The organism is Lactobacillus hominis DSM 23910 = CRBIP 24.179, from assembly GCF_000296835.1.
Classification (GTDB): domain Bacteria; phylum Bacillota; class Bacilli; order Lactobacillales; family Lactobacillaceae; genus Lactobacillus; species Lactobacillus hominis.
Window position 1 is genome coordinate 57,672 of the sequence record NZ_CAKE01000001.1, and the last position, 57,671, is coordinate 115,342.

The following is a 57,671-nucleotide window of genomic DNA, read 5'->3' on the forward strand; positions in this document are numbered from 1 at the left end:
AATTCTTACTATGCTATTCATAATGGTGGATTATTTGGTGTAGGCTTAGGAAACTCAATGCAAAAAAGAGGTTATTTGCCTGAACCATATACTGACTTTATTTTGTCCATTGTTGCCGAAGAGCTAGGCGTTATCGGAGCAATAGTACTGGTCACTTTAATTTTCTTCTTGATTTGGAGAATTATGGAAGTGGGAGTTCATGCGATGTCTCAGTTTAACGCTTTAGTATGTTTTGGCGTTGCCACGATGCTTTTTACAGAAACTTTATTTAATGTTGGAGCAGTTTTGGGATTATTGCCAATTACAGGGGTTACGCTGCCGTTTATTTCATATGGTGGTTCGTCTTTAATTGTCTTGACTGCTGCTTTAGGTATTGTTTTGAATATTTCAGCTAATGAAAAAAGAAAATTACAAGAAAGTAGAAGAGTAATTTAATGGGATTAGTATTTGATGATAAAAAATCTGAAAAAATCCAAAATCGCAGAGGTTTGATTATTTGGCTCTATCAAAGTAGGGATCAATACAAATTGCGTCCTTATGGCGATATAGTTTATTTTTCTCAAAAAAATAAATATGTAATGATGTACATTCCCGCGGATAAAAAAGAAGAGACAATTAACGAGTTGAAAAAGCAGCGCTTTGTTAAATATGTTGAAGAATCACGCCACAGCGACCTTGATTTTAGCGATGAGCATGAAGAAAAAATAATGAATGAATTAAAGGTAGCTGCCGAAAAAATTATTGCAGAAAATGAGGATTATAAAGTATGAGAATTATTTCTGGTAAATATGCAAAAAGAAATTTATATACTTTAAAAAGCAATTCTACTCGTCCAACAAGCGATAAAGTAAAAGAGTCTGTTTTTAATTCATTGGGACAATTCTTTTCAGGCGGTAATGTTTTAGATCTTTATGCAGGTAGTGGTGCTTTAGGCATTGAAGCTGTGTCGCGTGGCTATGATCATGCTTATTTAGTGGACATTAACTCTCAAGCCTGCAATATTATCAAGAAAAATGTGGCTCTGACAAAAGAAAAAGATAGGTTTAATGTCATTAGAAATAGCGATTTTAAGGCTTTAAAGATTTTTGAAACTCAAACAATAAAATTTGATTTGGTCTTTTTAGATCCGCCATATGCAAAAGAAAAAATTGTTAAAGTAATGAATACTTTGCTGAAATATGATTTGTTAAATGACCACGCTTTGGTAGTGGCAGAAACAGATCAGCATACTGAACTTCCAGAAGTAGATGGTTTTATTTTAAATAAGGATCATCATTTGGGACGAACAAAAGTTAAGGTATATGAAAGGCAGTAAAATGGTTAAGGCGATATTTCCAGGGAGTTTTGATCCGATTACTAATGGTCATGTAGAAACTATTCAAACGGCATCTAAAATGTTTAATAAGGTTTATGTAGTGATTATGACCAACACTAGCAAAAAATATCTTTTTGATGAAGATGAACGATTTAAATTAGCGCAAGATGTTTTTAGCGATTATGAAAATGTTGAAGTAATTGCCAGACCAACTGATCTAGCTGTCAATGTTGCTAAAGATTTAGGTGCGCAAATAATTGTTCGCGGATTACGCAATGATGCTGATTTTAATTACGAACGCGAAATTGCAGCGATCAATAAAACTTTGGCTCCAAATTTGAATACAGTTTTGCTTTTAACTAGTCCTGAGAATTCCTTTATTTCTTCTAGTATGATCAAGGAAACTGCGACTTTTGGTGGGGATGTTTCTCATTTAGTGCCTAGGGAAGTTGCTCAAGCTTTAAAAATAAAAATGGAGTCAAAGTATGACGCATAATAAAAAAAGCAATAAGTTACGATATTGGCTAATTGGGGTAGCCATTTTTTTGGCTTTAACTATTTTTTGTGTTTGGCCGACTAAGTACTATATTGAAGCCCCAGGTGAAACTGCCTCTTTGAGTCAATATGTAAAATTGGGCAAACAATCAGGTAGAAAGAATTTTTACTTGGTTACAGTTTCTGAAAGACCAGCGGTAATGATCGATTATTTGACATCATATCTAAGACCTTTTGATAGCAGATATACGGCCCAAGAATTGATGGGAAATTCGACTAGTCAAGAATACGATCAAATGCAGGAATATTATATGCAAACTAGCCAAAATAATGCGATATATTATGCTGCCAAAAAAGCTAAAGTACCTGTAAAGCAGCGTTATCTCGGTGTTTATGTGATGTCGATAATGTCTAATTCAAATTTTAAAAATAAGCTTAAAGTTGGTGATACAGTAACTAGTGTCAATAACGTAAAGTTTAAGTCAACGCAAGAATTAATGAATTATGTTAATCATCTGGGGCCTAATTCTAAAGTTACGCTTTCAGTTTTAAGAAAGGGACAAAAAAAGACTTATACTGCTAAGACAGTTTCTTTAAAAGGTACTAAACGCAGTGGAATTGGAATTAGTCTAGTTGACCGTACCGAAGTTGTTACGGATCCTAAGATAAAGATTGATGCTGGCGATATTGGGGGTCCTTCTGCAGGATTAATGTTTAGCTTAGAGTGTTATCAATTATTTACTAAAAAAACGCTGAGTAATCAAAAAGTTGCCGGTACTGGTACGATTGATGAAAAAGGTCACGTTGGTATAATTGGTGGTATTGAGAAAAAAGTTGTTTCTGCTGATAAATCTGGGATGAAAATATTTTTTGCTCCGACTGATCAACCTGATGGCGTAAAAAAATCAGATACTAATTATGAGCAAGCTAAGCAAACTGCCAAAAAGATTCATTCAAAAATGAAGATTGTTCCAGTTTCTAATTTTGCAGACGCATTAAATTATTTACAACATCATAATTGAAATTAAAGAGGTGAAAGCCTCTTTTTTTAGATAGAAATACCTCTTTTTCGTGTAATAAAGAATGAGGTGTTTTAAATGATATTAGAAAAAATCAAAGAAATTTGGGAAGAAAAAAAGATATATGTTATTGCAGCTATTGGCGTGCTAGGCGTTATTGGTTTTTATTTTCATAGTCAAGGAGAAAAAGTTGATAATAGCGAAGTATTGAATTCTCAAGTTCAATCAGGCAAGACAAGTGAAAATACTAATCAATCAAGCGAATCTACTAACTTTCAGCAGTCTGTAAAATCTAATAAGGTTACGGTTGATATTTCTGGCGCAGTCAAGCATGGTGGCGTTTATACTTTGAAAAATGGTGCGCGTTTGAATGACCTAATTGAAGCAGCAGGTGGTTTAGAAAAAAGAGCTCAAATTAAAGCAATTAACCGCGCTCAACTATTAAAAGACCAGGATCAAATTTATGTGCCTTATGAAGGAGAAAAAGTTGATTTACCAAATACTCAAATGAATTCTTCTTCAAGTCAGGATGCGGCTAGTTCAAGTAGTCAAAGCGGCGAACAAGTCCATTTAAATAGCGCTACGGTAGCTGATTTACAAAAATTAAATGGAATTGGAGAAAAAAGAGCGGAGCAAATTATCCAATTTCGTGATCAAAATGGTGGTTTTAAACAAATAGAGGATTTAACCAAAGTTAGCGGAATTGGAGAAAAGACTTTTGAAAAACTCAAGCCACAATTGGCTCTCTAATTGTTTGAATCCAGGCTTTTTACTTTTAGTAGGTCTTGAATTAGTTGCATTATCTTTTACTATTTTTCAGGCAAATAAATTTAGTCAGTTAATCGTATGTCTTTTAATTTTTGGCTATCTGCTGACACTTTTATATTTTAAATATAAAAAACAGTTGAAGGTATTTTTAGCGATACTGGTTATTTTTGTAGGCTATTTTTTATTAGCGAAAAAAGGTCCGGATCAGCCCAATCTAAATCAACCACTAATTATTTATCCGGATCAGGTAAAGATAAATGATGATTTTTTATCTGGACAGGGGAAAATTGGCAAGCAGCCAGTTTCTCTGGCTTTTAAAATACGTGAGAACGAAGCAAATGCTTTAAAAGACGATCAAATTTTGATTTTGCATAATGTGCAAGCAGATATTCAAGAAATAGATGGACCCACGACGCCGGGACAATTTAATTTTAAGAAATATAATCAAGGCAAAGATATTTATTGGCAGTTAAAAATTAAGAATTATCAAGCCATGATCAAAAAGCCAAATTTTAGTGAGCAAATACATATCTTAAGGTCGAAAATTCAAAATTATTTTGCTCAATTTCCACAAAATGTAAGATTCTTAGCAAGTGAAATGATTCTAGCGCAAAATCCGACAGATGAAACAAAAACCATTTTAGAAAACTATCGCGACTTGGGTGTAATTCATCTATTGAGTATTTCTGGACTACATGTAGGACTTTATACAATAGTCATTGCAGCTTTTTGTACACTGCTTAAACGTACAGAAGTTGAAACTGTAATAATTTGCAGTATTTTTTTGTTAATTGAAGTACTTTTGTCAGATTTTCAGCCTGGATTTGTTAGAGCTAGTTTAAGCTATATTTTGGCTAGCTTCTTTAACTTGAAGAAAATTCCATTAGCAGCAGGGGATCGATTAGGATTGGCGGTATTAATTCATCTGCTTATTAAGCCTAAGCTATTTTTTAGTTCAGGTGCGATTTTGTCTTATTTACTGGTCTTTGGCTTAGAGTTAACCAATAATTTAAGCAAGTTAAGGCAAAATATAAAATTAAATTTATTGATTAATCCGGTTTTGCTTTTTAGTTTTTATCGCATTAATATTTTGACGATTTTGTACAATATGATAATTGTGCCGGTTTTTAATTATGTGTTATTGCCGTTAACTTTTATTGCAATCACGTTAGGCAAGTTTCTACCATCAATAGTTGATATGATAGAAAAATTGTTTTTATTTATAATGAGAATAATTGAAATGATTGCAAATACCAAATTAGGGATGCTGACTTTTGGTCAATTAAAGTGGTGGCAGGCGATTTTCCTGCTTTTAGTTACAGTTGTTAGTATTTTACTGCCATCATTAGAATTAACAAAGCTAAGGTTGAAATATTGGGTGGTAGTTAGTTACTTGATAATCTTTATTCAGATTCATTTTCCTTTATATGGACAAGTAACTTTCATCGATGTAGGACAGGGCGATAGTATTTTAATTACGACACCTTTTAAACGTAAAGCTTATTTAATTGATACAGGCGGAAAAGTTAGTTTCGGTAAGAAAAAATCTCAACCGCAAGTTAATCGTATTACTTTACCATTTTTGTACAGTCAAGGAATTGATCATTTAGATGGAATATTTTTATCGCATCAAGATGCGGATCATGTAGGAGATTTAGGACCTTTACTTGATCAAATTAAAGTGAAAAAATTATATTTTGCAAAAGGACTAACAGATAATCCATCTTTTAGAAAAAGAATTGCCAATCATACTAATCAAATAAAGCTAGTCCCGCTTCTTGCTAATGATCAAGTCAAAGAGGGGGGACTAGTTTTCAATGTTGTTTATCCGTTTCAACCAGGTCTTGGTAAAAATGAAGATTCATTGTCTTTGTATTTTGAAATTGCACATAAGAAGTGGCTTTTTACTGGGGACTTAGACCGAAATGGTGAAAGAAAAATTATGGAGCATTATGGTCTTAAAGTAGATTATTTTAAATTGGGACATCATGGAAGTAAAACTGCTACTGATCCTGAATTTATGAAAAAGCTTACTCCTGAATTGGTTTTTATTTCTTCTGGGAGAAATAATCGTTTCGGACATCCCCATCCAGAAACGTTGCAAACCTTGCAAGCACTTAATATCCCTGCCTTAAATACACAAGATAGTGGTACAATTACATGGACATACTCGAAATTTGGACCAAGTAAATTTACTACATTTTTATCAAGGAAAAATAAATGAATATCTTATCATTATTTAAACAATCTAATTCTAAAATTCCGCAAACTTTAATTTTGGGAGAAGATGCTTTTTTAAATGACTATTTAGCTCGAAAATTTGTAGCTCAAGAGCAATTTAAAGATTTCGAACATATCACTCTTGATTGCAGCGAAGATGGGTTAGATGAATTAATGGCTAATTTAACTGAATCTTCTCTTTTTGATAATCAAAAAATTATTATTGCAAAAAATCCTTTCTTTTTAACTGCGAAAGTTGCAGCTAAATATAAAAAAGATATTGAAAAGCTACAAGTAATTATTGAGCATTTAAATGAAATAGAAAATATTGTAGTTTTTGTTGCAAATTATGAGAATATTGATCGCAGAAAAAAGATTAGTAAGGCTTTAATGAAACAAGTTAACGTCGTTGAAACCAAGTTAAAACCTTATGAAATTAGTGGCTTTTTAAAGGCATTGATTAAACAAGAAGGCTATACAATTACTAATCAAGCCTTGCAAATGTTAATCCAAAGAAGTGATCAGGTTTTAGATACTGCTTTAGCTAATTATTTGAAATTAAAAAATATTTGCGATGACGATCATAAAATTACTGAATCATTGATTGATAGAACTATTGATCGATCCTTATCAGAAAATATTTTTGAAATTTTATCTGCGGCTTTTAAGGGCGATTATGTTCAAGCAAGCAAGCGTTTGGATGATCATTTAAGAGAAGGTAACAATGTTGTACAGCTTCTGGCGGTCTTTCAAAATCAATTAGAATTTTTAATGGTAGTCAAGGTTTTACAAAATAGGCGCTGGAGTCAAGATCAGATAGTGAGAGAATTAAAGGCTAATCCATACAGAATAAAATTTGCAATGCAAAATCCTGTTAAATTGGCAAAGCTAAAAGACTTAATTAAGCATAGTATTGAATTAGATTTTGGCTATAAAAATGGCACTTATCACGGCAACGAATTTTTGAAAATGTTTTTATTATCGATTTAAGGCAGAAAAAAGACGGAAACTTTTAAAGTTTCCGTCTTTTTATTGATCAACTATAGAATTACTTAGCTGCAGCCTTCTTAGCTAAACGTGACTTGTCACGGCTTGCCTTGTTCTTAGAAATAAGACCCTTTGAAGCAGCCTTGTCAAGTGCGCGAGCAGCTTTAACTTCTAAATCGAGGACGTCTTTTGCGTCAGATTCAACAGCTTCGTTGAATTTTCTTACAGCAGTTCTCAATTTACTTAATTCTGAAGCATTGCGCTTGTTTGCAGTAGCGTTAGTCTTAACACGCTTAATTGCTGATTTAATTTGTGGCATCAAACTCACCTCGATAAAATACAGATTTACCTGTTAATTGTACTAAATGATTGTATTGGTTGCAAGGTAAATTAGTCTTGCTTTTTTAAAAATTTACAGGTATTATATTTATTTGTTGGAACCATTAACGCTGTTTTCTCGCCGCCAACGGCTAACGTTGTTAATGGCAATTATAAAAAGAGAGGTATTTTTCTAATGGCAATTTCAAAAGAAAAGAAAGATGAATTAATCAAGAAGTTTGCTCGTCACGAAGGTGATACTGGTTCTCCAGAAGTTCAAATCGCATTACTTACTGACGATATTAACAACTTAAATGCTCACTTGAAGGCTAACAAGCAAGACCACCACTCATACGTTGGTTTGCTTAAGAAGATTGGTCACCGTCGTAACTTACTTCGTTACTTAAAGAACAAAGATATTCAACGTTACCGTGACTTAATTCAAGAATTAGGTTTACGTCGTTAATGAAATTATTAGCTTTTGCACACATTAAAAGACAGGTCTTTTGGACCTGTCTTTTTTCATACCCTTTTATCTTTTTTTCTAAATATGATAAAATTAATTAGATTAATTTCGTTTTGATCTTTTAGATCCACAAGAAAATTTAATATACATAGAAAGAAGAACATTATGTCACAAAAGATTAAGATAATGATCTTGGGTGGAGTACGTGAAAATGGAAAAAACATGTATGCCGTTCAAGTAGACGATGAAATTTTTATTTTGGATGCTGGACTAAAATATCCTGATAACTCTTTATTAGGAATTGATGTGGTTATTCCTGATTTGGACTTTTTCAAAGATTATGGAGACAAAGTTGCTGGAATCTTTTTAACTCATGGTCATGCCGATGCAATTGGTGCTTTGCCATATATTTTGCGTAATTATGATATTCCAGTCTTTGGTTCAAAACTAACTATTGAATTGGCCAAGATTGCTGTTCAACACGAGAATCGTCATCGTAAAAATGATTTATTCCATGTTATTGATGCCGATACTGAAATTGATTTTAAAAATGCAAGTGTGTCGTTCTTTAAGACTACGCACTCATTGCCAGATTCTTTAGGGATTGATGTTTCAACTAAAGAAGGAGAAATTGTTTATACTGGTGATTTTAAATTTGATCCATCAGCTAAAAAGGGCTATAAGACTGACTTTGTGAGATTGTCAGAAATTTCTCAAAAGGGCGTTTTAGCACTTTTGAGCGATTCAACAAATGCCGAAGCAGTCTTTCCAAATGACCAACAAACCGCAATTGAAAATTATATTTTGAATACCTTTAAGAATCATAAAGGTAGAATTATTGCAGCTTCAAAAGCTTCAAATATAATTCGTGTTCAAGAAATTTTCCAAGCAGCTGCTAAAACCGGACGTCATGTTTACTTAACTGGTAAAGATCTTGGTAAGATTGTTTATACTGCCATGAAGCTTGGATACTTAGACGTTCCAAAAGGTTTATTAGTCCACTCTAAAGACTTAAAGAAGATTCCAGACGAAGAATTAGTAATTCTTGAAACAGGTCGTATGGGAGAGCCCTTGAAGTCCTTGCAAAAGATGGCAATGAATCGTCACCGCATGATAAAAATTAAAAAAGGCGATTTAGTATTTATTGCAACGACTCCCTCACACTCAGTGGAAACAATGGTTGCTCAAACTAGCGATATGATTTATCGTGCTGGCGGCACCGTAAAGCAATTAGGAATTGATAAGCACACTAGTGGCCATGCTACAGGCAGAGATTTACAATTATTAATCGATACCATGAAGCCTAAGTATTTAATTCCAGCTATTGGCGAATATCGTTTGCTAGAAATTCATAAAAATCTTGCTGTCGAAGCAGGTATGAATCCTAAGGACATCTATTTAACTAAAAATGGTGACGCTTTGGAGTTGCAAAAGGGCAGATTCTATCTAACTAATCCTGTTCCTGGCGAAGATACGATGATCGATGGTTCTGGAGTAGGAGACGTTGGAAATATTGTCTTGAGAGACCGTGAAGTCTTATCTGATGATGGTATCTTTATTGCAGCGGTTACGATTGATCGTAAAAAGAAAAAGATTATTTCTAACCCAATTGTTTCAACACGTGGCTTTGTTTATATTAAAGCCAACCACGATCTAATGGATGGTGCTGTCGAAGCTGTTAAAACTGCAATTGACAATAACTTTGCACACAAAAAGTTTGATTGGACTGAATTAAAGCAAGACGTTAGAAATGATGTTGAAAAGTATCTCTATAAACAAACCGGACGTCGTCCAGTTGTCTTGCCAGTAGTAATGGAAGTCAATCAAAATCGCCACCGCGCAATGGTCAAAAGAAATGAAGCTAAAAGAGAAAATGAAAATAAGGCTCCATACAATAAAGAAAATAAACGTACTGATCGTCGACGCAGTTTGCAACATAAAAATATTAGAGTAAATAAAGAGGCTCAAAAAAATGACTAATGCTAGTCAAGATAATTTACTGTCACTAGCTCAAAAAGCACAAGCTAATAATGATATCTCCCAAGCAAAACAATACTTGTTAGAAGCTTTGAGAATGGGACATAGAACCGATATCGTTTGTCAGCTGTGTTCAATATATTTAAAAGAAGATCAGGCTGATCAAGCATATATTTTGCTGAAAGAAGAACCTGATCTTTTTTCTGATTCTGAAGTGTTTAAGCTTTATTTAGCAACACTTGAAAAAATGCATTACTTTATTGAGTTTTTGCAGCTAAAGAATCTATTGAATAAAAATATTGCAGCAAATGTTGAATGCGTAGATCCTGAAAAGCAAATAAAAATAATGCAAAATTTCCAGCAGCTAAAAAACATTACACAGGATGACTATTTGCAATTATTTTGTTTAAGCAAAGAAAATTTTGTTAATTTTGCTAAAAGCTTATTGTTTAATCCTAGCCAAGGCTTCGCATTAAGAATTTCTTTGTGTGAAGACTTAATAAAATTAGGAGTGGATGAGACGATCTCGGTTTATGTCTTGGGAAAACAAGAAAAATTTATTCCTAGTCAAACTGAACTTTTAGAAAAAGATGCAATATATCGCGAAGTTTGCGTAAGTATTGCTGATTATTTGCGTAGAGATCCAAGCAAATTGCCACTAATGATTGGTGAAATGAACGTAGTATTAGGGATGCTTTATCCCAAATTGCATAAATATATTCAAAATCCGGATCAATTTGCTCATGACTTCAGACACTATATTGATTCTAAAAATGGTGGAGTAAATCAAGATCTTTTAGAAAAAATCTACCAATATTTGGCTTATGAGAAATCAAATAACACTTTTTAAATAACTTTCAGTCAAAAAAGGTTTACTTTTTTTCTGGATCTAGTATAATCAGATAAGGATATTTTCAAAGGGGTTCAAAGCTATGCTTTTACCTTTGAAAGTAGTATAATAATCAACAGAGAATTATCCGTTACTTACTCAACGGACTTCTTGCAAATTTACAGGAGGGTCATTTTAATGGCAGAAAAAGAACATTACGAAAGAACTAAGCCGCACGTTAACATTGGTACTATCGGCCACGTTGACCATGGTAAGACCACTTTAACTGCAGCTATCACTACTGTTTTGGCAGAAGATGGTTTAGCACAAGCTGAAGATTACTCACAAATCGATGCAGCTCCAGAAGAAAAGGAACGTGGAATCACTATCAACACTGCCCACGTTGAATACGAAACTAAGAACCGTCACTACGCACACATGGATGCTCCAGGCCACGCAGACTACATCAAGAACATGATTACTGGTGCTGCACAAATGGATGGTGCTATCTTAGTTGTTGCTGCAACTGATGGTCCTATGCCACAAACTCGTGAACACATCTTACTTGCTCGTCAAGTTGGTGTTAAGTACATTGTTGTATTCTTAAACAAGGTTGACTTAGTTGACGATCCAGAATTGATCGACTTGGTTGAAATGGAAGTACGTGACTTGTTAACTGAATACGATTACCCTGGTGACGATGTTCCTGTTATCCGTGGTTCAGCTTTGAAGGCACTTCAAGGTGACCCAGAACAACAAGACGTTATCAGAAAATTAATGGAAACTGTTGACGAATACATTCCAACTCCAGAACGTGATACTGATAAGCCATTCTTAATGCCAGTTGAAGACGTATTTACTATCACTGGTCGTGGTACTGTTGCTTCTGGTCGTATCGACCGTGGTACTGTTAAGGTCGGCGATGAAGTTGAAATCGTTGGTTTAACTGACAAAGTTGAAAAATCAACTGTTACTGGTTTGGAAATGTTCCACAAGACTCTTGATCTTGGTGAAGCCGGCGATAACGTTGGTGTATTGCTTCGTGGTATTGACCGTGACCAAGTTGAACGTGGACAAGTTTTAGCAGCTCCAGGTTCAATCCAAACCCATAAACAATTCAAGGGTCAAGTTTATATCTTGAACAAAGACGAAGGTGGTCGTCACACTCCATTCTTCTCAGATTACCGTCCACAATTCTACTTCCACACTACTGATGTAACTGGTAAGATTGAATTGCCAGAAGGTACTGAAATGGTTATGCCTGGTGATAACGTTGAATTCACTGTTGAATTGATCAAGCCAGTTGCCATTGAAAAGGGTACTAAGTTTACTATCCGTGAAGGTGGTAAGACTGTTGGTGCTGGTCAAGTTACTGAAATTCTTGACTAATAACAGTTAGTTCAAAAAGATGTGTCGTTTGACACATCTTTTTTTTATCTTTTTTTGAAAATTGACCAATGAAATTTGTGTTTTTGCAAGGATTAGGGTAAGATAGTTGAGTGTGCAAGAGCAAACCCAAATTTGACATCGGAGGTATTAATTAATGTCTGCAAAATGGGAAAAGACCGGTAAAACCACTGGTGAATTAACTTTTGAAATTTCACAAGACGAAATTAAAAAGGGCTTAGACGAAGCTTTTAAACGTGTAAAAAAGAATTTGCGTGTACCTGGATTTCGTAAGGGTCACGTTTCTCGTGTAATTTTTGATCAATTTTATGGTGAAGAAGCACTTTATGAAAATGCTTTAAACATTGTTCTTCCAGAAGCTTACTCGGAAGCTGTAAAGGAAGCTAAGATTGAACCAGTTGGTCAACCTCAAATTACTCCAGTTTCTATGGATAAAGACAAGCCTTGGGTAATGAAGGCTACTGTTTCCGTAAAGCCTGAAGTTGAATTAGGTGACTACAAGGGTATTGAAGTTCCTAAGCAAAACAAACGCGTTTTAGTAAAAGACGTTGATGCTGAACTTAAGAAGCGTCAAGAACAAAATGCTGAATTAGTTTTGAAAGATGGTAAAGCTAAGAAGGGCGATACTGTTACTATCGACTACGAAGGTACTGTTGATGGTAAGAAGTTCGATGGCGGTAGTGCTCAAAACTATTCATTAGAATTAGGTTCTAACACATTTATCCCAGGCTTTGAAGATCAACTTGAAGGTCACAAAGCTGGCGATGATGTTGATGTTAAAGTTACTTTCCCTAAGGATTACGGCGCAAAGGATTTAGCTGGTAAAGAAGCTCACTTTGCAACTAAGATTCATGAAGTAAAGTCTAAGGAATTACCTAAGTTAGATGATGAGTTTGCCAAGGACGTTGACGATACTGTTGAATCACTTGATGAATTAAAAGACAAGATTAAGAAAGACCTTAAGAAGCAAAAAGAAGACGCAGCTAAAGATGCTATTCAAGATGCCGCAATTAAGGGTGCTGTTGACAACGCTAAGATCGACGAAATTCCTCAAGCTATGATTGATGAAGACGTTCAAAACCAAATGAACCAATACTTGGGCAACATGCAACGTCAAGGTATTGATCCACAAACTTACTTCAAGTTAACTGGTACTACTGAAGCTCAATTGCGTGAACAATTAGCTAAGGATGCTGCAGAACGTGTTAAGACTAACTTAGTTCTTGAAGCTATCGTTGCTAAAGAAAAGCTTGATGCAACTGAAGATGAAATCAAGCAAGAAATTAAGGACTTGGCACATGATTACAACATGGATGAAAAAGTTGTACGTAACACTTTATCAGATGACATGCTTAAACATGATATTGCTGTAAGAAAAGCAATTGATTTAGTTACTGATAAGGCAAAAGAAGTTGCAAAGAAGGCATCTTCTAAGAAGTCTTCAGGTAAATCAACTGCAAAGAAGTCTACTACTAAGAAATCTTCAACCAAAAAAGCTGACAAAGATTAATCAGCGAAATTAGAGATAGGGAAGGCGACTGTAGAGCGGTCGTCTTTTTTATATATTTTTAGCGAACTAGATTCTTTACCTAGTAACTTAATTCATGCTAAAGTGAAGATATTATGTTGAGAGGGAGGTCATTTTTTGAATAATGATAAAACTCAACCGGAAGAAGTAAAATGTTCTTTTTGCGGTAAATCACAATCTCAAGTAAAGAAGATTGTTGCTGGAAATGGCGTATATATTTGCAATGAATGTATCGACTTATCAAAGAAAATAGTTGATGATGAGATGAAGGCAGATTCTTTAAAGGAAACTAAGGAGTTGCCTAAGCCAATGGAAATCAAAAAGCAACTTGATGAATATGTAATCGGCCAAGATCGTGCCAAAAAGGTTTTGTCAGTTGCTGTTTATAACCACTATAAACGTATCAATCAAATGGATATGGATGATGGTGGCACTGAATTACAAAAGTCTAATATTGCATTAATTGGACCAACTGGTTCAGGAAAAACTTATTTAGCTCAAACGTTGGCAAGAATCTTAAATGTACCATTTGCAATTGCAGATGCGACTACATTAACTGAAGCAGGATATGTCGGTGAAGACGTTGAAAACATTTTGCTTAAGCTTCTTCAAAATGCGGACTATGATTTAGAGCGTGCACAGCGAGGAATTATCTATATTGATGAAATTGATAAAATTTCTAAAAAAGCAGAAAATGTATCAATTACTCGTGATGTTTCTGGTGAAGGTGTTCAGCAATCTTTACTTAAGATTCTTGAAGGAACAATTGCTTCTGTTCCACCTCAAGGCGGTCGTAAGCATCCGCAACAACAAATGATTAGAATGGATACTACTAATATCTTATTTATTGTTGGTGGTGCTTTTGATGGTATTCAAAATATTGTTAAGAATCGTTTAGGTAAGAAGACGATTGGTTTTGGTGCTGAAAATGAGCTAAATCAAGTAAATTCTGATGAATGGCAAAAGTACTTAACAACTGGTGACTTAGTAAAATTTGGTTTAATTCCAGAATTTATTGGTCGTATTCCAATTATTACTACGTTAGATAAATTAAGCGCTCAAGATTTAATTAGAATTTTGACTGAGCCTAAAAATGCACTTACTAAGCAATATAAGAAGCTTTTATCTTTAGATAATGTTGATTTAACTTTCACTGATGGAGCTTTAAAAGCAATTGCTGATTTAGCTATTAGTCGTCACATGGGTGCGCGTGGTTTGCGTTCTATTATTGAAAATTCTTTGATGGATATTATGTATCGCACACCTAGTGAAGACGATATTGAAGGCGTTCAAATTACTAAGGATGTCATCACTAAGCATGCTCAACCAAAAGTTACTTATAAAAGCGATGACAAAAAAGAAGATAAAGAAGTAAGGGCTGCCAAATAATGAAAGTTAATTCAAGTGAATTTGTAATCAGTGCAGTTTCTAATAAACAATATCCTAAAGATGATTTACCAGAGTTTGCTCTAGCAGGTAGATCAAATGTAGGAAAGTCTAGTTTAATTAACACGATCACTAATCGCAGAAAACTGGCTAGAACTTCTCAGCAACCAGGTAAAACTCAAACCCTTAATTTTTACAAAATAAACGACGCTCTGTACTTAGTTGATGTACCTGGGTATGGTTATGCTAAAGTGTCAAAAAAACAGCGTGAGCAGTTTGGAGAGATGATTCAGGACTATTTAGAAACCAGAGCTGATTTAAAGGGACTGATTTTGCTGGTAGACGCTCGTCATGATCCAACTAAAGATGACATCAATATGTTTAATTACATGACTTATCTTGATTTACCAATTTTAGTTGTTGCAACTAAAATGGACAAATTAAAGAAGATGCAAGCCAGTCAGATTAAGCAGAAAATTAGTAAGAATATTGATTTAAATAAAGAAAACGTAACCTTTTTGCCTTTTTCTAGCGTGACTAAATTAAATGTTGACGAATTATGGAATTGGGTAGAAAAGAATATGTAAAACGCCAGGCAGGTAAGACCAAAAGTCTTGCCTGCTTTTTTTCTTAATTGCTGTTGTTTCATTTGGTGGATCTGCTGCAAGTGCTTTTTATCAAATCTTAACTGATATGGGCAATGTAGCTGCGACTGCACCTTATATTTTCTTAATTGGTGCCTTCCCATTTTTCTTAAAAAAAGATTACCCAAGAAAATTCAGAGTTTTCACTAACTATAAGTGGACTTTGGCATTAGTAATCTTTATAGAAATTATTGTATGCACGGGAATTATCTTTACGATTTTAGAGCCAATTCTTGAACATGACTACTCAACTGCCTTTTGGACAGCATTTGGACCAATCTTCTTTGGATTAGTTGCATATATCTTTTATCGGGTATCAAGCAAGAAAAATTTATCGGGTAAGAAAGTAAATGACGACATTATATCTGATTAGGCACAAATAAAGATATTAAAAAATAAAATGTTCTTAATACATTTTTTTGAAGTGGGATTAAGAACATTTTTTGTTTTTTCAATTGAAGCTAAAACTAGTATAATTATAAAAAGAAATCAGGTGAATCAATGACACAAGTTTGGCCGATATTTTTAGGAATATTAATTATTGTAATTTTGACCTTAATTTTTAAAGAAAAAGACCATTTTTTCTTTGTAAAAGCATTAGTACTTTTTGCAGGGATGTTGCTTTTTTCAACGGTAAACTTTTTAATATTTTTCTTCATCAGTTTTCTTTTTATTCGAACTGATCATATTTTAAAATTAGGTAATCTTTTTGTCTTACTGGGGATTTTAGTAATTATTTCAGGTATTTTATTATATATAGGATTACGTCTTTTTAATAAAATATTCCCATTATCAGTTACTACGTTGACTTTAATTGAATATTACATCCAATGGACATTAATTTATGTGACAGTTTATCAAGCTATTTTTTCTAATGTAAAGAAAATAACTAGTGTCGCACATTACATAAGAGTAGGAAATTTTCTTGATCCTAACTTATTCGTGGTAATTATTTTGCCCTCGTTTATCTCAGCTTGGATTGCAGTTGTTTTATTTAAGCGGTATCGCAGGGCAATATAGGTAGGAGCTTTATATGCATTTAAGTAAACTTTTTTCTTGGATCTTAAGAATGATCCTGATTATTTGTATTTTTATTACAATGGGCACGACTTTATCAAGTGCGGTTACTTTGAAGGTTAATGCCCCGAATCTAGTAAAACATGTGATAAATAAAACGGTGCAAGAATCAAATAATAGCAATGTTCAAAATGGCTTAGCTTTAGTGCAAGCTTTAGGGGTTGAAGATGCTTTATTAGAAAAACTGCCAAAAAACATAAAATTGCAAACTAGCATGTATCATTTTTATCAATTTACTGATTCTTATCAAAAAGAAGGTAAATTAACTGCAGAAAATTTAAAATTACCAAATAAGAATGATCAACAAAAAACAGTCAACGATTTGGTTTTAAAATTTGCCAACAGCAAGCTTGATGAAAACAAAAATGAAATCGCCCAAGGAATTTCATATTATAAAATCTTTTTCTATGGAGTTTTAGTTTTATACTTGTTAGCTATTTTGTTTGTTTTATTAAATAAACGAATTGCGTTTATTCCGCTTTTACTGGCTAGTATCGGTAGTTACGCAACCATAGGATACTTGGCTAGTCAATTAAATACTTCACTGCAAACCACGATTTATTCAGGAATACGAATAAGTCTAGATAGTGGATTTTCGATGAGTATCATTTTATCAATTATTATTAGTGTGATTTGGTTTGCAACCGCTGGTTTAGGAAAAGATCATATGTTAAAGAAAGGAAAACACGCTGCTTAATGAAGAAGATACTATTTGTGTTTTAGGTATAATTGCAGTTTTATTATTCTTATAGAAAGTGATGCGTTAGATGGAAAAAATCTCAGAGCAAGAGTAAAAGCAAATAAAAAATGGGATAATAAAAATAAAGATCGTAAGCAATATTTAAATCAAAGATCAGTCGCTAAGAATTTTATTTTGAAAAAAGCTACCAAAGAAGATTTGAAAAGTATTGAACAGTATATTACAGACAGAAAGAATCAATTAGGGCTTTAAAAGGGACAAAAATTTGATAAATAGTGAAATTTATTGAAAGATAGTGAAAGATTTAAAAGTCCCCAAATCCATTGATACCAAAGAAAAGGATTGATATTTAAGAAATGAAGAAGATACTATTCGTATGTCACGGAAATATTTGTAGATCGCCAATGGCGCAATTTATTATGCAAGACATGGTTAACAAAAAAGGACTTGGAGATAAATATTTTATTGATTCCGCTGCTACGACTCGGGATGAGATCAGTGCTAATGGCATGAGCCATCCGATGGATTTGCGGGCGAAAAAGATATTGACTGATCATAATATTCCTTATAAAAATCATTTTGCAAGACAACTTATTCGCGATGACTATGATAAATTTGATTATTTGGTAGGGATGGATGAAGAAAATTTCTTTGATATGAATCGTATCACTCACGGCGATCGTAAGCACAAAGAAAAGAAATTGTTAACCTTTGCAAACTCTATGGCTGATGTCGATGATCCTTGGTATAGTGGTGATTTTGAAACGGCTTATCAAGATATTTATCGTGGATGTAGCGCAATGTTAGATGATTTAGAAAATCTTCGTCTAATAAAAGTTAAAAAATTGCATTAAGAAGTTTGATCACAGTAAGCAAGATTGCTTATTGTGATTTTTTCTTGTGAGTAAAAAGAAGGGCTAGCTGATATAATTAAAATATCTATATGAAGGTGAGAAAAAATGTCTAATAAAAAGCTATTACTTTTATCAACTGGTGGAACGATTGCTTCGGTAGTTTCTGAAGAAGGCTTAGTTCCAAAAGAATCTGGCGAAACTTTAATTAAACGCCTTGAAAAATTACCCTATGATATTGATATAAAGGATATTCTCCAGCTTGATTCATCTAACATTCAGCCAGAAGAATGGCGTACAATTGCTGAAAATATTTATGATGCACGCAATGACTATGACGGAATTGTCTTGTCTCATGGAACAGACACCATGGCTTATACAGCTTCAATGTTGACTTTTATGCTGCAAAAAATAAATATTCCTGTTGTATTAACAGGAAGTCAGGTGCCAATTAACGTTGTTTTAAGTGATGCACCTGACAATTTACGTTTAGCTTTTGCAGCTTCAGCAACTTGTAAACCTGGTATTTATTTAGCTTTTGATAGAAAAGTAATGCTTGGCTGTCGAAGTGTTAAGGTACGTACAATCAACTTTAATGCCTTTGAAAGCGTGAATTATCCGGTGGTTGCCCAAGTTACGTCAGATGGTCTTGTATTCAATGAAGAAGCCAAGATACCATCCCATGACGGAAAAACCGTTTTAAATACTGAAATTGATCCCCATGTGGCAGTCATTAAGCTATTTCCGGGCTTTGATCCTAACTTGCTTTACGCAATGGTGAATAATGGCTGTCAAGGAATCGTCATTGAAGGATATGGCTTAGGAGGAATGAACTTCATTCGTCGAAATATTGTGGCTGTTATCGGCGATTTAATTAAAAAAGGTATTCCTGTGATTGCTACAAGTCAGTGTTTGTACGAAAGAAGTGATTTGACGCGCTATGAAGTTGGGCGCTTGGCCCTTTTAGAAGGAGCAATTTCTGCTTGCGATATGACGACTGAAAGTGCTGTTACAAAATTAATGTGGGCACTGGGGCAAAGTATGGATGTTAAAGAAATTGCCCAATTTTTTGAAACGAATATTGCGGGTGAAGTTACCTTATAATTCAATTAGTTTTAAATATCGTATAGCAATATTTCGCTTTTGTGCTAATTCCCTTTATTGAAAAAGATTACACCCGATAATTTAAAGAAGCATTGACCTTATATATAAAACCGTATATTATAAATGTATAGGTATGAATATCCTCAATAAAAGGTGAATGCTTATGGGAAAACGTGAAGAAAATGCAAAGGCTACTAGAAAGGCAATTATGCATGCGACGATTGAATTAATTGCTGAAAAAGGTTATGAAAATGTAGTCGTTGAAGATATTACAAAAAGAGCTGGAATAGCTAAAGGCACTTTTTATAATTATTACAGGCAAAAAGATGATGTAATCACGGAATTTTCCAATAGCTATTTCTCTAAGATAGAAGATCAAGCTTTAAACGTCGAAAGTTTTGATTCTCCTATTGAAGAATTAAGTTATTATTTAGAAAGTTCTATGCAGGTGGTTTTTGAATCTGGAATTTCTAGAACTCGAAAATGGATTAATTATATTAGTTTGCCTAGCTCAATCCCGAAAAAGTTTACTTTAGATCTAGTTACAGTAACTAAGATTTTGCGGATTTTTGTTGAAAAAGGGTACTTAAAAGAGGATACCCCAGTAGAAAAAATTGCCGATCAAATTTTGACATATTATTATGGTGCTATCTTTACTTGGGCAATTAACGAGAAAGAAGATCCACTTAAAAAAATCAAAAGATTTGATCAAAAAGTATTACCGCATATTTTAGCTCAATATCTTATTAAGCAATAGACAGATGCAGATCTGCCTATTTTTTGTTGCTGAAGGCATATTATTATAATCTAGCTGGCCAATGGCTTAGAATAAGGATAAAAGAACACATGGGTAGTGGGCTTTTGGAAAGGAAATTAATATGCTCAATGTACTAATTCTCGGAACCAATAGCCAAATTGGAAATGCAGTAAGAAATTATTTATTAGACAATACTGATGACCATGTCACCTTGCTAGGCAATGGCTTATCTAAAAAAGAATACGATTCTCAAAGACAGACAATTATTGCTGGCAGTATCGATGACAAGCGCCAAATAGATTTTGCGATGAGAGATCAAGATGTGGTAGTTGTCTGTTTATGTAAAGATGTAGATGTTAAGATCGAAAAAATTATTGCCGCTATGAAAAAGTCTGACTTGTCGCGGATTATTTTTGTTGGCTTCATGGGTCCTTATGAGCAAAAGCCTTCTGTTCAAGAAGCTGCTCGCAATGCTACTTATAAAACGCTTCAGCCATTTGCTAATGCTCATAAAGAGTTAAAAGATTCAGATTTGGATTATACTATTATTAGGTCTAATTGGGTTACGCAAGGTCCAATTAATTATGAAGTTAATATTGGCGGGATGCCTTTTATTGAACAAGATGTCTCGTTAGATCAAATTGCCAGCTTAATTAATCAGCTAGTTGAAAGACGACATTTATATGAGCGTCAAACGATTGGAATTAATACCCCCTTATGAAATTAAAGATTATATCTGAAAAAAGTTATAATTTAAAAGCAGACTATTTACAGTTAAGTGCTATTTGCGATATAATCTGCATTGGGAAGTGGATTTATATATCACTTAAGGGAGGCAATTCTTTCGGATTGCCTCTTTTGCTTGTTATAGAGGAATTATGAAATATAGATCTAACGATAATAATCGTCCATTAACTCGTAAAGAAAAAATTCTATTAGAAAAAATTTCGAGTATATTTTGGATTTTAATATGTCTAATTTTAGTTCATTTTCTACAAGAAAATTCTAATAATCTTGTGTTATTTATCTTAAGTTTTGTAACTGCAATTTTGGGTGGTTGGCATTATGATCGCTATCAAAAACTGAAAAAATAAGTAAAAAGTGTCTTAAAAAATTCAGAAATAGAAAAAATCCTACTAAATCTTGGTATTAGTAAACCTTGATTTAATAGGATTTTTCTTTTGAGCAAAAGCATAAAATTAACTAAAAATAGACTTTTTTCCCAAACACTTATTTTTTGCTCAAGTTAAATTTTTCTCTTTTTAGTAAATAAGGTTAAACCAATTCCTGCTATTAATAATCCCGCTAAAGCAGCAAGATTAGAAGTGTCTTTTTCATTAGAAGTTTGTGGTAATTTCTTTTTATCTTTATGTATCAAGATAAAATCCTGAGAAACTTTGCTTTCTACGTGCTTATCTTTTGTCAGCGCATTAGCTGCAGTATGATCGTCTGCTTCAGAGTCAATGGTAGAGTCGGGGTTTTGATTAGGTGCAGTAGAATCTGAAAAGCGTGGGGGTTCTTCATTAGAATGAGGAATTATGGTTTCCGGTTCTTCAGGCAATGGTTCTGGATTATGATTTGGTTGACTGTCTGGAAGTTGTGGAGTTGGGATAATATCTGTAGGTTTGTTGTTAGGATCAATTGGTTTTTGATCTGGGGTATCAGGCTTATTTTTAGTATAGTAAACAGTAAATTCTAAGTTCTTTTCACTTGGTAAAACATCTTGAGTTGCAATTTCTGCTTTATCAAAGCTATAACCATCTTTTCGTGGAGATTTCACTGCTTCAAAGTTGCCAGTTTTAGGAACCCATTTATTTTCAGTAAATTTGTTTGTAACTAAGTCGGTATCTTTTTCTTGGGTAAAGACAATTGATTTGGTGTAGTCATTGAAGACATGGTTGGTAGTTACTTTACCTTCTGCATCTTTGTAGTAGTAATGGATGGTTTCAGTGACAGTTTGGATGACTTTTTCTTTAGTGTGGTCATGTTTAAAGTGAACCTCATAAACTTGGTTGTCAGGCTGGTTATCGCTATCAAAGATTAAAGTTTCTCCATTAGTTAAGTCAGACACTAAGAGATAATGTTTAACCTTAAAATCTTTAATTTTAGCTTGAGTTGAATACTTGCTACTGGTGTTAGGAACGCCTTCAATTAACCTGTCTGAATCAAGAATTTTATTTTCATCGTCATCAATATATTTGACGAGAATATTTTCTCTAACTTGCGAACCGGTTCCAGAAGCGGTGTTAAAGCCTAAGAATGTTTGCGTCTTTAAATTTCTATCGCCACTACCGTTAATGTTATGACCGCTTTGTGGAGTGTAAGAAATCGATGGGCCATTATTTGGAAGCGACCAGGTTGGTAAGTTCTTTTTAACATCTAATAAGGTATCTAATTGAATGAAGTAGGCGCCTTGCTTTGAGTAATCTTTGTCATTTACTGTAAAAGGTCCCGTTTGATTAATAGAAATTTGAGATTGGTCTTGACTGATATTATCTTGCAAAAACTTTTCAAAGTTAGGATCTTCATTTTCACATGCAGTTAATTTGTCGTAAGTTTTTTTATCGGTTGCCTTGCGTTCAATTTGGTGGGTTATAGGGTTAATGTTACCAATGAATGAAGGATCGGTAATCTTAAATACTTTGATCGTGTGAGGTAAGATTTTTTGTCCATCGTTAAATTGTAATTTGGCAATTACATTATTTAATGGATCAACGATAGGATCTTCAAGGCCTCGACCATAGTTCCAGTTAATAATATATTGCATTAAACGAGCATCTTGTTGGTCTTTTTCTGGAATATCAGCTTTAGCAGATTCTTCTGGGCCAGTGTATGTAACATTATTTTCTTTAAAGCCGTTTGAATCATGTGGGGTAAAGACAACTTTTCCTTGCCAAGGATAGCCACTGATCATTTCTTGACGATCAACAATGTTTGCATATGGATATAAGCCAATTGCAATATTTTGATTAACGGGTGCTTGCTTAGGGAAGGCCACAGTAACTTTAGGGTTTATATATACAATTTGATTATTAGCTGCATGATGATCGTGATTGTATTTAACCACAGCATCATTATTACCAGTGAAGTTAAGCGTTACGTTACCTTCTTGAAGATTAAAAGGATTTTGTCCTTGGTAAGTAAAAGTATAAGTGTCATCGTTTTTACTTGGCTTAAAGTCTGACAGAGGAGCATTAAAAGTGGGTAAATTTGATGAAAATTTCAAAAGATTATCTGGATTTTCAACGGAAATTGAAAATGAATCTCCATTGTTGAATAAGTAAGAATCCTGATCGCCACTAAATTTCACTTGAATAGCACCAGTATCATTATTGGCCATTAGATATTTATTGTTGGTTCCAGATGGAGTATCAATTTCAACTTTGAAGGGACTATTTTTTTGAGTGTTAGTACTAGTTTGCTGATTAGTTTTAGAAGATTGAGTATCTTTTGCTTCTGCATTATTTTGTTTGTTTGACGTTATTGCAGCAGAAGTAGCTTGGGTTGAGTTGGTCTCAGTTTCTTTTTTACTTGTAACTATATCTGAGTTATTTTCATTATTTTCAGCTTGAACTGGGGAAGAAAAAGCAAGAAAAGTAGCTCCCAAAACAACAGTTGTCAAGCCAACAGATAATTTTCTTAATCCGAATCTTTGAATGCTATTTATTTGTGAAATAAAATTAGTATTTTTCTTTTTATTCATTTTACTTATCCTCGAAGTTTTTTATTTGTTAAATAACAAATATATCTTCGCACTATTAAATAACAATAGCAACAAGATTATAAGAAAAAGTTAATTTTGAAATAAAAACATTGATTTATTTCGTGGTTGATAAGAAGAAATAAATAACAACATAGGTATAGAAGAACTAATAAAAAAAGCATGGTTGTTACCATGTTTTTTGAAAACTATATTTTGAGTTTTTTCTTTCTATTGGTCTAAAAACTTAACAGCGGTGCCATAGGCAACAACTGATTGCATATCGCCAGCAATTGATGCTGAGTCAAAACGCATCATGACAACTGCATCTGCACCTTTTTCAAGTGCTGCTTGGCGCATTCTTTCAATTGATTCATCACGAGAATCGTGGAGCATTTTAGTATAGGTTTTAATTTCTCCACCAACGATATTTTTTAAGTTAGCCCCAAGATTAGAAAATACATTTCGTGATTGTGTGGTAATGCCAAATACTTCGCCTAAAACTTCGTATTTTTTACCAGGGATGTTTTCAGTAGTAGTTACTAAAATTTCTGCCATAATTCATTCTCCTTAAGATTTTTTCGCTATTATAAAGGAAAAGAGTCATATTTGCAACTTACCGATGCTCTTTTGGCATTTTTCTCAATCTGAATAATTCCATGATTAGTTTGAAAAATCCATAAACAATTAAGAATATACCAAGAAAAATTAGTGATTCTTTAGAAAAAGTTCTTGGTCTAACAATTACAGTGACACCAACTGCAAAAGCAAGTAATCCCTCGATTACGTCTAAAACAATGCGTAAGATTCCTGTGATTTTACGCAAAATTACTGCACGCAATTTTACGTAAGCAAACCCAATCAAGAATGCGCCCAAGGCATAGTGAGCTAAAAATGTTAACCAGCTATTATTAGATAAAATACCCACAGAAAGAGCGAAAGTTATTAGATAAGAAATAATAAAAAATCTTTTGGATCTTGGCTTTAATTTAGAATTAGCTGCAGTAATAATATGGTCAGCACTCCAAAATAAAGTAAAGACGGCCGCTAATGCACCGAAGGCACGATAAGTATAATTGGGTATTTTTAAGTCAATCAGTCCTAAAATGATCATCGCCCAGCCAATTAAAGATGCACGAGTCATAAATAATCGCTCTAAATGCAAACTCTTAAATCTTTGTAAAATAGCGCGCCATAGACTTCCCAAAACAAATCGGGTTCTTCTAGATGAATCAGTAAGTGAAAGTAAAATGGCACCAAATCCGCCAAAGCCATTTTTGTTTAATTCGGTTATTTTTGTTGCTCCGCTTGCTGCAAAAGAGTCAAATAAATCATTAGTCAAAGCTTCTCTTTCAGCAGGGGATGCCTCTTCGATCCATTGATTGATCATTTGATTATAGATGCGCGATTCAGGATTACGGTGCTTACGCGTTACAAACTGTGATCCTTCAATTTCCCAACTCATTGGGTCATGCTGGGCTAATTTTGGCCGATCGCTAACTACAATAGTTGCTTTTAATCCTTCTTCTGGTTCAAACAAGCGACCAATAATACTAAATTCTGGCACAAAGCGATGAATTTTAGGTTGAATTTCATCAACGCGCTTGCTTAGACCCGGACTATCAAAAGTATAAACTGCGCTGATGCGTTCACGTTGCTTTTGAGACAAAGAAAATAGGGCATATTCAGCTAAATTACCACCCTTGGAGTGACCACCTAAAACAAAGACTTCATTATTATCTTTAAGCATTTCTTTGAGATAAGTAGCTGCCGCCTCTTGGGCAGGGGTTGTTTTAAAAGAAATTTCAAAATCCTCTTTCCAGCCCACTAAGCTGTCGTCAGTTCCTCTGAAAGCTAAGAAATTCGTTCCATCATCTAAAGTAACACGCATTGCGCAAAACTGAGTTTTATCAGTTAAAATAAAAACAAAGTTAGATAATTTAGCATTTGCAAAACGTACTGAACCTGCCATGAGCTTAAGCAGACTTTGGTAACGAATGCCGTTTTTATCATGGGGTGAATCGCTAGAAAAGTATTCCTCAGCAGCCTTTTTTACGGTAATTGTCTTATTGGAAGAAGGAACGATACCTTTAAAATCAATATAAACAAAACAAGATAAAACTAACGCATCAACAGCGCTAAAAGGGCGTGCATTAAGATCAATATCACCACGCCAAGTGATATATGAAAGTACATTATTGTTTTCCATTTTAACGTTCCTTAATTTCTATACATTGACTATCTTAATTTTAACGCTCTTGTATGAATAAAATATAAAGATTCGATGTTAAATTTAAAAACTTGAATAATTTATTAAATAATATGTTAGGCAGGCTTATTAATTGAAAGAGCAATTACTATGAGCGTAAAATGAAATTGTGAAGATCAGATACTGCAGAAAATAGATAGGAAATCGAAATGTTACATTTTTTTAAGAAGAAGACCCCCCAAGCTGTATTTACAGTGACTGCTCCGATAAATGGTGTTTTAATGAGTTTGTCCGATGTCAGTGATCCAGTGTTTGCGCAAAAATTGATTGGAGATGGCTTTGCAATAGTACCTGATAAAGAATCAAATACAATTTATTCGCCAGTTTCAGGCCAGGTAGCAAGTCTTCCTGAAACACGACAAGCAGTATTGCTTGATACATCTGATGACATGCAGGTATTAGTGCACGTCGGCGTGGATACAATTGATTTATTAGGCAATGGATTTTATGCTTATACTGACCGAGGTAAAAAGGTAAAACAAGGACAAAAACTATTATGTTTTAGTCGAGAATTAATGAATCAAAAAGGTCTTGATTCAACAGTTATGGTTATTTTTTCAAAGGGAGAAAATCCAGATTTATTAGTAGATTATGGTTCGCCAGTTGTCGAAGGCGATGTTTTAATGCGCGAAGTAATTAACCAGTATTAAAAAACCAGTATTCTTTGGCCTTTTTGAACATGTATAATTAACATACAATCACAAGAATTGAGGCTAAATAAATGTTAATTGAGATTAAGAGTAAAAAAATAGGCAATTCAATTTCTTTAACCTTGCCCAAAAGTTTGAAAATAGATGTTGATCAGGTTTTTGTGGTCACTAAAATGCATAATGGTGCGCTAATTTTGACGCCTAAAATTGAAAATCCTTATGGTGCAGATAAGCAAGTTGATATGAGAGATCCAGAAGGTGATTATTTTGAAGAGCAATCAATTCAAGATTGGCAAGATTGAAAGTGAGAGAGAGCATTTTCGTCAAGGCGATTTTGTTTGGTTGAACTTTTCACCATCTGAAGGACTTGAAATGAGAGGTAAGCATCCGGCAGTTATCGTGTCAACTGATGCATACAATCAAGCTGGTAACTATATTATTGTTTGTCCAATTACTTCGCATGGCAGCAATGCGCCAATTTATTTTAAACTGATTGATTATCGCACCGTTCATGGTCGAGTGAACTGTTCGCAAATTCATAGTTTTGATCAAAAAAGAGTTATTGCGAAGACTGGCGAGCGTATGGAAGCGTCCGATTTTTCTTATGTTCACCAATTGCTCAACCTAGCTTTGATGATGGATTACTAAAATAGCTTTAGAACTGAACTAAAGCTATTTTAATTTTGCCTATTTTTGTTGAAAAGCTAAATTTGGTTTAAAATTACTATATGAATTATCAAGAACTAATAAATAAATTTGAAGCAAAGCAAAATCCTGAAAATTCCCAGCATATGAAGGCTTATATGCGTGATAAGTTTGATTTTTACGGTTATCAATCAGCTAGTAGAAAGCAAGTCTATCATCAAGTCTTACTCGCTGAGAAAAAGCAAAAAACGATTGATTGGAATTTACTTAATCAAGCTTGGAAAGATCCACACCGCGAATTGCAGTATTTTGTTTGTGATTATCTAATTGCGATGCAAAAATTTCTACAATATGAAGATATGCCTCAAATTAAACATTACGCGGTTACAAAATCCTGGTGGGACACTATCGATAGTTTAATTAAGCCAATTGGAAAATTAGGGTTGCGGGATAAACGCATAAATGATCTGATGCTCAATTGGTCGCAAAATGACAATATTTGGTTAAGACGGATTGCTATCGAGCATCAACTGCTTAGAAAAAAGCAGACTAATACTGAATTGCTAGCACAAATTATTGAAAATAATATTCCTAGTCAAGAGTTTTTTATAAATAAAGCTATTGGCTGGGCTTTACGCGATTATTCAAAGACAGATCCCAAATGGGTAAGAAACTTTCTTGAAAATCATTTAGATCTTAAGCCACTTTCAGTCAAAGAAGCTAGTAAGTATTTAGATAGAAAAGGCTAGACGCTTTTTTATAAAATGGTAGGATTAAATTATAGAAAAAAGGGGATAGAAATGAAGAAAAGTATTAAATTCACAGTCGCTTTGCTTAGTTTATTTGCTTTAGCGGGATGTTCAAACGTCCACACTTCAAAAGATGGTAATAATTTAGAAATTGGTCAAAAATCAAAAAAGAGATCAACTAAAAAGACTAAGACTAGCAAGCCAACTGCTAGGAAAAAACAAACTAATTCAAGTCAAAGTTTAACTGATAAACAGCAAGCAAGTTTAGATAAAACGATGGCTGATTATGGCAAAAAGAGAAAGATTAGCTATGTTCGCTATGATGGCAAGCATCTTTTGAAAAATAGTGCCGGTCGAATTTATCCAGATACATTTAAAAAAGATACCTTTATTTTAAATAACAAAAAAATTTCTATTGGTTGGGCTCCGCAAGGTGGGGATCAATTTGCTTATAAAGTTTTAGCAATTTACAACCATGATTTTGATCAAAAGGGCAAGCATGAAACTTACATTTTCTGTATTCATGATAAAAAGCCAATTGTGTTAGTTGATACTGCAAAGGAGGGCAATAAGATTGTTTTGACTCAAAGTCAAGATAGAGAATTAAACCAACATTTTGACGGTATCATGAACGGTACACAATATTAATAAAATAACAAAAGCATCCAAAATAGCTATATAACGCTGTTTTGGGTGCTTTTTTCACTTGCATTTAACTTTAAATTAATGGTATAAAAAGTATATACAAAGTAGAGTAAGGTTGATTAGGATGACACAATATAGTATTGGCGAGCTTTCTCAAAATCCTCGAGCGGTGCAAGTGAAGAATGTTAAAAAAGCTATTATTCAAATTCAGTATCAAGATGACTTTTTAGATTATAAACTAGAAAATATTGATTCAGCATTTGTAACAGCTGCTTTAAGGCTATTATCTGCGGCAGTGATTACTCATGATGTACAAATTGCTTCATTGTTAAAATTAAAACTAAACGTAATTGGCTATCAAGATGATCAATTAATTCAAGAAATTGATCAATTTCAAAAAACTACAATTCAAAAGGCTATTTCTGAACTTGAAGACGCTGATTTTTATTTAGCTTTTAAATTAGCTCCAATCATTGTTGCTTTTGAGCACGGAGACAAGAAATTAGAAACTTTGCCTTTGCCCAATAAGCAGACAATCGTGCATGTACAGGCCATGCTAGAAAGGACGCAAGATTTTTTAACAAAAATAGGTGAAATCAAAGAAACTAACGTTTTAACTTACAGTAAAAATCAAGCAATTTGTGGTGTAATGGATTGGATCACACCTCAGGCAATTATTGAATTGAATGCAAGTGCTAAAAAGAATGTTTCGCTTAAAAACGTTCGTCGCGTTCTTTTATATTATTATCTAGTTTCAAGTCAAAGAAAAATCGATATTAATTATTTGGCTGTATATAATCCGCGCTATGATGTAATTAATAAAGGAAAAGTAGAAAATATTTCGAGTGACGTACTCACTCGCATTGCAAGTAAAGTCAATTCTATAGATAGATTTGCTAATATGAGTTTAATGGATCGCCTTAAATAAAACTGATGCAACTAAAGCATCAGTTTTTTTATTTATCCAAGTATATATATGAAATTTCGATAATCGAAACCGTTTTCTTTGCTTTATAATCAGCATCCCTGTAATCTTAAGGTGCAATGAGTATATTAAGCGAGAGGTGGCAGAGATGAGAATAGAGATTTGGTCAGATTTTGCTTCGCCTGAATGTTATGTAGGACAGGTAAGATTGCAGCATGTTATTCAGCGCTTAGGAATGCAACGCGATGTTGATTATCGACAAGATGCTTATTTAATAGATCCGCAGGCTCCTGTAAGATCTGTAGAAACAAATGCTGAAAAGTTAGCCTATGATAAAGGCATTTCATTAAAACAAGCCCATGAACGATATGAGCACTGGAAGCGGCTTGGCGCAACAGAAGGGTTAAATATTAGATATGGTTTTGCATATAACACAAATACGATGGATGCCCACCGTTTAGTATTGTGGGTCCAAGATGAATATGACGACCCTACTTTGACGCAAAGATTAATTGATTTATTGTTTAAGGCTAATCTAACTAATAATTTTATTCTAGCTGATCGTGAAGTTTTAGAAGAGATAGGACAAGCAGCAGGTCTTAATGGAAAAGAAATAATTAGAATGCTTTCTTCTAATGCTTATAAAAAAGCAGTAATTGCTCAAACTGCTCATTTTAATGATCTAGGCGAAAGCAGCTTGCCGTTTTTTATTATCGGCAAGAAAAGTTTTGCTGGAATTCAGCCTCGTCAAGTATTTGCGGATGCATTAAATAAAGATGCAGATGAGTTTGTAAATGCTAGATTATAAAAACTAATATATAAAGTCATTATTTTATATAAATTGCAACACTTGAGTTACACTAAAAGTGTAAAGTGTTATTTAAAAAGATAAGAGGTAGATACTTATGAGTAAAAGAGTTTGGAAAACAATTGGTATTATTTCAGCTGTAGCAGGAGTTGCTGCAGGTGCAACTGCAATTGTCAAGCACAAGATTGATCAAAACAAGGATGAAAACGAAAATGCTGATGACTTTGTAGAAGTTAGCGACGGTGTAGGTACTGAAGATACGCAAGCTGCTTCTGACGATTCAAGTCAAGACAGTGATGACAGCCAAGACAATTCAGAAGATGAAAATAATTAATTAGTTCCCTCTGGCTTAAAAGCTAGGGGGATTTTTGTGCAATAAATAACATCTTAGCTTATGTTATAAGTCATAATTTCTTCTATAATAAAGTTGATTAGACATTTTAAAATAAAGAAAGATATTAATAATGAAAAAGAGTCTTATAGCAGCGCAAGTAATTACGAGTGCATTGCTGTTAGGAATTAGTCAGCAAGTTAAAGCTGATACTGTTAATCAAAGTGACGAAAATGAAACTGTTTCTCGAAAACAAGAGAATGAATCAGCGATCGTTTCATTTTCTAATTTTGGTCAGGCAGCTGCCAATCAAGTGTTACGTACGCAAAATAATCCTCAAATTACCTATCAAAATCAAAGTCGCCAGGTGACGGAGACGATTTATTTTCAAAATACTGCTGGTCAAGAAATCGCACCTCCACAAAAGCAAGTAGTAATACTGCATCGTGTAAATACCTTGCAAAATGGCACAGTAATTAATTATGGAGCTTGGTCGAAAGCGGATTTTGCTCAAGTTAAAGCACCTGAAATTCCTGGCTATACACCAACGCAACCTTATTTAGATGCTTTGCCTGCTAACCAAAGTTTTTATTTTATCTGGCAATATCGTAAAAACAATAATGCGCAAAACCATACTACTAGTTTTCAACCCGCACCAGTTCATCCAACTAGCGTTGAAACTAATCCTTTAAATAATTCAAATGTTGACCAAACTAATATCCATCATCCAGCTACTAACTTAAGAAATGCTGCTCGATTAAGAAATAGTACGCAATATAACATCAATGCATTAAAGGATAATTTTAATAAGCTAGATAACTTTCAAAATAAGCAAGTCATCAATCAAACCAAGTCAAATTTAAATTCGTATATCTCAAAAAAGAGAATTGCTAAACAATTGCCTCAAACAAGCGTTAAAAATTCTAATGCGCTTAGTTTGATTGGACTTGTCGGAACAATGGCTTTTATTGGTTTATGCGGAGTGCATAAGCCAAAAAATGCTTAATTAGGAGTTTCAAGGGTTCTTTTTATGTATACACACCTAAATGGTTTACAATTAAAGTGATTAGTAAAAATGTAATTTTTGAGGTGATAGAAATGGCAAAAAAGTTTTTAACAATATCTTTAATTAGTGCAGGGCTGAGTGCAGTTGCTGCAGGTGTTTATTTATTTTTAAAGAAGAGGAAAGAAAATAGTGCTGATGAAAATTATTCCATCGATAATGGGCAAGAATTAGACTTAAGTTCTGATCCATTCTTTAATAAAGATTTGCCGCATATCAAGCATCAAACAATTCCTGGTCAAGCAGAAATGGAAGTTAAGAATTATACTTATTCTTCAACTACTCCTGCTGATCGGATGCCAAGTAAAACGAGTCATGCGGATTAATTAGAAGCTCGATTTAATCGGGCTTTTTTCGTAGGAGGAGTTAAAAATGAAAAAACTTATCTTGCTTCTGCCTTTAAGTATTAGCTTGTTTGGTCTGACTGCTTGCCAAAATCAAAGCAATAATAGCAATAGTAGTCGAATTTTTTCAGGCGGCGTAAAACACGATAAAAAGCTTCTTAAAATTGCCCAGCAAAAAGATCTAGATCAGGCAGTAAAGACTTATGGCAAAAAGAATAATTTAAAATTCAAAAAATATGATGGAAAAAATGATCTCAAAGTAAAGCAAGATCGGCTTTATCCAGCTGCTTTTAAAAATGATGAATTTTACTTAAATAATAAAAAAATCTCAATTGGCTGGGATCCTTATGGCAAATATGCATATGATTATGAAGTGCTTGCAATTTACAATGCTAATTTAGCTAAAGATGATCACCAGACTTTTCTATTTTGTCGCCACGATAAAAAACCAATTGTTTTAATTGAACAAGACAATACACGCTCACATAAAATTGAACTAAAGCAAAGTCCAGATAGTGGTTTAAACAGTGCTTTTGTTGGGATTATGAATGGGTTTAATAAATAGAAAAAAAGAAAGATCAAATTTTTGTTAATCTAGGTTTTTCATTCTACAATAGAATTTGAATGTTACTTAAGAAAAAGAATGGAGGTTTAGTTATGGCATTACCAAAATTTGATCAAGAAAAAGAAGATATTATTAAAGAAGTTAGAGAAATGATTCACCGCGACCGCGATAATGGCTATATTTTAGAAAGCCTACAATCGCAATATGGCGAAGATTTTTCTGATGCGGACTTAAAGAAGTTTATTCAAGAAGCCAGCAACTAGTTATTGTAAAAACTGAATATTTCTTAAGAAGATAGAAAAGTTTCTGTCTTCTTTTTTATCCGTATTTTTAAAATGTAGTAAAAAACACAAAATTATGATGACAAATTTACTATTGTCATGTATTCTTGTTATCTGGGTCTTTTCACATTTGTTAAACTAGAAGTACGGATGAAATGTTTTTTACACTTGAATATGAAAATAATATATAATTTTTAGAATTTATAATATACACATATCTATTATTATGCGAGCCGAGCGTTATAATAAATGTAGAATAACAGATGTCATCTAGTAAAAGTTGGAAAGAATATTATGTCTGATAAAAAAATTGTTGCTTTGCAGTCAGCATTATATAGTGCTGCAGATGCTCTCAGAGCAAAGATGGATGCGAATGATTACAAAGATTACTTATTAGGAATCATTTTTTATAAATATTTGTCTGATCAAGAATTATATTTGATTGCAGACCTAAAGGAAAAACCAAATATTAGCTTGAAACAAGCGCAAGAACTATTTGAAAGTGAACCTAATTTGTATAAACAGGTGAAATCTAAGCTCGGCTATAGTATCGTTTCTGAAGATACTTTTACCAATATGATTAATAAAATAGCTCAGGAAAACTTTAAGATTTCTGATTTAGAGATGGCTATTCACAAGATTTCCAATGATAATCAGCAACTTGCTGGGCTTTTTCAAGATGTTCGATTAGATTCGCCTCGTTTAGGACCGACTGCAATTAAAAGAGCAGCCACAATTGCTCAAGTTTTACAAACTTTGGCACCTTTAGAAATCGTCAAGACAAAAGGCGATACTCTTGGGGATGCATATGAGTATTTAATTGGTCAATTTGCTTCAGAAGTTGGTAAAAAGTCAGGAGAATTTTATACTCCGCAAAAAATTTCAGAACTTTTGACAAAGCTTGCTTTGATTGACCAAGATCCAGATAAAAAGTTATCTGTATATGATCCAGCTATGGGATCAGGGTCTTTGCTGTTGAATTTTAAGAAGTATTTTGCAGCGCCCGAAAAAGTGGCTTATTACGGTCAAGAAATTAATATTTCTACTTTTAACTTGGCGAAGATGAACATGATTTTGCACGGCGTGTCTTATGAACAACAACACTTACATAATGGCGATACGCTAGAAAAGGATTGGCCACCGCAAAATTTTAATGCCGTAGTTATGAATCCACCATATTCTTTAAAATGGAGCGCAGACAACGAATATCTAAAGGATCCGCGCTTTAAGCAATTTGGAGTTTTAGCACCAAAGTCAAAGGCTGACTATGCCTTTTTGCTTCATGGATTTTACCATTTGAAAGATAACGGAACCTTAGCAATTGTGCTTCCGACTGGCGTTTTGTTTAGACAAGCTGCTGAAGGAAAAATTCGTAAGCAATTGCTTGAAATGGGAGCAATTGATGCGGTAATTGAGCTTCCAGTTAATTTGTTTTATAATACGACGATTCCGACTGTTGTCTTGGTGTTAAAAAAGAAAAAGCAAAATCGTGATGTGATGTTTATAGATGCATCTCGCGAATTTCAAAAAGAGAAAAAGCAAAATTATTTGCGTGAAAAAGACATTCAACATATTTTAACTACATATCGCAAGCACGAAAATATCGATGGCTACGCTCATTTAGCTAGTTTTGATGAAATTAAAGATAATGGTTTTAATTTGAATTTACATCGCTATGTCGATACTTTTGAAACCCAAGAAGACATTAATTTGAGCGATTTAGCAGGCGAGTTAAAGGAAGTTGATCAACAAATAAATGCTAAACAAACTGAATTAGTAGGTTTGCTGAAGAAATATCACTCAAAAGATGCTAAAACCATGAAAGGCTTAAATGATATTATTGAAGAATTAGAAAGAGAATTAAAGTGATAATGACATCCACTTACCCCGAGCCTAACTTGCGTATAAGCGAATTTTCTGATGGCTGGAAACTTCGAAAAATTGGTCAGATCACTGAGCGGATAAAATCCTATAACATTTCCCACAAATTAGAAGTTAAGCAAGATACAGGCGTTAAGTCGTTGCATTATGGTGAAATCCATCGCGGTTATCTTAATCGCATTAAGAATTTTGATAGTCTGCCTAACGTTGTAGATGACGATTATGCTTGCTTAAAAAAAGGCGATGTAATTGTTGCTGATGCTTCAGAAGATTTACCAGGATTAGGTGAATCTTGTTTTATTGCTCAAGAACCTCAAAATGAAAAGGTTGTTGCAGGGCTGCATACTTTAGTTTTACGACCTTCAGAAAATTTGGATCCGGATTTTTTGTTTGCTTATTTGAAAACAATTCAATTTAAAAGATATATATATCAAGTCGCAACTGGCTTAAAAGTTTATTCGTTAGCCCCCACAGCTTTAACAAATTTTAAATTGCGTGTGCCAAGTTTAGCAGAACAAAAAGCAGTCACTAAGCCCTTAACTTTGATTCAAGATGAAATTGAACTGAATTATAGTAGAAAAGCGGCTTATGAAAAATTAAGATCAGATTTTATTAGTAACGCAATTATCAATAATCGTACGATTGCCAAAAAGAAACTAAAAAATTATATTCACTATAAGAAAAAGACGATTTTTCCGAATAAAATTAAAGATAGGCAATACTATGAATTTTCGATGCCAGCTTTTGATGAAGATGGCAAACCAGCTCTGAAATCCGGTAAAAAGATGCGCAGTACGCGTTTTATCTTAGACGAGCCATGTATTTTGTTTAATAAGCTGAATGTTTATAAAAAGAGAATTTGGAATTTACACCATATTCCGGAAAATTCCGTCTCGTCAGCTGAATTTTTGCCAATTATTTGTGAAAATATCAATCAAGACTATCTTTTTGAAATTTTACGCAGCGATTATTTGACCAGTCAGGTAATAGCACTGTCGATAGGTTCTTCTAATAGTCAAAAACGACTTCATCCATCGGATTTATTGCAAATAAGTATTCCGATGCCTGATTTAGCTGAGCAAGCGCAGTTAGTAGAAATCATTTCTTGTTTTAATGACAGTATTAACGAGATTGATCAAAAAATTAAAAAGTTGATTTCATTGCGAGATTTTTTACTTAAAAACACATTTATTTAATAAGCTGAGGATAACCCAGCTTATTTTTGATGGTAGAATATATTTTGTTATTTTCGCAAAAAGGGAGGGGAACCAAAGATGCAGATGCCACAGCAAATATTAAAGCAAGTTTTTGGCTATTCAAATTTTAGGCCAGGTCAAGAGAAAGTGATTTCGCTTGTTTTAAATAAACAAAACACTTTGGCTGTTATGCCAACAGGTGGAGGAAAATCAATATGTTATCAAATTCCTGCACTAATTCAGCCTGGTGTTACATTGGTGGTTTCGCCTTTAATTTCTTTAATGAAAGATCAAATCGATTCTTTGCGTCAAAACGGAATTGTAGCTGCTGCATTAAATTCTAGTACTCCTCAAGAAGAAGTGAATCCGATTTTGCGTCAGGCTTATCAAGGAAAAATCAAATTGCTTTATGTGACGCCTGAACGACTGGCTATGGATTATTTTCGCTATCAGTTAAATTTTTTAGACATTGATTTAGTGGCAGTTGATGAAGCTCACTGTATTTCGCAATGGGGACATGATTTTAGACCAGCTTATCGTCAGCTATTAGATGGTATTAAGGTCTTAAAGAGTAAGCCCAGTATTTTAGCATTAACTGCGACTGCTACGCCGCGAGTTCAAAAAGATATTGCTGAACAATTGGATATTCCAACGCAAAATTTCGTAATTACATCTTTTGCAAGATCCAATCTTAAATTTAGCGTTTTAAATTCAATAAAAAATACTAACGCTTATATGTTACAGATTATTCGCGCTCATCCTAATCAAGCTGGTATTATTTACAGCAATACCCGCAAAAAAGTTGAAGAAATTAATGAATATCTTAAAAGATATGACATTAAATTAGCGGCATATCATGCAGGATTAAGTAATTCTTTGCGTGAAGAAATTCAAGATGACTTTCAATTTAATCGTCTGCAAGTGATTGTGGCAACGAATGCTTTTGGTATGGGAATTGATAAAAGCAATGTGCGATTTGTTATTCATGCAAATAGTGCGTCTAATATAGAATCTTATTATCAAGAAGCAGGACGTGCCGGTCGAGATGGCGAAGAATCGGAAGTAATTTTAATTTATCATCCTGGCGATGTACGACAATATCGCTGGTTTATTGATGAATCAGATGCTTCAGATGAATATAAAAAATTGCAATACGAAAAACTACAGAAAGTAACCAATTATGCTAATACTGATCAATGCCTGCAGCAATTTATCGTGCGCTATTTTGGTCAAGATTGCGATGCTTGTCAAAAATGCTCTAATTGTTTAAATGAAAATAAGAAAGTTGACGTAACAGATTACGTTAAAAAGATTATCTCGATGATTTATGAACTTGATGGACGCTTCGGTAAGAGTGTAGTTGCTCAGGCTGTCTCAGGTTCAACTAATCAGCGCATGAAAGAAATTGGCGCTAATAAATTAGAGCATTTTGGCAGTTTAAAGATTTCTCAAAAAGAAATTATGAGTATTATTGATTTTTTGATTGCGAATAATTTCTTAGAAAGCATTGGCGATCAGTATCCGGTTATTCATGTAACTAATCGCGGGTGGGATGTCTTGGATGGAAAAGTTAAGGTCTTAAAGAAAGAAGCGAAAAAGCCAAGACAAGTAGCTATTAGCGATAACCTTGATTTATTTGATGATCTGCGCCAGATGCGCTTAGAATTAGCGCGCAAGCAAAAGGTGCCGGCTTTTATGATTTTGTCAGATAAAACTTTGCACGAAGTTGCGGCTAAAAAACCGGATAGTCGTGAAAAGCTGCTCGAAATTAGTGGTATAGGACGAGAAAAGATGCGTAGATATGGTAAAAAAATTTTGCAAACAGTTACTGGGTTTCAAAAATAGTGTTTGAGTTAAATAGTTTAAATAACAGCAGACTACTATTTAGAAAAGATATATGATGATATAATTCTAATCCTGATTTATATAAAATAATAAAAGTTATTTTTAATAGAAAGGAGAATTATATGCGGCCAGTAACTGTTGGCTTAGCTGATAAGATAAGAAAAAATACTTTTCAAATATATCAAAAATCAGGACATAAAAAAATTACTTTGCGTCATATAGCACAGGTTTGCTCTTGTAGTCCCGTTCCAGTATATGGAGCTTTTGGAACTTATGATGAGATGCTTCATTATTGTTTGAAAAGTTCAGTAGATGAAGTTATTAGTAAGGCTGAAGATGAGCATTCCCATAGTTTACTTTTAGATTTCGATCTTGCCTTATTAAAATGTGTTGCTACTAACAAGGGCTTTAAAGAAGAATTTACTTTAAAAGCATCTAAAGTTATTCTCGAGAAGGAATTAAGCTGTGGATGTGAAAAATTGTTAAATGCACATAAAATTGAATTGACAAAAAAGATGAAGTTTGAAGTTAATCAAAATACGAAATTTATATATAATTTCGTTTCTTTGCTTCATCCTGGCTTTTTGGAAAAAGACAATTCTCATATCTTTGAAAATGTAATCATAAATTTGCATAAACATACTTTGAATTTAGATGATAAGCATAAAATTAGCGTTGAATTTTAATGATTCAACGCTTTTTTGCACTCCTTATCATTGAAAGGGCCATTTTTGCACATTTGTTAACATTTAAGCTTCGTGCGTAGGTTTGATATTTTTTGCTCATATTCCCCAACTCTAAAGGATGTTCATACCAGTATTCAATCCTTTTTGCTAGTTCGTGGTAATCTTCGGCTTTAAACTGATTATTTTTAGTTAAGCTATAAGAAGCTGTCGAAGATAAATCGCTACTTGCAATAATTGGTACGCAGCCACTGGCAAAAGCTTCCATGCAAGACATTCCTTCAACTTCAACGTTTGCACAATGAACAACGAGCTGGCTTTTGGCTTCTAATTTGCGAAGTTGCTTGCTATTAAAGTAGCGCATAATTGGTTTTCGGGGTAAAGTTTTGGCTAAAGCTTCAAATTTATCTTTGAGCGGTCCTTGTCCAGCAAAGATTAAATTAATATTTTTTGCATATTTGCAAACTTGCATTGCCCTAAATAAAGTGTATTGATCTTTTTCATTAGAAAATCGGCCAATGCATAAGATAGTAAAATCTTGTTGAGTATCAGTTTTATGTGGATTATCAATAAAAGCTTGCGCAATTCCATTAGAAATGACGACTAATTTTTGCGGGAAATGATACTTTTGTAAGTTTCGTTTTACTTTAGCCGTCGGACACTGGATGACGTCGCAATTTTTGTAAGAAATCTTTTTAAAAACAAACATGATCAAATTGTTGATCCATTTTTGATTCAAGATGGGTACCGAAGCGGTCATATTTTGCGGATAAATGTGAAATGTGCCAGTAACGGTTTTGCCCATCTTTTTGGCTAAATGTCCAGCTTGCCAGCCGATAGGAAATGGTGTATCTAGATGAACGTAATCTGCCCATTGAACGGCTTTTAAAGTGGTCTTTCTGACTGGAAGAGCAAAATGGAATCCTTGCTGGGCAATCAATTTGGCGAAAAATGGGATTTTCATTTCTGGTAAAGAGTAGGATACATCGCCAATTGCTAAAACGCGCACGTCGCAGCCTAATTTTTTGAATTCTTTAACAAAGCGTTGCGTTGAAATGGACATGCCATTGCTATTGTTATGATAATCGTCAATTACAATCAGAATTTTCATCGTTGTGCTCCTTAATAACTTTATTTTAACAAAGTAAAGCGGATCTAAATAATTGAAGAACCTAATTTATTTACTTAGAATATGAACTGTAAAGATCCATGTTAATTTAAGAGAAAGAAGTACTTATTATGGAAATATCAATTTGGATGGACTATGCATGTCCATATTGCTATGTTGATTTTGTCAGACTACAAAAAGTTATTCAAAATTTAGATTTAGACAAAAAAATTTATCTTAATATCCATGCTGCGCAAATCGATCCTGGCGCTCCCAAGACTAGCGCTAATACTACTGGCCAGCTGCTTGCTATTAAAGATGGTTTAACTAAAAAGGAAGTTTTGCAAAGGTTTGAAACAATTAAAGAACTGGGACAAAACGCAGGAGTCGATATTAAGTATCAAGATACAAGAAATACTAATACTATGGATGCGCATCGTTTGGTGCAATGGGTGTTGCATGGCTTAAAAAATCAAGATAAGGCTGTAAAACTTGCTAATTTATTATTTAAGACTTATTTTACTGAAAATAAGGAATTAGCAGATCATGAAGTTCTGATCGACCGTGCTTATCAAGTAGGCATTGATAAAGCAAAAACTAAGAAAATGCTTGATAGTGATGAATATCGCGACTTGGTAATTGAACAAGAAGATATTTTGCAAGATCGAAACATTAATTCCGTGCCATATATGGTTATTGATGGACATGCTTATACTGGAATTCAAGACGAAAATGTATTAAAGCAAGCAATTACGCATGCTTTTTACACGGTAAATTAGGAAGATATTGAGAATTTAGACGCTGGAAAAAGTTTCAGCGTTTATTTTTTTGCCCAAAAACATTTTTGTATAGTGTAAACTAAATTATGGATATTTATTAATACTAGGAGAGAGAAATGGAAAATAAGATTGTCAAAGTCATTATGTGGATCTTATTTTGGTGGTATTTAATTCCATATTATTTGTTTAAAAAATATGTTTTTCGTAAAGACCATCAAATTTTGTATTCTGCATTGTCTAGCATTATTGTGTTATTCATACTTTTGTTTGTTATTGCGGTAAATTCGCCAGATGATTCTTCGTCAACTAAAAAAGATGAAGCACCAACTGTGCATGTCGTAACTAAAAAAGTGGGGAGCGACAAGCTAAAAAAGAGTAAAGCAAAACAAAAGATCTTAGCAGCTCAAAAGTCTGAAAAGCAGAAAGAATACGATAAGCTTAAAGATGAGCTAGACGATAAAAAACAAGAACAAGAGCAAAAGCAAGAAGAAGAAAAACAGCAAAAACAGGAGCAAGAAGAGCAAGCTAAGCAAAAGACTGAGCAAGAACAAAAAGCTCAAGAACGTGCTCAAAAAAATCAGACACATGAAGCACCGACGAATCATGGTGATTTAAATACTGCTTCAACCGGCACCATTGTTGGAAATTCGCGTTCGCATATTTATCATGTGCCTGGTCAAGCCGGCTATCGTATGAATTCAGCTAATGCTGTTTACTTTAATAGTGAGCAAGAGGCGATCAATGCAGGTTACAGAAAGGCTAAGAGATAATGAAAAAGAAAATTTATGCAGTATTTGCTAGCGTAATGCTCATAGCTGGTATTGGAGTAAGCAGTGTTAATACTAATGGTAATTTAGCAATTGCTAAAACAAAGATCGTTACTAAATACAAATATGATCATAGCGATGAGCGTAAAGCTAAAAAGATCGATCAAGAAAATAAATCCACTGAAAAGAAGATTCGTTCTTTAGATAAGAAAATTAAAAAGCTGCGTGAGCAGTTAGAAAAATATTCTAAAGGCACTAGTGTTGAATCAGTCAGCGCTCAGAAATTAGCTTCTTTAAATTATTCAGGTCAAGATATTATTACAGTAAATAATAATAATCCCAGTTTCACACAAGCTGATCTTTCAACAAGTCAAGGTGCTTGGCAAAGATATTCAGATCTTGATAATTTGAATCGAGCACAAAGTGCCAATGCGCTTTTGAATAGTTCATTGATGCCAACGAGTAAGAGAGAACCGTTAAGAGTAAATCCGACAGGCTGGCATAATAAACGCATTGCTGGTGGTTGGCTATATAATCGTAGCCACTTAATCGGTTATCAATTAACTGGACAAAATAATAATTGGAAGAACTTGATTACAGGGACGCGTCAGTTGAATGATCCGGATATGCTTCGTTATGAAGATGAAGTAGCACAATATTTAAAGCGATCACCGAGTCATTTTGTAAGATATCGCGTAACGCCAATTTTTAGAGGAAACGAATTGCTAGCTCGCGGAGTAGAGATGGAGGGACAATCGATTTCTTCAAATGAAGTTCATTTTAATGTTTATATTTTTAATGTTGAAAATGGGATGGATCTGAATTACGCTGATGGAACTAGTAAAGTTGCTTAAAAAAGCTTTGTAAGTTTAAAAGCTTGCAAGGCTTTTTATTTAAAAATTTTTTATGCAAAATATAACTTATTACGTATAATCAATAGTATCAGTTTTGATTAGAAGTTGGTTTTAATGGATAAATTTGAAGCGAAAAAATTATTAAAAGATTTAGATATTGTACAAGAATTTTTAAAAGACAAAGATTTACCACAGTTGGAACGCCAGTTAAGTTCTGAAGTGGAAACTTTAAAAAAAGAGGACTATGATATTTGGATTAATTCTATTCCGGATTCTGTTAAAGAAATTATGTATAAGAAATTAATGCCGGAAGAAATGTATGACGTATTTTTTCCATCTTTACTTCATAGTGACCTTTCTAAGAATGAAATTATTTTAGTTTTCTCTATCTTAAAGTCTGAAAAAGAAATAGACCAATGTACATTAGAAAATTCAGGTAAATTGAATGATTTAAAAGTGATTTTACAATTTATCGTAGAAAATGATCGATCAAAATTTTTATCAATTTTTCAAAATCCTGAAGTTAAGCAAAAATTGCTTCGGGCTAAAGAGTTTGCCGAAAAAAACAAAAATTTAATTTCCAATATTTTGTTTCGGAAAAGAAATGAATGGGATGAGATAGCTGAGTCATTTGAAGGCTTAGATATGAGTTTAAAAGATGATCGACAGATATATTTGGCTCCATTTGTAAATCAAAATACAGAAACGCTCAATGAAGATAAATTTTTTTCAATTATACAAGAGTTTCTTAAAAATCAAACGAATTTATTATCAATTCAAAGTAAAAATGGTATAGAAGAAAGTGTTCGTGATATTTGGGAAGAATTGAAAAAAGAAGAGCTTGCGCAACAATTAAATTCTTTTTCCATTGAAATGCTAAAAAAGCGGATCAAAAATGAACAGATAGCTGCTGCGTTGAATGATTTTAATAGTGTTGAAGAGATAATTAAGTTATCAGTTAATGATATTGTTGAAAGGTATGATTTAAGTGTTCAACAAGGCACAGAACTTTTAAAGCAAGCTAAAGATATACGGAACAAGTTGAAATCTAATGTTTATCCTAAATTGACATTAGACAAATTAAAAGGAAAAAGATTGCAACTGCTTCATCTTTTAAATGTTTATAGAAATTATCCCAATGATCAAGCTGTAGAAGAAAAAGTGGTTTTGGAAAACTATAAGCAATTGGAAGAAAAATTGAATAGTCTTGAAAGTATCGCACCTAATAGGTATCTAACTAATTCAATAAGTTCAAATTCTTTTGAATACTGGCGAGAGAGCGAAAAAGAAATTTATAGAATAATAGATGGTTGTATTCGAGTTAATAGAACATTTAAAAATTATTTGAAGGATAATTTGAATGATCAAGAAATTAAGGCTCTTTTTGAAAAAGATAGTGCCACATTTTATGCACTAATCGAAGAAATTACAGGTAATAAGAAGAATTATAATCCATCTGATTTACCAGATTATATTGTGCAAGAAGTCCAGAAAACTAAGCTTGATCTTAAAGGATTTAAAGCGCATTTGAGATCATATCAAGATTTTGGTAGCAAATATATTTTCTATTTTCAAAAGACTTTATTGGGAGATGAAATGGGACTGGGTAAGACAATTCAGGCTCTTGCAGTAGCCACACATCTTTCAAATCAAGGAAAGAATCGTTGTTTAGTTGTTAGTCCATTAAGTGTTCTTGAAAACTGGAGAAGAGAGATTGAAAAATGGACAAATTTAAAGTGTTTTGTATTTAGAGGAAATAAGGCTACTAAAGAACAAAATTTAGCAAAGTGGGAAGAAACAGGTGGTATTTTACTTACTAACTATTCTCAATGTGGCATATTAAAAGAAAGTAGAGAAAAAATTGACTTTGATTTTGCAATAGTAGATGAAGCGCATTTAATCAAAAATCCGTCAACCAAACGCAGTAAAAATGTTAATGATCTAATTAAGAATTGTGATTATAAATTACTTATGACCGGTACTGCTTTAGAAAACAGAATAAATGAAATGTTTAATTTAATTGAACTTCTTAATAAATCTTTAGCAGAGAAGGTTGCTAATAATTTGAATAATAAAACTTATAAAACTGATATAGCTCAAGTTTATTTAAGGCGAAAAAGAAAAGAAGTTTTACATGAGCTTCCAGCCCTTAGTTTTACTACGATGTGGTCAACATTTAATGATGAAGAGCAAGTCTTTTATGATCAAGCAATACGAGAAGGCACAGGGGCTGGTGTCTTGATGAAAATGCGTAGAGCAGCATTTATCGATGCTGATAGTCAAAAAATTAAACAGATTATTGATATTTGTATCGATGCTCATGAAAATAATGAAAAAGTTCTGGTCTTCTCCTTCTTTAAATATTATGTCCTTCAATTTTTGAAGAAACATTTACCATATTTAGCAGATGACATTATTAGTGGTGATCTGCCACCCAATCAACGACAAGAAGTGATTGACATTTTTTCTAAAAATCCCAAACAGAATGTACTTTTGGTGCAGATTGATGCAGGAGGATTTGGACTGAATATTCAAGCTGCAAATAGGGTCATTTTGTGTGAACCACAATGGAAGCCATCGACAGAGAATCAGGCTATAAGCAGAGCATATAGAATGGGACAAAATAGAAATGTTATGGTTTATCGTTTGTTGACTAAAGATAGTGTTGATGAAACTATGATGGAAATCATTCATAAAAAAGAAGACATTTTTAATACTTATGCTAATGACTCAGCTGTTGCCGATGCATTTATGAATTCCGACTCAGATAAAGAAGAGAATGAGGAAGTAGTGAAGAAAAAAGTATTCCAGATTGAACGAGAGCGTTTAGAAAAGAAACAGGAAGTGGTTGGGGCTAATGGATAGTAATATTGATAATAAACAAGTTTATGTTAGGACGAAGACGTGTTTGATTTGGAATATTCTAGGCTTAGCAGTTTTACTAATATCATTTACAGTCATTGCATTTCCTGAAATAATAATATTATTGATCACTTTAATAAAACGCGAGGTTAAAGTTTATTCCTTAAAAGAGAATAATTATTTAATTATTTCAAAAAGAAGATGGAAGGAATATAGGAGAATAAATAATATAGGCTTTTGGAGTCAATATTCTCTCGTTTCAGTAACAAATATAGTTAAGCAGAATTACCATGAAGTTAATTTAGAAAAGCCCAATATAGCAAAACAAGGTGATCATGAAGAAAGTGCTCAAGAGATAGAAGATATATCTAAGATGGTACCCGTTAAAACAAAAAGAAATTTAAGAGATGTAGACATAGATATTACACATTATTTAAATGAATCTACTAAAGATGAAAAGTCTAGTAGTTTGAGTGAAATTTTTAAGGATAGTGATTTTAGTTTTGTTAAAACTAGACTTACTGATCGAAATAGTAAACAAAATAAAGCAAGTTTAAACAAAAAGAATCTTTTACCGAACGAGCGACAAGAGTATGAAAATTTAAAAAATAAAATAAAACTTGAAAATAATGGAGACGCGAATTTTGGAGTAGATTTTAATAATAAAGTAATATTTATTGATAAATTATATGAATCTGAAAGTTTCAATAAATTAACGTTTGGCGATTTATCAGATGTGAAAATAAATCAAAATATAAGTGATATTGACTTTATTAAAAAAGACGGTAATAAAATTAAAGCATCTTTCATAAAATATCCTGTTAGTGAAGAAGAAAAAAATTTAGATAGTATAATTTTGAAACAATTAGTACTTAAAATTAAATCGAAGATTTCATAGTTATATTCATAATATCTTCATTAAATGATAAACTTAATTAATAAAAATGGAGGTACAAATACATGAGACATTATTTTAGCGTGCGTGGCGGGGCTGGCGATCTTACTAAGCCAGATGTAAATACCCGTATTCAAGATAATTTATATTTGGCAGTTAATTCGAAGTGGCTTTCTGAAGCAAAGATTCCAGCAGATCGTACTTCAACTGGAGTTAACTTGATCTTAGATATGAAAATTGAAGATCGAATGATGAAGGACTTTGCTGATTTTGCCAGTGGAAAAAAAGATGTACCAGCTGTTAAAAATTTACAAAAATCTGTTGATCTTTATAAACTGGCTATCGATTTTGGTAAACGTAACAAGGATCAAGCCCAGCCAATTCAAAAAGATTTAGAAAAACTTGCTTCCCTAAAAGATTTTGCTGATTTGAATAAACAAGCAGCAGAATTAGTTCAAGCTGGCTTTGATTTTCCAATTGAAGCTTTCGTTTCAGAAGATATGAAAGATACTTCTCATTATTCGCTTTACTTAAATGGATCAGGTACTTTCTTGCCAGATACGACTGCCTATCAAACGCCAGACGCAGAAAAGTTGCTTGATACTTTAGCTAAGCAGAGCGTTGAATTATTCAAGAAGGCTGGCGTAGATGAAGATCGTGCAAAGCAATGGACTAAAGACGGTTTATCATTTGATAGGAAATTATCTAAAGTAGTTAAGTCTGCGGAAGAATGGGCTGATTATGCAGGGATGTATAATGCAATTAGTCTTGCTGATTTTGAAAATAAATTTGATCAATTTGATATTCATGCATTTTTAGAAAAATTATTTGAAAAACTACCTGAAAATGTAGTTATGGCCGAAACGCGCTTTTTTGATAAGATTAATGAAGTGCTTAATGAAGACAACTTTGATGAAATCAAAGGCTGGATGTTAGTTAAATTTATTAACTCTGCTGCTGGATATTTATCTCAAGACTTTAGAAAAGCAGCGTTTCCATTTAGACAAGCTGTTTATGGTGTGGCTGAAATGCCATCTCAGGAAAAGCACGCTTATCGTTTGGCTGATGCGAGTTTTGATGAAGTTGACGGTATTTATTATGGTCAAACTTACTTTGGTGAAGATGCCAAAAACGATGTCATCAGCATGATTAAGAACATGCTTAAAGTTTACGAAGAACGTATTCAAAATAATACTTGGCTTTCAGACGATACTAAAAAGCAAGCTATTGTAAAATTAAAAGCTTTGAAGCTTAAGGTAGGCTATCCTGAAAAGCAACAAGCTATCTTTGATCGTTTGCAAGTTGATCCAACCAAGAGTCTTTATGAAAATGAAGTTAAGATCACTCAAGAAAAAATCAAATATAACTTTGAAAAACTCAATCAACCGGTTGATTCAAGCGTTTGGGCAATGGCTGGTAACTTGAATAATGCATGTTACGATCCACAAAATAATGATTTGACTTTCCCTGCAGGAATCTTGCAAGCGCCATTTTATGATGCAAAACAATCGCGTGGTGCTAACTATGGTGGTATTGGAGCAACTATCGGTCACGAAGTATCACACGCCTTTGATAATAACGGTGCTCAATTTGACGAAAAGGGTAATTTAAAGAACTGGTGGACTGATGAAGATTACGCTGAATTTAATAAGCGAACTAAAGCGGTTGCCGATATTTTTGATGGCTTACAATACGGACCAGCTAAGTTAAATGGGAAGCAGGTTGTTTCTGAAAATATTGCAGATTTAAGTGGCTTGAGCTGTGCAGTTGATGCAAATAAATTGGATCACGGCGATATGCAAGATCTTTTTAAGACTTACGCAAAGAGCTGGATGCAAAAGCAACGTCCTGAAGCAATTACTGCTGAAGTTCAATCAGACGTTCACGCTCCACAACCTACAAGAGTTAATATTCCATCTCAATGTCAAGATGCCTTCTATGAAGCATTTGATGTTAAAGAAACTGATGGAATGTGGCTTGATCCAAAAGACAGAATTCAGATTTGGTAGAAAAGATGTCAGAACGAAAAGTTCTGGCATTTTTTGCAAACAAAAACCAATGAAGCAATCAGAGCTTCATTGGTTTACTCTATATTAAGCTGTAGCATTTAACTTGGCAGATTTCTTAGCAACTTTTTCATCAATTTTTATAAATGGAATGTAGAACAAAGTTGTAAGAACGATGATGATAATTTGTAATAAAACAACTTTCCAATCTCCGCCACTTGCTAAGAATCCTGAAATAAATGGTGGAGTGGTCCATGGCAAGTAGACGGATAAACTTCGCTGTAAGCAAGCATGCCACCAATTTTACATTCAGTTGTTGTTTCATGAATATAATTAGCAATTGCTGCATGACAATACATAATGTTATGAGTTATTTGGTAAAGATCTTTTAATGAATGTTTATCGCTCATCACACCAGCAATTTTGAATGTACCTGGTTGAGAATAAAGATTTTGTTCATTAAAAGTAATCCAGTACTTAACTCGATTTTTAAAATGATCAACTAAAACTTTTCCGTATCTGATGAAAGCTTCGGCTGTTTCTTTGCTTAAAAAGCCATCGTATTTTTCAGCTAAGTGAAGTGGCATATCAAAATGATAAAGGCAAATCATTGGCTGAATATTTCTCTTTAAGCAGCCGTCAACCAATTTGTCGTAGAAGGTCAATCCTTCTTGATTTATTTCGCCATCGCCATCTTTAATAACACGTGACCAGGAAACAGAGAAACGATACATTGTCATCCCTAAATCTTGCATTAAATCCAAATCTTCATCGAAATGATGATAATTATCATTAGCAAAGTGCCAATCGCTTACTTGATCGCTTGCTTGACGAATATCGTAAACTGATTTAGATTTGCCGCCTTCGTTATAGCCACCTTCAGTTTGCATGCTTGAAACTGAGTTGCCCCAATAAAATGGTTTCATTTTAAAATCTCCCTCTGCAATTGAAACCGTTTTCTTATTACATATACAATTATAGAAAGGACTAGTTTTTAAATAAATAGGTGCTATGCTAGATGTAAAGAAATAAGTTTACAACTTGGATTTGAAAAATGACGAAATATATTGAAATTGCAAATGACATTGAACGCAAGATTTTAGGAAAACAGTATAAGAGAAAGCTTCCTAGTGAACAAAAATTAGCTGATGAATATCAAACTAGTAGAGTAGTAATTTCTAAAGCTTTAAATTGGCTCGCTGCTAAAAATACAGTTGAAACAATTGTTGGTAGTGGTACTTATGTTAAAGAAAAGAAGTATTATCAAGCTAACATGCAAGAAATTCCAGCCAACTTGCATGATGGGTTTTATCATTCAATGCGAGGAAAAGGCGAAGGAAAGATTGAAAGTCATATAGTTTCTTTTTCGATTAGGGAAGCAGATAATGAGGAAGCAAAAAAATTAAACTTAAAGCCTGGAGATGAAGTCTATGACATTATTCGTCAACGTTTAGTTGAAAATCATCCCAGAAAATTAGAATATACGGTAATGCCAGTCAAAGTTATTCCTGGAATTACGTTAGACGTTCTTCATAAATCCGTGTATTCGTATATTCAAAATGAGCTAGGTTTAGAAATAGGAAAAGCTAATCGAGTAATTAGTGCTGATAAAGCTGATGCCTACGATCAAGATTATTTAGATTGTAAGCCTGATGACGCAGTCTTATCGGTACATCAACTTGCCTTTTTAAAAGATGGGCGGCCTTTTGAAATTTCAGAAACGCGCGATCGTTACGATAGAGCAGAGTATATTCTTTATCAAGTTAAAAATTAGGAGAAAATTATGGCAATTGAATGGATTTGTTACAAAGAAAATGGCGATTTGAACTATAAACTACCTTTCAGTCCAGATCACGTAAAGCAATTTGTCGGTCAAAAAACGCGGGTAACTTTAAAAGATGGTAGTCAAAAAGTGGGCTTTACCAGCAATAATTTCGTTAATAATAATTTAGAGTTATGGACCTTTGAGAATTTAGATGAGCAAAAGCATGCTTTAACTGGCAAAGACCGGCTTAAGCAAAATTATGTAAAAGTTAGTTTAGCTGATGTAAAAACGATTGAGACTATTTTAAACAGTAATCCACGTAGCGGGATGATTTTAACGAATAAGTTTCAAACTGATAATAAAAAGCTGTAGATTATAGTAATCGATCTAGAAAATAATTAAATCTCTTTAGATACCTCTTAAGCCTAAAGGCTTTGAAAGTGCTTAGTTGAATATTTTGCAATTGAACGATTGCAATTTGTTTAATGAAATTAGAATCTAGATGAATTTTTAATTAAATCGTTCTTTCCTAGGATTATTTTTAGCTTTACTCAATCGAATCTTTACAGGATTAAAATTGATTAATTTTTGTTGCTTTTGCGATTTAACTTTATTTTTAAGCATCTTTTTAAAAGTCAATAAATCTTTCTTATTTATCGTGTTCATAATTAAGCTTACTAAGCCATATAGATACATATTCTTGCTGATTGTCGAATGTTTGATAAGTAAAAGAGATACGACTACTTTCATCTAGACAAATATGTGGCTTCAAATTGAATGTGGGATTAGTTTGGCGCAAATCTTGGATGACTCGTTTAAGCGAATAAATATAAGCGCTAGTTAGAAAGGGCTTAACAACATCTAAGGCCGAAACATTCATGCTCTTTCTTTTTTTAGCGAGAACGGTAGATTTTTTGAAAATAACGATTGTATAAATCCTTTAGCCGAAAAGTTGGGATGACTAGAAAGCCAGTATAGAATTTTTCAGTCGTATTGTTTGATTGAGATTAAAAAGAGATATTTTCATCAATAAAAATATGAAATTGCTTAGTATGACGATGTGGTTGAAATAATTTCTTTAAGATCATATTTTTTCTCCAAGTAGATTTTATAGAAGTATTATATCGAACACAAGTTCTGAAAGAAAGCGAACAAGAAAAATATTATTGTGAATCATTTTTTTATTATGTGAAGTTGCTGAACGTATATTCTTAATGAACTTGTTGTGAAATGGGAGTTCAGGGTAAAATAGAAATATTATTTGAACAAAAACAATTTTTAGGAGTTAGCAATGATAAATGGAGAATTAAAAAGTAAGATAGATAGTTTATGGGATACATTTGCTGCTGGAGGCTTAACTAATCCTTTAAATGTTATTGAGCAAATTACATATTTGATGTTCATTAAAGATCTAGATGATTTAGATAATAAAAAGAAAAAAGATAATTTATTATTAGGATTAAATGATTATAAATCAATCTATGATGGTGAAGTTCAGGTTGATGATGATTTAGTTGTAAATGGCGATGAACTTAGATGGTCAACTTTTAAAGATTTTGCTCCAGATAAGATGTTTACCGTAGTACAAATAGAAGTTTTTCCTTTTATTAAAAATTTGAAAAATGGTGAAGATAGTTCTTTTGCTCGACATATGAAAGATGCAACATTTTTAATACCAACACCAGGTTTGTTATCTAAAGTTGTAGAAGCGTTGGATGAAATTTATCGCTTGATGGATGCAGATGTTTCAAAGAGAGCTGATATTCGTGGGGATGTTTATGAATATCTCTTAGGAAAGTTATCTACTGCTGGGCGAAATGGTCAATTCAGAACACCACGCCATATTATTAAGATGATGGTTGAATTAATGGATCCGCGAGCTGATGATAAAATTGCTGATCCTGCAGCAGGTACGGCTGGATTTTTAGTTGAAGCTGCTGAATACCTTCAAACTAAGAAAAAAGACGAAATTTTTTATACTAAAGAAAATAAACATTACTTCAATAATGAAATGTTTACGGGTTATGATACGGATCAAACCATGCTTCGAATTGGAGCGATGAATATGCTTACTCACGGAGTGGATAATCCTAATATCGATTATCATGACAGCTTATCTGATCAAAATACGGACAAAGATGAATATTCATTGATCTTAGCTAATCCTCCTTTTAAGGGGAGTTTAGATTATGATACGGTTTCAAATGATTTGCTTAAAGTATGTAAAACTAAAAAAACAGAGCTTCTATTTTTAACTTTATTTTTGAGAATGCTAAGAGTAGGCGGTAGATGTGCATGTATTGTGCCAGATGGAGTTTTATTCGGTTCATCTAAAGCTCATAAATCAATTAGAAAAGTATTGGTTGAAGATAATAACTTAGAAGCAGTAATTTCAATGCCTTCAGGTGTATTTAAACCATACGCTGGAGTTTCAACTGCAATTTTGATATTTACTAAGACTGGTAATGGCGGCACTGATAAAGTTTGGTTCTATGATATGACAGCTGATGGTTTTTCACTTGATGATAAACGAACACCTGTTAAAGAAAATGATATTCCTGATATTATTGAAAGATTTAAGCATTTAGACAAAGAAATTGATCGTAAAAAGACTGAAAAGTCATTTATGGTTGATAAGAAAGACATTGTTGATAATGATTATGATCTTTCAATTAATCGTTATAAAGAAATAGAGTATAAACCAGTTGAATATCCACCAACTAAAGATATTATTGCTGAAATTGAAAAATTAGATAAAGAAGCAAATGATGCATTACAAGAGTTAAAAGCTCTTTTAAAAGACTAGAAAGGAAAAACAAATTCAGGTTTGTAGGGTAAAAATTGATAGTAAAGCTTGAAGATGTATGTATAAAAGGTACATCAAATATTAGACAAAAGGATCTTATTAATAAAGATGGCAAATATTCTGTTTATGGTGCATCTGGAATAGCTGGGTATTTGAATTCATTTCAGTTTGAAAAGCCATATGTTGGAGTAGTCAAAGATGGAGCAGGCATAGGAAGAGCTATGTATTTACCCCAAAATTCTTCAATTATTGGTACCATGCAAGCTTTAATTCCTAAAGAAAATATATTGCCTAAATATCTTTATTATGCTGTTTCAGCTATGCATTTGGATAAGTATTATAGTGGAGCGACTATCCCACATATTTATTTTAAAAACTATAAGCATGAAAAGTTTAATTTAGTATCTGTAGAAGAACAAAAACAGATTATTACTATATTTTCAGCGATAGAAAAAAATATTAACTATAGAAATCATCAGTTGAATAAGCTAAATGAACTAATCAAAGCCCGATTTGTCGAGATGTTTGGTGATCCGATATTAAATTCTCATTATTATAATCTGGTTAAATTAAGTAGTCTAGGAACATTAGCGAGAGGAAAATCAAAACATCGGCCTAGAAATGATCCCCAACTTTTAGGCGGTCCATATCCTTTAATTCAAACTGGGGAAATAGCAAATTCAGATATTTTTATTAAAAAATTCACTAACACGTATTCTGAATTAGGTCTTCAACAGAGTAAAATGTGGCCAAAGGGCACTTTGTGCATAACTATTGCTGCTAATATAGCACAAACAGCAATTTTGTCATTCGACGCATGTTTTCCGGATAGCGTTGTAGGTTTTATCCCTGGAAATTGTGATATTATGCCACTTTATTTACATTATTGGTTTTCCTTCTTTCAAAAAATAATTGATTCTCAAGCATCGCAAGTAGCACAAAAAAATATAAATCTTAAAGTCCTTTCCAACCTTGAAGTAATGTTGCCTCCGAAAAATGAACAAAACGAATTTGCGAACTTCGTCCAACAAGTCGACAAATCAAAAGTTGCAGTTCAAAAATCACTTGATGAGACACAAAAATTATTTGATAGCTTAATGCAAGAATATTTTGGCTAAAAAGTGGTTTAATAGTGAAAAACTCTAAAATGGGAGATTCACTATGGATGAGAAGTTTGTTGAAATAATAAATGAAATGGCTGAAGTGCTTAATGCGGCACAATTAAAGCGACTTCAGGAAGTAATGCTAAAGCATTTGGTCGAAAGAGAACCACGAAAAAGAAAAATTAGTAATAGGGAATACTTGGCTAAATTTCTTGAAGCTAAAAAGATGGAAGGTTGTTCTGACAGAACAATTAAATATTACAAAGTTACCGTTGAACAGTTGCTGACTAAAGTAATCCGACCAATACGTAAAATTACTACGGAAGAAATGCGTGAATATTTAGTTGAGTATCAAAAAATCAATAATTGTGGAAAGACGACTATTGATAATATTCGCCGTAATATTTCTAGTTTTTTCTCATGGCTTGAGGAAGAAGATTATATCTTGAAAAGTCCTATGCGACGTATTCATAAGATACGATCAGAAAAATTAGTAAAAAATGTAATTACTGATGAAGATATTGAAAAGCTACGTGATGGCTGTTCTTGTCTAAGAGATGTTGCAATGATTGATTTACTGTATTCAACGGGCATTAGAGTAGGCGAACTTGTTCGACTTAACAGAAATGATATTAATTTCTCTGAACGTGAATGTGTGGTATTTGGAAAGGGAGATAAGGAAAGACGAGTATATTTTGACGCTAAATCAAAAGTACATCTTATTAATTACCTAAGAAGCAGAGAAGACGACAACCCAGCTCTTTTTGTTTCCTTAGACAAGCCAAATGATAGATTGAAAATTAGTGGAGTAGAGATTAGGTTACGACAACTTGGAAGAAAACTACATTTAGATAGAATTCATCCTCATAAATTTAGACGGAGTATGGCTACTAGAGCTATTGATAAAGGTATGCCAATTGAACAAGTACAGAAAATTTTAGGACATTCTCAGATAGATACAACAATGCAATATGCAATTGTTAATCAAAATAATGTAAAGGCGGCCCATAGAAAATACATATCCTAGCAAATTCAGGTTTGTAGGGTGCAGTGTTGATTCAAAAGTTTACAACTTTATTTAAAGATGTAACTAGACAGGGTACTAAAATCCCTAAAGAAGAATATTTAAGTCATGGAAAAAATATAATAATAGATCAAGGACAAGATATTATTGCTGGTTATACAAATTGTGAAGATGGTATATTTAAAAAAATTCCAGCTATAGTTTTTGGTGATCATACAAGGATAATCAAATATGTTGATACGCCATTTTTCTTAGGAGCAGATGGAGTAAAAGTGTTGAAATGTACTGATAAAGATGCAAACTATAGGTATTTATACTATGCTTTAAAGAATGCACATATTCCAAATACAGGCTATAATCGACATTTCAAATGGCTTAAAGAAATAACTATAAATTATCCAGACAAAAATAGACAAAATGATATTGTTAATATTCTTGATAAATTAGAATACATTATTAAAATGAAATCTCAAGAATTAGATAAGTTCGATGAACTAATCAAAGCCCGATTTGTCGAGATGTTTGGTGATCCTTTTAACAATCCTCAAAAATTTGATATGGCTCGATTAGGAGATATAGCGGATTTGGTTAGTGGAGGGACTCCGTCTAGAAAGAATATGAAATTTTATAATGGTAATATTCCATTTATTACCACTGTTGCTTTAGGCCCCAATTATGTTGAGTCTAAAAATGCGCAAGATTTTATAACTTTAGAAGGTGTAAACAATTCATCTACAAAAGTTATAAGAAAAAACACCTTATTAATAGGTACTAGAGTTGGTGTAGGAAAGACATCTATAACCAATGACAATATGGCTATTAATCAAGATATAGTTGCACTGAATAATGTTGATATGGCAAGTTATGATTTGTTTTATTTAAAAGCTGTTTTAGATCAATATCAGTATTATTTTAATCTTCAAAAAAGAGGAGCAACTATTAAGGGAATAACATCTAAAATTATTAAACAAGTTCAGATTCCAATATCACCAATTGATCTTCAAAAAAAATATCATAATTTCGTCCAACAAGTCGACAAATCAAAATTTGAAAATATAGTATACTTAAATAAAACGCTCTCAAGCAAAATTCTCAGTCAATTAGGAGATGCTATCCGTGACTAACTTTGATTATTTATTAGAAGAACCACAATTTAAAGATTTCGTGGAAATTGCAATAGCTGCTGAGAAAGTAGCTGTTATTGATCCTGCAACATCGGTTATTGACTGCCGACGTGCAATGGAATTGGCAGTTAAGTGGATGTATTCGGTTGATAAAGATTTAAGAACGCCATACCAGGATAAATTGGTAACATTGATAAATACCTTAGACTTTAAAGATATTGTTGATCCTAATACTTGGCAGGGTTTGGATTTGATTCGAAGATTAGGAAACGTAGCAGTACATACTAATCGAAAAGTATCTCTAGATGAAGCTGTTTTATGTTTAAAGGCTTTATTTAGTTTTTTTGACATGCTTGATTATTGTTATGGTAGCAACTATCAAAAGAAAGATTTTGATAAATCTCTTATTGGAAAATATCGTTTGGAATTTGTTCCAAAAGTAGCGCCAGTCAAAGAAACTACGGTTTCCCTTGATAAACTGACGAAGAAGAATGAATCTTTGCAAGAATCTATGACTGCGCAAAGAAAGGCACAGGAAGATAGCTATAATCCAAAGCCTTTTGGAATATCAGAATTCAAAACTAGAAAAATTTATATTGATACCATGTTAGCAGAAGCTGGCTGGGTTGAAGGGCAAAATTGGTTAAATGAAGTAGAACTTAAAGGAATGCCTAATAAGGCAGGCATAGGATACGCTGATTATGTTCTATATGATGATGCACACCAACCTCTTGCCCTTATTGAGGCAAAGAAAACGTGCAAAGATGTTGCTGTTGGTCGTCAGCAAGCAAAACTATATGCTGATTTATTAGAGAAAAAATACGGACGTAGACCAGTTGTATTTTTAAGTAATGGCTTTGAAACAAGAATTATCGATAACCAATATCCGGAAAGACAGGTTTCATCTATTTATTCTAAGCGTGATTTAGAAAAGTTATTTAATTTACAAAAAGTTCGTCAACCATTAACTAATATCACAGTTGATGATAATATTGCTGGTCGGTATTACCAAAAAGCTGCTATTCAAGCAGTGTGTGAAAGTTTTTCAAAGGAAAATAGACGCAAAGCGTTATTAGTCATGGCAACGGGATCGGGTAAAACTAGAACTGCAGTGGGCTTGGTTAAGGTTCTTTTGAATGCTGGATGGATTAAACATGTCTTATTTTTGGCTGATAGGGATGCACTAGTAACACAGGCTAAAAGAAGCTTTGTAAACTTGTTACCAGATTTATCTTCCACTAATTTAGTCGAAGATAAGTCAAATTATAATGCACGATGTGTATTTTCTACCTATGCAACAATGATGAATGTTATCGATACTGTAACAGATGATGATAAAAAGAAGTTATATACTGCGGGACATTTTGATCTAATTATTGTCGATGAAGCTCACAGGTCAATTTATAATAAATATCGAAATATATTCACTTATTTTGATGCTCCATTGGTTGGACTCACTGCAACTCCTAAAGATGATATTGATAAAAACACATATTCGATTTTTAATCTAGAAGATGGCGTTCCGACTTATGGCTATGATTTGGCACAAGCAGTTGATGATGGTTACTTAGTGCCATATAAATCTATCGAAACTCATTTAAAGTTTATAGAAAATGGTATTAATTACGATGATCTAAGTACTCAAGAAAAAGAAGAATATGAAGAAACTTTCACTGATGAGGATGGTGATTTACCAAAGAAGATAGACTCAGGAAAGTTGAATAAATGGTTGTTTAATAAAGATACAATTCGTAAAGTTTTGAATATCTTAATGAATCAGAGTCTAAAGATTGATTATGGCGAAAAAATAGGGAAAACTATTATTTTTGCTAAAAATCATCGTCATGCAGAAGAAATTCTAAAAGTTTTCAATGAAGAGTATCCTCAATTTAGTAGAAATACTCATGGACAACCATATGCAACCGTAATCGATAATTACACTAACTATTCTCAAAGTGCAATCGATGAATTTTCAGATCTAGATAAGTTGCCACAAATTGCTATTTCAGTTGATATGTTGGATACGGGTATTGATGTACCTGAATGCTTAAATTTGGTATTTTTCAAAAAAGTAATGAGCAAAGCAAAATTCTTCCAAATGATCGGACGTGGAACTCGATTGTGTCCGCACTTATTAGATGGAAAAGATA

At 33.2% G+C, this 57,671-nt stretch carries 59 protein-coding genes and 2 pseudogenes (2 of these 61 cut by a window edge); 53 read left to right on the plus strand and 8 right to left on the minus strand.

Features of this window, described 5'->3' with window-relative positions; translation table 11 throughout:
- The 8 genes from BN55_RS00290 to holA form a co-directional block, all read left to right on the plus strand.
- A protein-coding gene (locus tag BN55_RS00290; protein ID WP_008469492.1) for an FtsW/RodA/SpoVE family cell cycle protein crosses the window boundary here: on the plus strand, window positions 1–435 show its 3' end. It extends 750 nt beyond the left edge of the window; the window shows 435 of its 1,185 coding nt (coding positions 751–1,185); its start codon lies off the left edge, out of view; it ends in the stop codon at window positions 433–435.
- Window positions 435–770, plus strand: coding sequence for a DUF2129 domain-containing protein (locus BN55_RS00295; protein WP_008469494.1), 336 nt, complete (start codon window positions 435–437; stop codon window positions 768–770). Before BN55_RS00290 ends, BN55_RS00295 begins: the two co-directional genes overlap by 1 nt.
- On the plus strand, window positions 767–1,315 hold the full coding sequence (gene rsmD / locus BN55_RS00300) for a 16S rRNA (guanine(966)-N(2))-methyltransferase RsmD (protein WP_008469496.1): 549 nt from the start codon (window positions 767–769) through the stop codon (window positions 1,313–1,315). The genes BN55_RS00295 and rsmD overlap by 4 nt, the downstream gene beginning before the upstream one ends.
- A 1-nt stretch (window position 1,316) precedes the next feature.
- Window positions 1,317–1,811: a pantetheine-phosphate adenylyltransferase gene (gene coaD / locus BN55_RS00305; RefSeq protein ID WP_008469497.1), complete on the plus strand. Its 495-nt coding sequence runs from the start codon at window positions 1,317–1,319 to the stop codon at window positions 1,809–1,811.
- Window positions 1,801–2,832: a SepM family pheromone-processing serine protease gene (locus BN55_RS00310; RefSeq protein ID WP_008469498.1), complete on the plus strand. Its 1,032-nt coding sequence runs from the start codon at window positions 1,801–1,803 to the stop codon at window positions 2,830–2,832. The genes coaD and BN55_RS00310 overlap by 11 nt, the downstream gene beginning before the upstream one ends.
- Window positions 2,833–2,907: 75 nt before the next feature.
- A complete protein-coding gene (locus BN55_RS00315) occupies window positions 2,908–3,579 on the plus strand; it encodes a ComEA family DNA-binding protein (protein ID WP_008469499.1) in 672 nt (223 codons plus the stop codon).
- Window positions 3,548–5,821: a DNA internalization-related competence protein ComEC/Rec2 gene (locus BN55_RS00320; RefSeq protein WP_040469053.1), complete on the plus strand. Its 2,274-nt coding sequence runs from the start codon at window positions 3,548–3,550 to the stop codon at window positions 5,819–5,821. Before BN55_RS00315 ends, BN55_RS00320 begins: the two co-directional genes overlap by 32 nt.
- Window positions 5,818–6,807 carry a DNA polymerase III subunit delta gene (gene holA, locus BN55_RS00325; RefSeq protein WP_008469501.1) on the plus strand — a complete coding sequence of 330 codons (990 nt, stop codon included), beginning with the start codon at window positions 5,818–5,820 and terminating at the stop codon, window positions 6,805–6,807. The genes BN55_RS00320 and holA overlap by 4 nt, the downstream gene beginning before the upstream one ends.
- Before the next feature lie 58 nt (window positions 6,808–6,865).
- Here the strand turns inward: holA and rpsT are convergent, their stop codons facing one another.
- Window positions 6,866–7,123 (minus strand): 30S ribosomal protein S20, encoded by a 258-nt coding sequence (gene rpsT / locus BN55_RS00330; RefSeq protein WP_008469502.1) that lies wholly within the window; start codon window positions 7,121–7,123, stop codon window positions 6,866–6,868.
- A gap of 195 nt (window positions 7,124–7,318) precedes the next feature.
- Here rpsT and rpsO point away from each other — a divergent pair, with 195 nt between their 5' ends.
- From rpsO to BN55_RS00410, 16 genes and pseudogenes are all read left to right on the plus strand, one after another.
- The gene (gene rpsO / locus BN55_RS00335) at window positions 7,319–7,588 is read left to right on the plus strand and encodes a 30S ribosomal protein S15 (protein ID WP_008469503.1); all 270 of its coding nucleotides are present in this window, start codon (window positions 7,319–7,321) and stop codon (window positions 7,586–7,588) included.
- Window positions 7,589–7,753: 165 nt separating this feature from the next.
- Window positions 7,754–9,568, plus strand: a complete 1,815-nt coding sequence (locus BN55_RS00340; RefSeq protein ID WP_008469505.1) for a ribonuclease J — start codon at window positions 7,754–7,756, stop codon at window positions 9,566–9,568.
- Window positions 9,561–10,415: a hypothetical protein gene (locus BN55_RS00345; RefSeq protein WP_008469508.1), complete on the plus strand. Its 855-nt coding sequence runs from the start codon at window positions 9,561–9,563 to the stop codon at window positions 10,413–10,415. The genes BN55_RS00340 and BN55_RS00345 overlap by 8 nt, the downstream gene beginning before the upstream one ends.
- Before the next feature lie 177 nt (window positions 10,416–10,592).
- Entirely contained in the window at window positions 10,593–11,783 is a 1,191-nt protein-coding gene (gene tuf, locus BN55_RS00350; protein WP_008469510.1) for an elongation factor Tu, read from the plus strand.
- A 154-nt stretch (window positions 11,784–11,937) separates the two neighbouring features.
- The gene (gene tig / locus BN55_RS00355) at window positions 11,938–13,311 is read left to right on the plus strand and encodes a trigger factor (protein WP_008469512.1); all 1,374 of its coding nucleotides are present in this window, start codon (window positions 11,938–11,940) and stop codon (window positions 13,309–13,311) included.
- Window positions 13,312–13,446: 135 nt separating this feature from the next.
- Window positions 13,447–14,718 (plus strand): ATP-dependent Clp protease ATP-binding subunit ClpX, encoded by a 1,272-nt coding sequence (clpX, locus tag BN55_RS00360; protein ID WP_008469515.1) that lies wholly within the window; start codon window positions 13,447–13,449, stop codon window positions 14,716–14,718.
- A complete protein-coding gene (yihA, locus tag BN55_RS00365) occupies window positions 14,718–15,302 on the plus strand; it encodes a ribosome biogenesis GTP-binding protein YihA/YsxC (protein WP_008469516.1) in 585 nt (194 codons plus the stop codon). The genes clpX and yihA overlap by 1 nt, the downstream gene beginning before the upstream one ends.
- A gap of 28 nt (window positions 15,303–15,330) precedes the next feature.
- A pseudogene (locus tag BN55_RS00370) lies at window positions 15,331–15,732 on the plus strand (hypothetical protein); the annotation flags it as partial.
- 128 nt (window positions 15,733–15,860) lie between these two features.
- Window positions 15,861–16,379: an SA1002 family membrane protein gene (locus tag BN55_RS00375; RefSeq protein WP_008469518.1), complete on the plus strand. Its 519-nt coding sequence runs from the start codon at window positions 15,861–15,863 to the stop codon at window positions 16,377–16,379.
- A 13-nt stretch (window positions 16,380–16,392) separates the two neighbouring features.
- Entirely contained in the window at window positions 16,393–17,133 is a 741-nt protein-coding gene (locus BN55_RS00380) for a hypothetical protein (RefSeq protein ID WP_008469519.1), read from the plus strand.
- A 15-nt stretch (window positions 17,134–17,148) separates the two neighbouring features.
- On the plus strand, window positions 17,149–17,388 hold the full coding sequence (locus tag BN55_RS00385; RefSeq protein ID WP_008469520.1) for a hypothetical protein: 240 nt from the start codon (window positions 17,149–17,151) through the stop codon (window positions 17,386–17,388).
- A 104-nt stretch (window positions 17,389–17,492) separates the two neighbouring features.
- Window positions 17,493–17,990 (plus strand): low molecular weight protein-tyrosine-phosphatase, encoded by a 498-nt coding sequence (locus BN55_RS00390; protein WP_040469055.1) that lies wholly within the window; start codon window positions 17,493–17,495, stop codon window positions 17,988–17,990.
- A gap of 105 nt (window positions 17,991–18,095) precedes the next feature.
- Window positions 18,096–19,091 (plus strand): asparaginase, encoded by a 996-nt coding sequence (locus BN55_RS00395; protein WP_008469524.1) that lies wholly within the window; start codon window positions 18,096–18,098, stop codon window positions 19,089–19,091.
- Between the two features lie 163 nt (window positions 19,092–19,254).
- Window positions 19,255–19,848 carry a TetR/AcrR family transcriptional regulator gene (locus BN55_RS00400; RefSeq protein ID WP_008469526.1) on the plus strand — a complete coding sequence of 198 codons (594 nt, stop codon included), beginning with the start codon at window positions 19,255–19,257 and terminating at the stop codon, window positions 19,846–19,848.
- A 121-nt stretch (window positions 19,849–19,969) separates the two neighbouring features.
- Window positions 19,970–20,569, plus strand: coding sequence for an NAD(P)H-binding protein (locus BN55_RS00405; protein ID WP_008469527.1), 600 nt, complete (start codon window positions 19,970–19,972; stop codon window positions 20,567–20,569).
- Window positions 20,570–20,726: 157 nt separating this feature from the next.
- A complete protein-coding gene (locus BN55_RS00410; RefSeq protein WP_008469528.1) occupies window positions 20,727–20,942 on the plus strand; it encodes an accessory gene regulator B family protein in 216 nt (71 codons plus the stop codon).
- A 152-nt stretch (window positions 20,943–21,094) separates the two neighbouring features.
- Here the strand turns inward: BN55_RS00410 and BN55_RS00415 are convergent, their stop codons facing one another.
- The 3 genes from BN55_RS00415 to BN55_RS00425 all read right to left on the minus strand — a co-directional run bounded on the left by BN55_RS00415 (window position 21,095) and on the right by BN55_RS00425 (window position 25,757).
- Window positions 21,095–23,551 carry a mucin-binding protein gene (locus BN55_RS00415; RefSeq protein WP_008469529.1) on the minus strand — a complete coding sequence of 819 codons (2,457 nt, stop codon included), beginning with the start codon at window positions 23,549–23,551 and terminating at the stop codon, window positions 21,095–21,097.
- A 228-nt stretch (window positions 23,552–23,779) separates the two neighbouring features.
- Complete coding sequence (locus BN55_RS00420; RefSeq protein WP_008469530.1) at window positions 23,780–24,106, minus strand: heavy metal-binding domain-containing protein; 327 nt, start codon at window positions 24,104–24,106, stop codon at window positions 23,780–23,782.
- A 58-nt stretch (window positions 24,107–24,164) separates the two neighbouring features.
- Entirely contained in the window at window positions 24,165–25,757 is a 1,593-nt protein-coding gene (locus tag BN55_RS00425) for an Mbeg1-like protein (RefSeq protein WP_008469531.1), read from the minus strand.
- Window positions 25,758–25,966: 209 nt separating this feature from the next.
- On the opposite strand from BN55_RS00425, the gene BN55_RS00430 reads away from it, so the two are divergent.
- The 16 genes from BN55_RS00430 to BN55_RS00500 all read left to right on the plus strand — a co-directional run bounded on the left by BN55_RS00430 (window position 25,967) and on the right by BN55_RS00500 (window position 38,431).
- Window positions 25,967–26,467, plus strand: coding sequence for a PTS sugar transporter subunit IIA (locus BN55_RS00430; protein WP_008469532.1), 501 nt, complete (start codon window positions 25,967–25,969; stop codon window positions 26,465–26,467).
- A gap of 71 nt (window positions 26,468–26,538) precedes the next feature.
- Complete coding sequence (mazE, locus tag BN55_RS00435; RefSeq protein ID WP_008469535.1) at window positions 26,539–26,769, plus strand: type II toxin-antitoxin system PemI/MazE family antitoxin; 231 nt, start codon at window positions 26,539–26,541, stop codon at window positions 26,767–26,769.
- Entirely contained in the window at window positions 26,735–27,115 is a 381-nt protein-coding gene (locus BN55_RS00440) for a type II toxin-antitoxin system PemK/MazF family toxin (protein ID WP_162129585.1), read from the plus strand. The genes mazE and BN55_RS00440 overlap by 35 nt, the downstream gene beginning before the upstream one ends.
- An 80-nt stretch (window positions 27,116–27,195) precedes the next feature.
- Window positions 27,196–27,861, plus strand: a complete 666-nt coding sequence (locus BN55_RS00445) for a DNA alkylation repair protein (RefSeq protein ID WP_008469538.1) — start codon at window positions 27,196–27,198, stop codon at window positions 27,859–27,861.
- Between the two features lie 51 nt (window positions 27,862–27,912).
- Entirely contained in the window at window positions 27,913–28,509 is a 597-nt protein-coding gene (locus BN55_RS00450) for a DUF4767 domain-containing protein (RefSeq protein ID WP_008469539.1), read from the plus strand.
- A 121-nt stretch (window positions 28,510–28,630) separates the two neighbouring features.
- Window positions 28,631–29,434 carry a hypothetical protein gene (locus BN55_RS00455; protein ID WP_008469540.1) on the plus strand — a complete coding sequence of 268 codons (804 nt, stop codon included), beginning with the start codon at window positions 28,631–28,633 and terminating at the stop codon, window positions 29,432–29,434.
- Window positions 29,435–29,579: 145 nt separating this feature from the next.
- The gene (locus BN55_RS00460) at window positions 29,580–30,239 is read left to right on the plus strand and encodes a DsbA family oxidoreductase (protein ID WP_008469541.1); all 660 of its coding nucleotides are present in this window, start codon (window positions 29,580–29,582) and stop codon (window positions 30,237–30,239) included.
- A 97-nt stretch (window positions 30,240–30,336) separates the two neighbouring features.
- A complete protein-coding gene (locus BN55_RS00465) occupies window positions 30,337–30,573 on the plus strand; it encodes a hypothetical protein (RefSeq protein ID WP_008469542.1) in 237 nt (78 codons plus the stop codon).
- Window positions 30,574–30,703: 130 nt separating this feature from the next.
- Window positions 30,704–31,576, plus strand: a complete 873-nt coding sequence (locus BN55_RS00470) for a mucin-binding protein (RefSeq protein ID WP_008469544.1) — start codon at window positions 30,704–30,706, stop codon at window positions 31,574–31,576.
- 92 nt (window positions 31,577–31,668) lie between these two features.
- The gene (locus BN55_RS00475) at window positions 31,669–31,959 is read left to right on the plus strand and encodes an LPXTG cell wall anchor domain-containing protein (protein WP_008469545.1); all 291 of its coding nucleotides are present in this window, start codon (window positions 31,669–31,671) and stop codon (window positions 31,957–31,959) included.
- Window positions 31,960–32,005: 46 nt separating this feature from the next.
- Window positions 32,006–32,542 (plus strand): DUF4767 domain-containing protein, encoded by a 537-nt coding sequence (locus BN55_RS00480; RefSeq protein ID WP_008469546.1) that lies wholly within the window; start codon window positions 32,006–32,008, stop codon window positions 32,540–32,542.
- Window positions 32,543–32,634: 92 nt separating this feature from the next.
- Window positions 32,635–32,805, plus strand: a complete 171-nt coding sequence (locus BN55_RS10120) for a hypothetical protein (protein WP_008469547.1) — start codon at window positions 32,635–32,637, stop codon at window positions 32,803–32,805.
- A gap of 312 nt (window positions 32,806–33,117) precedes the next feature.
- Entirely contained in the window at window positions 33,118–34,692 is a 1,575-nt protein-coding gene (locus BN55_RS00485; RefSeq protein ID WP_008469548.1) for a type I restriction-modification system subunit M, read from the plus strand.
- A 2-nt stretch (window positions 34,693–34,694) separates the two neighbouring features.
- Window positions 34,695–35,900, plus strand: coding sequence for a restriction endonuclease subunit S (locus BN55_RS09495; RefSeq protein ID WP_008469549.1), 1,206 nt, complete (start codon window positions 34,695–34,697; stop codon window positions 35,898–35,900).
- Between the two features lie 78 nt (window positions 35,901–35,978).
- Window positions 35,979–37,745: a DNA helicase RecQ gene (recQ, locus tag BN55_RS00495; RefSeq protein WP_008469550.1), complete on the plus strand. Its 1,767-nt coding sequence runs from the start codon at window positions 35,979–35,981 to the stop codon at window positions 37,743–37,745.
- Between the two features lie 122 nt (window positions 37,746–37,867).
- Complete coding sequence (locus tag BN55_RS00500; protein WP_008469552.1) at window positions 37,868–38,431, plus strand: hypothetical protein; 564 nt, start codon at window positions 37,868–37,870, stop codon at window positions 38,429–38,431.
- Window positions 38,432–38,435: 4 nt separating this feature from the next.
- On the opposite strand, the gene BN55_RS00505 is transcribed toward BN55_RS00500, so the two are convergent.
- Entirely contained in the window at window positions 38,436–39,539 is a 1,104-nt protein-coding gene (locus BN55_RS00505) for a glycosyltransferase (protein WP_008469554.1), read from the minus strand.
- A gap of 128 nt (window positions 39,540–39,667) precedes the next feature.
- Between BN55_RS00505 and BN55_RS00510 the strand changes: the two genes are divergently transcribed.
- From BN55_RS00510 to BN55_RS00535, 6 genes are all read left to right on the plus strand, one after another.
- Window positions 39,668–40,315: a DsbA family oxidoreductase gene (locus BN55_RS00510; RefSeq protein ID WP_008469556.1), complete on the plus strand. Its 648-nt coding sequence runs from the start codon at window positions 39,668–39,670 to the stop codon at window positions 40,313–40,315.
- Between the two features lie 116 nt (window positions 40,316–40,431).
- Window positions 40,432–41,085 (plus strand): sunset domain-containing protein, encoded by a 654-nt coding sequence (locus BN55_RS00515; RefSeq protein WP_008469558.1) that lies wholly within the window; start codon window positions 40,432–40,434, stop codon window positions 41,083–41,085.
- Window positions 41,085–41,936 carry a DNA/RNA non-specific endonuclease gene (locus tag BN55_RS00520; protein WP_008469559.1) on the plus strand — a complete coding sequence of 284 codons (852 nt, stop codon included), beginning with the start codon at window positions 41,085–41,087 and terminating at the stop codon, window positions 41,934–41,936. Before BN55_RS00515 ends, BN55_RS00520 begins: the two co-directional genes overlap by 1 nt.
- Window positions 41,937–42,050: 114 nt before the next feature.
- On the plus strand, window positions 42,051–44,801 hold the full coding sequence (locus BN55_RS00525) for a DEAD/DEAH box helicase (protein ID WP_008469560.1): 2,751 nt from the start codon (window positions 42,051–42,053) through the stop codon (window positions 44,799–44,801).
- The gene (locus BN55_RS00530; RefSeq protein WP_008469561.1) at window positions 44,794–45,696 is read left to right on the plus strand and encodes a hypothetical protein; all 903 of its coding nucleotides are present in this window, start codon (window positions 44,794–44,796) and stop codon (window positions 45,694–45,696) included. The genes BN55_RS00525 and BN55_RS00530 overlap by 8 nt, the downstream gene beginning before the upstream one ends.
- Before the next feature lie 62 nt (window positions 45,697–45,758).
- Window positions 45,759–47,702, plus strand: coding sequence for a M13 family metallopeptidase (locus BN55_RS00535; protein ID WP_008469562.1), 1,944 nt, complete (start codon window positions 45,759–45,761; stop codon window positions 47,700–47,702).
- Window positions 47,703–47,786: 84 nt separating this feature from the next.
- On the opposite strand, the gene BN55_RS09655 is transcribed toward BN55_RS00535, so the two are convergent.
- Together BN55_RS09655 and BN55_RS00540 are read right to left on the minus strand one after the other, a co-directional pair.
- Complete coding sequence (locus BN55_RS09655) at window positions 47,787–47,960, minus strand: hypothetical protein (RefSeq protein ID WP_008469563.1); 174 nt, start codon at window positions 47,958–47,960, stop codon at window positions 47,787–47,789.
- Window positions 47,957–48,625 (minus strand): annotated as a pseudogene (locus BN55_RS00540) (glycoside hydrolase family 1 protein); the annotation flags it as partial. The pseudogene BN55_RS00540 and the gene BN55_RS09655, both read right to left, overlap by 4 nt.
- A gap of 128 nt (window positions 48,626–48,753) precedes the next feature.
- Here BN55_RS00540 and BN55_RS00545 point away from each other — a divergent pair.
- Both BN55_RS00545 and BN55_RS00550 read left to right on the plus strand, forming a co-directional pair.
- Window positions 48,754–49,473, plus strand: a complete 720-nt coding sequence (locus tag BN55_RS00545) for a GntR family transcriptional regulator (RefSeq protein ID WP_008469566.1) — start codon at window positions 48,754–48,756, stop codon at window positions 49,471–49,473.
- Window positions 49,474–49,482: 9 nt separating this feature from the next.
- Entirely contained in the window at window positions 49,483–49,836 is a 354-nt protein-coding gene (locus tag BN55_RS00550; RefSeq protein ID WP_008469568.1) for a hypothetical protein, read from the plus strand.
- A 138-nt stretch (window positions 49,837–49,974) separates the two neighbouring features.
- On the opposite strand, the gene BN55_RS10170 is transcribed toward BN55_RS00550, so the two are convergent.
- Entirely contained in the window at window positions 49,975–50,130 is a 156-nt protein-coding gene (locus BN55_RS10170; protein WP_008469570.1) for a hypothetical protein, read from the minus strand.
- Between the two features lie 625 nt (window positions 50,131–50,755).
- On the opposite strand from BN55_RS10170, the gene BN55_RS00560 reads away from it, so the two are divergent.
- The 5 genes in view from BN55_RS00560 to BN55_RS00580 are tightly spaced (at most 43 nt apart) and all read left to right on the plus strand, a layout consistent with a single transcriptional unit that may run on beyond the window.
- On the plus strand, window positions 50,756–52,270 hold the full coding sequence (locus BN55_RS00560; protein ID WP_008469573.1) for a class I SAM-dependent DNA methyltransferase: 1,515 nt from the start codon (window positions 50,756–50,758) through the stop codon (window positions 52,268–52,270).
- Window positions 52,271–52,305: 35 nt separating this feature from the next.
- Window positions 52,306–53,388 carry a restriction endonuclease subunit S gene (locus BN55_RS00565; protein WP_008469574.1) on the plus strand — a complete coding sequence of 361 codons (1,083 nt, stop codon included), beginning with the start codon at window positions 52,306–52,308 and terminating at the stop codon, window positions 53,386–53,388.
- A gap of 43 nt (window positions 53,389–53,431) precedes the next feature.
- Entirely contained in the window at window positions 53,432–54,400 is a 969-nt protein-coding gene (gene xerA, locus BN55_RS00570; protein WP_008469575.1) for a site-specific tyrosine recombinase/integron integrase, read from the plus strand.
- A 23-nt stretch (window positions 54,401–54,423) separates the two neighbouring features.
- A complete protein-coding gene (locus tag BN55_RS00575; protein WP_050999508.1) occupies window positions 54,424–55,521 on the plus strand; it encodes a restriction endonuclease subunit S in 1,098 nt (365 codons plus the stop codon).
- Window positions 55,505–57,671 carry the 5' portion of a DEAD/DEAH box helicase family protein gene (locus BN55_RS00580; RefSeq protein WP_008469577.1) on the plus strand. 1,175 nt of this gene lie beyond the right edge of the window, so 2,167 of the gene's 3,342 nt are visible here — the first part of the coding sequence; it begins with the start codon at window positions 55,505–55,507; its stop codon lies off the right edge, out of view. Before BN55_RS00575 ends, BN55_RS00580 begins: the two co-directional genes overlap by 17 nt.

Bases quoted from the DNA above. Each gene is read 5' to 3' on its own strand.
- BN55_RS00425 (WP_008469531.1), bottom strand. From the start codon at position 25,757: ATGGAAAACAATAATGTACTTTCATATATCACTTGGCGTGGTGATATT.
- BN55_RS00430 (WP_008469532.1), top strand. From the start codon at position 25,967: ATGTTACATTTTTTTAAGAAGAAGACCCCCCAAGCTGTATTTACAGTG.
- rpsO (WP_008469503.1), top strand. From the start codon at position 7,319: ATGGCAATTTCAAAAGAAAAGAAAGATGAATTAATCAAGAAGTTTGCT.
- BN55_RS00375 (WP_008469518.1), top strand. From the start codon at position 15,861: ATGACACAAGTTTGGCCGATATTTTTAGGAATATTAATTATTGTAATT.
- BN55_RS00390 (WP_040469055.1), top strand. From the start codon at position 17,493: ATGAAGAAGATACTATTCGTATGTCACGGAAATATTTGTAGATCGCCA.
- rpsT (WP_008469502.1), bottom strand. From the start codon at position 7,123: ATGCCACAAATTAAATCAGCAATTAAGCGTGTTAAGACTAACGCTACT.
- BN55_RS00505 (WP_008469554.1), bottom strand. From the start codon at position 39,539: ATGAAAATTCTGATTGTAATTGACGATTATCATAACAATAGCAATGGC.
- recQ (WP_008469550.1), top strand. From the start codon at position 35,979: ATGCAGATGCCACAGCAAATATTAAAGCAAGTTTTTGGCTATTCAAAT.
- BN55_RS00420 (WP_008469530.1), bottom strand. From the start codon at position 24,106: ATGGCAGAAATTTTAGTAACTACTACTGAAAACATCCCTGGTAAAAAA.
- mazE (WP_008469535.1), top strand. From the start codon at position 26,539: ATGTTAATTGAGATTAAGAGTAAAAAAATAGGCAATTCAATTTCTTTA.
- BN55_RS00415 (WP_008469529.1), bottom strand. From the start codon at position 23,551: ATGAATAAAAAGAAAAATACTAATTTTATTTCACAAATAAATAGCATT.
- BN55_RS09495 (WP_008469549.1), top strand. From the start codon at position 34,695: ATGACATCCACTTACCCCGAGCCTAACTTGCGTATAAGCGAATTTTCT.
- BN55_RS00295 (WP_008469494.1), top strand. From the start codon at position 435: ATGGGATTAGTATTTGATGATAAAAAATCTGAAAAAATCCAAAATCGC.
- BN55_RS00560 (WP_008469573.1), top strand. From the start codon at position 50,756: ATGATAAATGGAGAATTAAAAAGTAAGATAGATAGTTTATGGGATACA.
- holA (WP_008469501.1), top strand. From the start codon at position 5,818: ATGAATATCTTATCATTATTTAAACAATCTAATTCTAAAATTCCGCAA.
- tig (WP_008469512.1), top strand. From the start codon at position 11,938: ATGTCTGCAAAATGGGAAAAGACCGGTAAAACCACTGGTGAATTAACT.
- BN55_RS00550 (WP_008469568.1), top strand. From the start codon at position 49,483: ATGGCAATTGAATGGATTTGTTACAAAGAAAATGGCGATTTGAACTAT.
- BN55_RS00450 (WP_008469539.1), top strand. From the start codon at position 27,913: ATGAAGAAAAGTATTAAATTCACAGTCGCTTTGCTTAGTTTATTTGCT.
- BN55_RS00515 (WP_008469558.1), top strand. From the start codon at position 40,432: ATGGAAAATAAGATTGTCAAAGTCATTATGTGGATCTTATTTTGGTGG.
- yihA (WP_008469516.1), top strand. From the start codon at position 14,718: ATGAAAGTTAATTCAAGTGAATTTGTAATCAGTGCAGTTTCTAATAAA.
- BN55_RS00400 (WP_008469526.1), top strand. From the start codon at position 19,255: ATGGGAAAACGTGAAGAAAATGCAAAGGCTACTAGAAAGGCAATTATG.
- BN55_RS00460 (WP_008469541.1), top strand. From the start codon at position 29,580: ATGAGAATAGAGATTTGGTCAGATTTTGCTTCGCCTGAATGTTATGTA.
- BN55_RS00520 (WP_008469559.1), top strand. From the start codon at position 41,085: ATGAAAAAGAAAATTTATGCAGTATTTGCTAGCGTAATGCTCATAGCT.
- BN55_RS00510 (WP_008469556.1), top strand. From the start codon at position 39,668: ATGGAAATATCAATTTGGATGGACTATGCATGTCCATATTGCTATGTT.
- BN55_RS00445 (WP_008469538.1), top strand. From the start codon at position 27,196: ATGAATTATCAAGAACTAATAAATAAATTTGAAGCAAAGCAAAATCCT.
- BN55_RS10170 (WP_008469570.1), bottom strand. From the start codon at position 50,130: ATGAACACGATAAATAAGAAAGATTTATTGACTTTTAAAAAGATGCTT.
- BN55_RS00410 (WP_008469528.1), top strand. From the start codon at position 20,727: ATGAAATATAGATCTAACGATAATAATCGTCCATTAACTCGTAAAGAA.
- BN55_RS00395 (WP_008469524.1), top strand. From the start codon at position 18,096: ATGTCTAATAAAAAGCTATTACTTTTATCAACTGGTGGAACGATTGCT.
- BN55_RS00535 (WP_008469562.1), top strand. From the start codon at position 45,759: ATGAGACATTATTTTAGCGTGCGTGGCGGGGCTGGCGATCTTACTAAG.
- BN55_RS00475 (WP_008469545.1), top strand. From the start codon at position 31,669: ATGGCAAAAAAGTTTTTAACAATATCTTTAATTAGTGCAGGGCTGAGT.
- BN55_RS10120 (WP_008469547.1), top strand. From the start codon at position 32,635: ATGGCATTACCAAAATTTGATCAAGAAAAAGAAGATATTATTAAAGAA.
- BN55_RS00465 (WP_008469542.1), top strand. From the start codon at position 30,337: ATGAGTAAAAGAGTTTGGAAAACAATTGGTATTATTTCAGCTGTAGCA.
- BN55_RS00530 (WP_008469561.1), top strand. From the start codon at position 44,794: ATGGATAGTAATATTGATAATAAACAAGTTTATGTTAGGACGAAGACG.
- rsmD (WP_008469496.1), top strand. From the start codon at position 767: ATGAGAATTATTTCTGGTAAATATGCAAAAAGAAATTTATATACTTTA.
- BN55_RS00485 (WP_008469548.1), top strand. From the start codon at position 33,118: ATGTCTGATAAAAAAATTGTTGCTTTGCAGTCAGCATTATATAGTGCT.
- BN55_RS00470 (WP_008469544.1), top strand. From the start codon at position 30,704: ATGAAAAAGAGTCTTATAGCAGCGCAAGTAATTACGAGTGCATTGCTG.
- BN55_RS00315 (WP_008469499.1), top strand. From the start codon at position 2,908: ATGATATTAGAAAAAATCAAAGAAATTTGGGAAGAAAAAAAGATATAT.
- BN55_RS00380 (WP_008469519.1), top strand. From the start codon at position 16,393: ATGCATTTAAGTAAACTTTTTTCTTGGATCTTAAGAATGATCCTGATT.
- BN55_RS00405 (WP_008469527.1), top strand. From the start codon at position 19,970: ATGCTCAATGTACTAATTCTCGGAACCAATAGCCAAATTGGAAATGCA.
- BN55_RS00310 (WP_008469498.1), top strand. From the start codon at position 1,801: ATGACGCATAATAAAAAAAGCAATAAGTTACGATATTGGCTAATTGGG.
- BN55_RS00455 (WP_008469540.1), top strand. From the start codon at position 28,631: ATGACACAATATAGTATTGGCGAGCTTTCTCAAAATCCTCGAGCGGTG.
- BN55_RS00525 (WP_008469560.1), top strand. From the start codon at position 42,051: ATGGATAAATTTGAAGCGAAAAAATTATTAAAAGATTTAGATATTGTA.
- xerA (WP_008469575.1), top strand. From the start codon at position 53,432: ATGGATGAGAAGTTTGTTGAAATAATAAATGAAATGGCTGAAGTGCTT.
- BN55_RS00545 (WP_008469566.1), top strand. From the start codon at position 48,754: ATGACGAAATATATTGAAATTGCAAATGACATTGAACGCAAGATTTTA.
- tuf (WP_008469510.1), top strand. From the start codon at position 10,593: ATGGCAGAAAAAGAACATTACGAAAGAACTAAGCCGCACGTTAACATT.
- BN55_RS00500 (WP_008469552.1), top strand. From the start codon at position 37,868: ATGCGGCCAGTAACTGTTGGCTTAGCTGATAAGATAAGAAAAAATACT.
- BN55_RS00345 (WP_008469508.1), top strand. From the start codon at position 9,561: ATGACTAATGCTAGTCAAGATAATTTACTGTCACTAGCTCAAAAAGCA.
- BN55_RS00480 (WP_008469546.1), top strand. From the start codon at position 32,006: ATGAAAAAACTTATCTTGCTTCTGCCTTTAAGTATTAGCTTGTTTGGT.
- coaD (WP_008469497.1), top strand. From the start codon at position 1,317: ATGGTTAAGGCGATATTTCCAGGGAGTTTTGATCCGATTACTAATGGT.
- BN55_RS00340 (WP_008469505.1), top strand. From the start codon at position 7,754: ATGTCACAAAAGATTAAGATAATGATCTTGGGTGGAGTACGTGAAAAT.